The following is a 57,671-nucleotide window of genomic DNA, read 5'->3' on the forward strand; positions in this document are numbered from 1 at the left end:
TGGTGAAGTTGTTGATGCCCTACTTCCAGGAAAAGCCTCTAAGCTTCAGTTCATACTGAATCGTACCCTAAACCGACACAGGTGGTCAGGTAGAGAATACTAAGGCGCTTGAGAGAACTCGGGTGAAGGAACTAGGCAAAATTGTACCGTAACTTCGGGAGAAGGTACGCTCTTGTTTGTGAAGGACTTGCTCTGTAAGCAAACGAGAGCCGCAGTGACCAGGTGGCTGGGACTGTTTATTAAAAACACAGCACTGTGCAAAATCGTAAGATGACGTATACGGTGTGACACCTGCCCGGTGCCGGAAGGTTAATTGATGGGGTTAGCTTAGGCGAAGCTCTTGATCGAAGCCCCGGTAAACGGCGGCCGTAACTATAACGGTCCTAAGGTAGCGAAATTCCTTGTCGGGTAAGTTCCGACCTGCACGAATGGTGTAACCATGGCCACGCTGTCTCCACCCGAGACTCAGTGAAATTGAAATCGCAGTGAAGATGCTGTGTACCCGCGGCTAGACGGAAAGACCCCGTGAACCTTTACTACAGCTTGGCACTGAACATTGACCCTACATGTGTAGGATAGGTGGGAGGCTTTGAAGCAGAGACGCTAGTTTCTGTGGAGCCGACCTTGAAATACCACCCTTGTAGTGTTGATGTTCTAACTTAGGCCCCTGAATCGGGGTTGAGGACAGTGCCTGGTGGGTAGTTTGACTGGGGCGGTCTCCTCCCAAAGAGTAACGGAGGAGCACGAAGGTTTGCTAAGTACGGTCGGACATCGTACGGTTAGTGTAATGGTAGAAGCAAGCTTAACTGCGAGACAGACACGTCGAGCAGGTACGAAAGTAGGTCATAGTGATCCGGTGGTTCTGAATGGAAGGGCCATCGCTCAACGGATAAAAGGTACTCCGGGGATAACAGGCTGATACCGCCCAAGAGTTCATATCGACGGCGGTGTTTGGCACCTCGATGTCGGCTCATCACATCCTGGGGCTGAAGTCGGTCCCAAGGGTATGGCTGTTCGCCATTTAAAGTGGTACGCGAGCTGGGTTTAGAACGTCGTGAGACAGTTCGGTCCCTATCTGCCGTGGGCGTTTGAGAATTGAGAGGGGCTGCTCCTAGTACGAGAGGACCGGAGTGGACGAACCGCTGGTGTTCGGGTTGTGATGCCAATTGCATTGCCCGGTAGCTACGTTCGGAACTGATAACCGCTGAAAGCATCTAAGCGGGAAGCAGGCCTCGAGATGAGTTCTCACTTTGACTTAGAGTCAACTGAAGGGCCGTTGAAGACTACAACGTTGATAGGCGAGATGTGGAAGTGCTGTGAGGCATTAAGCTAACTCGTACTAATTACCCGTGAGGCTTAACCATACAACGCCAAAGTGGTTTATAAGCGACAGAAGTTAATAGACTAAAGTAGACAAAAGAATTTAATAAGCTTTTTCCGGATTTACATTGATGAGGGAGACTTCATTGATGAACAGAATTTCCTGGTGACTATAGCGTTTTGGACCCACCTGACCCCATGCCGAACTCAGAAGTGAAACAAAACAGCGTCGATGATAGTGTGGATTACCCATGTGAAAGTAGAACATCGCCAGGGCCAAATAAGAGAAACCCGTTGCAGCAATGCGACGGGTTTTTTGCTGTTTGTGATTTAAAAACCTCGCGAGGTAAACTCGCTCCTACCACAGTATCAGCACAGTGCAACATGGTAGGAGGTGGTTTACCCGCCGATGGTTTGCAATGAAAGTTCCGGCTCAAAAGTAGTATGGCACACCCATGTACATCAAAACCAGTTTCAGCAATGTGATGGTTTTTTTGCTGTTTGGGATATAGAAAACCTCGCGAGATGAACTCGCTCCTACCACAGTATCAGCACTGTGCAACATAGTGGGAGGTGGTTTATCCACCGATGGCTTGCAATGAAGCTCCAGCAAAAAAACTATGTACATCAAAACCAGTTTCAGCAATGTGATGGTTTTTTTTGCTGTTTGGGGTATTGAGATTTGAGATATAGAAAACCTCGGAAGCCAATCAACACATCGCGAGGTTTTCTAACCTAAGTAAATGCGCTCCCACCACAGCATAAGCACAGTGCAACATGGTAGGAGGTGGTTTATCCGCCAATTTATGCATTCATAATATTCAGTGGGAAAGTATTTATTGATCCTAAATTACCATTACTTTTTAATGTACTGTCCAGGCGGTTTGCCAAAGACCTTTTTAAACGCATTGCTAAATGCGGCGGTAGATTCAAAACCCAAATATTCAGCTGCTTGTTGCTGAGAATATCCATCTTTCAACAGCTCAATCGCTTTGATAGCTCTTAATTTTTGGCGCCAATCACTAAACCCCATCATAAAGCATTTATGAAATAGACGGTTGAGTGTCCGGGTTGATGCGCCGACTTGATCACTCCAAGCCTCCAAGCTTATTTTGCATCCTGGATTTGTATGTAGCTCGGTCACAATGGGTAAGATCCGAGCATCCTGTGCACTTGGAATAAAAAAGTGGCACGTTGTAGCTGATGTTAATCTATCAATAAAGACCGTAATAAATCGCTCTGTTTTTTCATCTAAGTGGTACTCTTCCTGCCAAGTACAGATCTCCAGTATAAATTGCTTCAGTAGTTCATCTACTGCAATTAGCTTCGCTTTATTCCCTAGCAACTCGGTGTATTTATTGTCGATATAGACACTACGAAAATCTCCACCGTAGCGACAATATGTCTCATGTGGAAGGCCGGGAGGTAGCCACAAAGCTTGGTCGGGAGGGATCACGAAAGTGCCTTCAGGAGTCACAATTGTGATGACTCCATTGCTTGTATATGCAAGCTGTCCCCAGTCATGTTGGTGCCGTTGAACATGCTCCCACTCTGCTTTTTTTACCGCTCTTGGCAGGATTGGTCGACCAAGCGTTGGCTTTAAGAAGCGCTTATATTTGGGCTGAATACGCCAAGGAAAAGTTGTCTGTTTTGATAAAGAACTTGGCATAATTATGTATATCAGAAATTAACGTGTGGCCATATTATAGCCATAACTTTTTAATAGTTGTGCTTTATGTGGAGATAATCATGAAGAATGCCTCTCAAGGATGGCAAAGTCCTTTTAATTTCTTAGTGCTCGCTACCGTAGTTATGGCCGTTACGTTTGCAGGCTGGATGGCCATGCTCAATAACTTTGCGATTGAAGCCGCAAACTTCAATGGCGCTAATATGGGAATGTTGCAATCCCTGCGTGAGATCCCCGGGTTTTTAGCGTTTACAGCGGTATTTGTTTTATTGGTGTTAAAGGAGCAGACCTTCGCACTGATCAGTTTATGTTTGCTGTCGCTTGGCGTCGCTATTACGGGCTTGTTGCCTACTATTTATGGTTTGTATGCAACCACAGTATTAATGTCGATAGGTTTTCACTATTTCGAGACATTGAATCAATCACTCAGTTTACAATGGTTTAATAAAGATGAGGCGCCGGCCAAACTGGGTATCTTGCTATCTATTAAATCCATCGCCTCTTTGATCACCTATGCGGTAATATGGCTAGGTTTTAGCTACTTCTCTGCAGACTATCAGTGGATGTATCTGCTCATTGGAGGGGTTGGCTTTGTCATTGCGCTATTTATGTTTATCGGCTTTCCAACCTTTGAAATGCATACTACGCAGCATAAAAAGCTCATTTTTAGAAAAGAGTACGGCCTATACTACGCTTTAATTTTCTTCTCGGGTGCGAGAAGACAAATATTTATGGTGTTTGCGGGTTTCTTAATGGTGGAAAAGTTTGGTTTTGATGTTGCACAGATCACCGCGCTTTATATGTTGAATCATTTGATAAACATATTTATCGCCCCCAAGATTGGTCAAATGATTGGGCATATTGGTGAGCGTAAAACACTGACAATCGAATATGTGGGACTAATTTTTGTATTTATTGGCTATGCATTGGTAGAGTCAGCAAGCTTTGCTGCAGCGCTTTATGTCATCGACCATCTGTTTTTTGCGATGGCCATTGCACTTAAAACGTATTTTCAAAAAATTGCTCGGCCAGAAGATATCGCAGCAACAGCTGGGGTTAGCTTCACCATTAATCATATTGCAGCGGTAGTGATCCCTGCAAGCTTTGGCTTAGTATGGTTATACGATCAATCCTTAGTATTTTACTTTGGTGCTGCACTTGCGGTGTGCTCATTGGTGTTGAGTCAATTTGTGAATACAGCCAATGTGCAGGAAAAGCTGGCTAAATCCGTGTGATGCTCCAGCATCACACGAATAGTGACATTGCAGTTTAGATACTGCGACCACACCAAACAACACGTCCTGCAATGCCGTGACTGTCGGCATTATCAGCGGTGATCTCCCAGCTCAGGTAATCAGGGTTATCACTGATCACTTTGAGCTGAGAGTGCTTTTGTTGCACTCGCTTAGCCATGAGACCCTCTTCTGTTTGAATGATATAAACCGCATCTTTACTGGGTTGATTCTGTGAAAGGTCAACGCGTACCATGTCGCCGTCTAGCAACGTGGGCTGCATACTATCACCACGGATAGAGACAAAGGCGAGCTTCTCTGAATACACGCCAAGATGGGAGTTTAGCCAACGACGGTTGAGTGCAAACTGCTCGGTGACTTCTTCATGACCAATTACACTACCCATACCTGCACTGGCCTCAATATCAAGTTTAGGTATGAGGGTAAGTTCATCTTTAAACTGACCTTGTGGTTTATCTAAGGGTTGTTCACCGGTAAGTAACCAGTTCAGATCAACGGAAAATAGGCTATAAAGGTGCTCAAGATATATCATTGAAGGGCGACTTAAGCCGCGACAAATACGGTAAATATGGGAAGGGGATTTACCTGTTAGCTGGGCAAATTGGCGTTTATTGCCACCTGAAAATTGCTCGACTAAGGTTACAAATCGTCTTGAAAATGCCGTACTCATCTCTTAATTATTCTCTTTATAGCGCCTAAACCCGCAAGCATACTGAGCTAGGTCTTATCTGTACAGTCTCGTTGCACTAGTTGGACATTTTATAAACGAGCATAATCACGGATGAATAATTGGTGTAAAGAAAAGAAGTATTTTCTATTTTCATTAGACTAAGGTCGTAGTGAGTTGCGTTGTACGAAATTTGTTCATGCTGGTAGGCTAGAATTGCAAGTTAACATTTATTTAAATTCGGCACGACTTGCTTTAGCCGACATACAACATGGAAAAAGGTAATGAAATATACAAATTTATTAATTGCACTTCCGCTCTTGGGCGCGATGGAAGTTGCACTGGCGGTAGACTGTAGCAACTTAACGCAATGGCAATCACAGCAAGTATATACAGGTGGCGACGCAGTCACCTATCAGTCAGCTAAATACACCGCGAAATGGTGGACACAAAACCAAAACCCAGCGCAAAATTCCAATACTTATGATGTCTGGCAAGCCAATGGCAGTTGTGATCCGGTAACGCCATTGCCTTTAGTTTCGGTCACTTCCCCAAGCAGTAACGCACGAGTGTTAGTGGGCTCATCAGTTAGCCTAGCGGCGGCAGTAAGCCATCCGCAAAACACGGCAATCGACAGTGTTGAATTCTATCTCGATGGCACGCTTGTCGCCTCTGATAACAGTGCGCCTTATGAGGTGATGTGGCAAGCGCAGGGGCTAGGTAATCGCGCATTAACTGTCTATGCAACTGATGTGTCTGGGGCACGAGGTGAATCGAGTGCGGTGAACTTCAGTGTCGTGTCTGACGAGGTTCCTCCTGGCGATCCTAATTTTAAAATTGTCGGCTATTTCCCAAGTTGGCAGGGAGCCGTGAGTGATATTCAGTTTGATAAACTCACCCATATCAATTACTCATTTTTACTACCCAATGCAGATGGCACACTGAGACCGCTTGAAAATTTAAGCAAAATGACAGCGCTAGTAAATTCGGCTCATGCCAACAATGTAAAAGTGGGGATTGCCATTGGTGGCTGGAACGGGGGCGACGACAGTGCATTTGAGACATTCGCCAGTTCACAGCAGGGCAGAGCCCGTTTCGTGCAAGAGGTCATTGCGTTTGTAGAGCAGCATAATCTAGATGGTGTTGATATGGATTGGGAATATCCAGATCCCGGTGCTTCGGCAAATAACTATGCGTTACTGATGAAGGAACTAAGCGTTGAGTTACGCGCCAGAGGTAAATTCTTGACGGCAGCTGTGGTGGCGCTTGGCTATACTGGTGGTGGCGTGTTGGAATCTGTATTCCAAGATATCGACTTTTTAAATTTGATGGCGTACGACGCGAACAATACTGATCATGCTTCTATGCAATACGCCAAAGACTCAATTGCTTACTGGCAAGGTCGTGGGCTCAGCAAAGAAAAAACGGTATTAGGTGTACCATTTTATGCAAGACCTACTTGGAAAGCGTATCGTACCTTACTACAAGAGAACCCTGCCAATGCCTGTCGCGATAGTGATGGTAGCAGCTACTACAATGGTATTCCGACGATCCGCGCAAAAACGCAGTATGCTAAGCTCAATGCTGGTGGCATTATGAATTGGGAGCTATCCCATGACAGTAATGGTCCTGCGTCGCTATTAACAGCGAAATGGGAAGTTGCTAATGGTGTAACACCAAGCTATCAATGTCAGTAAATTATTACTTATAACTCAGCTCGGCGGCGAGTGAGAGCTGGCCGTTGAGCATATAGAGAGTTTGACTGAGAAATAGGCTAACTACATATTTTTATAATATCTAGCCTATATATGGTGGGAAATGTTTATAAACAGCGTTCCATTACGCTGCAGGTAACAGCCGGTGAACTTGGACGTTGGCACCAGTAATCGTTATTGGTCGTTTCACACATAACGCCGGTTTCTGGTCCTCTACCACCGGCTGCTTGCGGTGTTAGTTTTACGGCAAGTTGACTTTGTTGATAGTCTAATTGTTTTAGTTTTTTCTTTGCTAGGGTAAGTTTCATATTATTTTCCTTTGAAATAAGAATGTCTTAATAGACTATTTTACCCTACTGCATAGTTCATTAAATGTACAGATCAAAGCGGTGACTACCCAGCTGCTGGGTAGTCACTTTATGTTTAAAGCGCTTTAAAGCGAATAGCAACACCGCCGCCAGCAGCCAGTTTTAATGTTAGCTTGTCGGCACTTGTGACCTTTTGACGATAAATGTTCATTTCATAAGGGTTTTGTTTCCATTCGGCTTTACCACCGTCCGCGTAGATTTGCGCTTCAAAGGTTTTACCTGACTCAAGGAAATCTAAAGTAATAGGAATTTCTCTCGCTTCCTCGTCAGTTACTGCGCCCAAGAACCAATCGTTACCACTATATTGTTTATGCTTGCGCTCCTTTCTGGCAAAGACAACATAATCTCCCACTTCTCCTGCAAGTGCGATACTGTGCTCCCAGTCGGTGGGTACGTCTTTGATAAATTGGAAGGCGTCTGGCTTAGCGAGGTAATTTTCTGGCAAATCGGCCGCCATTTGAATTGGACTATAAAGCACAACATAAAGCGCTAATTGTTTGGCGAGGGTGGTTTGTGGGCGGTTGGTTTTATCGCCAAGGCCGTTGAAGCCCATGTCAAAAATACCCGGAGTAAAGTCCATTGGGCCTGCTAACATGCGGGTAAAGGCAAGCATTGGCACATGCTCTGGTGGGTTTGGTGGCGTGCCCCATGCGTTGAACTCTTGCCCTCTAGCCCCTTCTCTCGCAATCCAGTTTGGATAGGTACGACGCAGGCCAGTATCTTTGATCGGTTCATGCGTGTTGATACTGATCTTGTGTTTGGCTGCGAGTTTGACGTTGTCTAAGTACTCATTTGCCATAAATTGACCGTCGTGCCATTCGAATCTGGCATTGCCCTCGGCATCAATGCGTTTGATGTTGCCGCCATCGGCTACGTAACCGGTTTTAACTTGGCGAACGCCTGCTTTTTCGTAGAGTGCGAAGGCCGCCTCCATTTGATTGCGATAGTTGCTGACGTTACCAGACGTCTCGTGATGACCTATTAGGCGTGTACCTACTTTTTCTCCGTGCCTGGCTATTTCGTCAATATCAAAGTCAGGATAGGCGTCGGTAAAGCTAAAGACATCACCGTTGAAGAACCAGTCGCCATCCCAGCCTATGTTCCAACCTTCAACCAACACGCCATCAAAGCCATGGTCAGCGGCAAAGCTCAAATATTCTTTAGTACGCGCCGTAGTTGCACCATGCTTATCGCCGCTGCCCCAGGTATTTTTGTTGATGTGCATGCCCCACCAAATGCCGATGTATTTACCCGGCTCAACCCAAGATACATCACCGAGCTTATTTGGTTCGTTGAGGTTTAAAATAAGGTGAGAGTTCAACAAGTCAGTGGCTTTATCGCCTATTTGCAGGGTGCGCCAAGGTGTATTGAACTTACCATTGGTTTTGACCGCAACACCATCTGACCAAGGTGTCAGATCGGCAACAAATGTTCCCGGGCGACGCTGGTTTAAGGTCATGCCCGCATAGTCAATTAGAGCTGCTTCATGCACACTGATATGAACCCCGTCTTGATTCTTTAAGGTAAATGGGGTGTGCACATGTGGGGCATCGTGCAGTGGTGTGGTGTTGTATACATATTCATAGCGATTCCAGCCACGAGCAGGGATCCACCACGCGGTACTTTTATCGCTTTGTGCAAAGGCGAATTCGGTTAACTCTCTGGTGATATAAAGCGCTTGATTTTGGGCAACTTCATAACGGAAGCCGACACCATCATCAAATACTTTTACGCGTACAGTATATTGCGACGACTTGTCTGTCTGCTTAGCAAAGGTGACAGCAAGCTCATTGTGCTTATCTTGGATCACTCGGGCTTCGCCCCAAGGCTGTTGCCAACTGCTATCGACGCTATTACGCTGATGTGTGGTGATACTTAAGCCATCGCGCATCGATGCAGCTGTTGCGAAATCAAAACCAAGTTTAGACGGTTGAATAATGGTTTTGTCGTTAAAGCTGACTTGGTAGGTCGGCTGGCTATTATCATCACTCAAGGTAAAAGTGATTTTGCCATCTGGCGAACTCACAGCTAAAGATGCGGCAAAGCTCGTAGTTGTAAACAAGCTTAATCCGATCAGGGGAAGTGACAGGGGGCGCATAGTTTTTCCTTCTTGTTGTCGGCACGAAGATTCGTGTTCTTTTGCACATAAGCTAAGCTTACTGTTGTATGCTAACGTTCACGTAAAAGTTGCATACGTATTCATGCTGTAAATGCGATGAATGTAATAATTATTCCGCTCGGTCTAGTGTAGACAAGCTAAGAAAAATAATAAGGATAGGTTGAACTGCTTATGCTAAACCTAACAATTTTTGGGCGTATTGCTGTTGTGATAGCAATGCTACAAGCCGGTCTAGTCAATGCCCTTGAAGTACAAATTGTCGATGCTGATAAACAGCCACTCGCGAATGCCGCGGTGTGGTTGCAAGGGGATGGCTTTGATAACGAAAGAACGACGCTAGATTATAAAATGAAACAAAAGGATAAAGCGTTTGTGCCACATATTTTGATGGTGCAAGCAGGCACACAAGTCTCGTTTCCAAATTTAGATCCCATTCTGCACCACGTCTATTCGTTCTCTGCTGCAAAGCCGTTCGAGCTAAAGTTGTATCGCGATGACCCGAAACAGGTATTATTTGATCAAACCGGTGTGGTTGAGCTTGGCTGCAATATTCACGATTGGATGCTGGGTTATATCGTGGTTGTAGATAGCCCATTATTTGCGGTAACGGATAGCAGCGGCAAAGTATCGATCGACCTAGGTGTTAAGCAAGTCAGCGCACTAAACCTGAATGTGTGGCATGAAAGATTCGAAAATATAGACAAAACAGAACAGCATCCGCTCTCTATCGTGAACAACACTCAAGCAATTACCTATCAAATTAAGCAACCACTGGTTGCTCCATTTCAGGATTTCTCCGATGGCTTCGATGATTACTAAACTAAGCGCCGCCCTGGCATTATTCGCCATGGGACAAACAGGTGCCGTTGAGATTTCTGGACAAGGACAACTGCAAACGACCTGGCAGCAAGATGAGAGTCGTAAAGCTTGGTATCAGTCTGGATGGGGAGTTACGCGTCTTGGTAAAGGAGAGTCAGATATTACGCTTAGTCGTGGCGCTATTGATTGGCGTGTAGACTTTTCCAGCGCTTGGTCTTTGCACGGGGTAACACAGTATGTGCCAGACCCAGATGACAAGCTCGGTTTTACAGAACTGTATTTGCAGTATCGAACACTACCAAAAGATGGTCGCCGCTTTATTATGCGAGCAGGCGGCTTTTATCCAAAGTTTTCTATTGAGAACCCAGATATTGGCTGGTCGTCACCTTATACATACCAGTATTCGGCTATCAACGCTTGGATAGGTGAGGAAGTGCGAGTATTTGGCGGTGAAGTCGCAATTGAGCAGCCGCAGACGCGTCGTAGCCGCGGTCAGGGATTCAAAGGCGTATTTGGTATTTTTAAGGGTAATGATCCGGCTGGCACTTTACTCGCATGGCGAGGATTTACCGTGCATGATAGGCAGTCGGTATTTAACGAAAGTCTCCCCTTTGCCGCGGTAGAGTCGTTGAACACACCACAGCTACAACATCAAGCACAGCATGTTGAACCGTTTTCTGAAGTAGATGGTCGGTTTGGTTATTATGTTGGGTATCATCGCGACTTTTCAAACCGCAGTGAGGTCAATGTCTATTGGTACGATAATAATGGCGATCCAAGTAAGATTAATTACCGAACTGGGCAGTATGCATGGGACACTAAATTTATCAGCGCGGCTTGGCGTTACAAGTTAACACCGCAGACGCATATACTCGCGCAAGGTATGCTGGGTAATACCGCAATGGGTGTCAATCGAGGTATTGATAATGACTTTAATAGCTGGTTTATACTACTCACTCATCAGCGCGATGAGTGGCGCTTTTCCTTACGGGGTGAGCAGTTTAAAGTCATCGATAAAGATGACTGGCAGCTCGATCCTAACCAAAGTGATGGTCATGCACTGACCGCTGCTGTGAAGTATCGAATTAATAGCAATTGGCTGGTGGGCGGTGAATTTTTGAGTTTGACAACTACAGTTGCAAACCGAGAGGCCTTTAACGGTACGCCTAAGCAAACGGATAATGTGTGGCGACTCAGCGCGGAGTATCGTTTTAATTTATAACAATAAGCGTGACGCCCAACGCGTCACGCTTACTCATTCCATACGATACTTTAATCTAGTAGGCGGTTGACGCCGTTCAGTGCCGCAACGCGATAGGCTTCCGCCATCGTTGGATAGTTAAAGGTGGTATTGATAAAGTACTCGATGTTATTACCAGCCCCTTTTTGTTCCATAATGGCTTGTCCGATATGGATGATTTCAGATGCACGTTCACCAAAGCAGTGGATACCCAATATTTCTTTGGTTTCTGCATGGAACAGAATTTTCAAGCTACCGACCTCAGTGCCCGTGATCTGTGCTCGGGCCAAGTGTTTAAACTGGGCACGACCCACTTCATAGGGAATGCGTGCGGCTGTTAGCTCTTGCTCTGTTTTACCAACAGAACTCATTTCTGGAATGGTGTAAATACCAGTTGGGATGTCAGTGATCAAACGATCATCACAGGCTCCATGCACAATCGCATTGGCCGCAATACGCCCTTGATCGAACGCTGCGCTGGCTAGGCTTGGATAGCCAATCACATCTCCAACTGCGAAAATGTTGTCCACTTCGGTTTGATAGTGTTCGTTGACTTTAAGCTGGCCGCGGCTGTCTGCCTTTAGACCTACGCTTGCAAGGTTGAGTGTTTCGGTATTACCGGAGCGACCATTGGCCCATAAAATACAGTCTGCACGTACTTTCTTGCCAGACTGTAGATGCACAACAACCCCTTTATCATGGGTCTCGACTTTAGCAAACTCCTCGTTATGGCGAATAACAATGCCATTATTCCAAAAGTGGTAACTGAGTGCGTCAGAGATCTCGGCATCCATGAAGGCCAATAAGCGGTCGCGGGTGTTGATAAGGTCTACCTTTGCGCCAAGTCCTTTAAAGATTGAGGCATATTCACAGCCGATGACCCCCGCGCCGTATATCAACACGCGCTGAGGATTATGCTCAAGGCTTAAGATAGTGTCGCTGTCGTAGACGCGAGGGTGGTTAAAATCAACGCCTGGTGGGCGGTACGGGCGCGAGCCTGTGGCGATCACAATGGTTTTAGCGGTGAGTAACTCTTGCGAGCCATCTTGATGAATGACTTGTACCGTATGTACGTCAACAAAGCTGGCATCGCCTTGGAATAAGTGAATGCGGTTACGGCCATAAAAGCTAGAACGCAATGTTGACTGTTTTGAGATCACATCACTGGCATGGTGCAAAATATCTTGAAAGGTATGGCGCTGCGGGCGCTCGGTGAAACGATAAAGCGGGTTTGCTTTATACTCAATTAAACGACTGACAGAATGGCGGAGCGCTTTCGAGGGAATGGTGCCCCAGTGAACGCAGCCACCGCCAACCGCATGCTGGCGTTCGATAACCGCGACTTTTTTACCACTTTTAGAGAGGTTCATGGCGGCACCTTCGCCGCCAGGCCCGGTGCCTATAATAATGGCATCGTATTGATAGGATTGTGGAACAGTTTCGGTTTTTTCTGCAGCTTTTTTGCTCACGGCCTCACCCCTTAAGTTGTTGAGGCCGCTGAGCGTTATGCTGTTTTCAGTAGCCTCGAATTTAGTGCAATCCAAGCTTGTTTTTGGCTTTCCCAAGCTTGTTCTAGCTCTTTATATTGTTGCATCAGTGCGGAATGTTCGCATTGTGCAAGTACGGCTTCTTTCTTCGCTTCGAGTACCTGCTTTTGCACAGTACAGTAGTTTTGAAGCTTTTTAAGAAGTAAATCATACTCTTGTTGTAACAATGTAAGCTTATCTTGCGCCAAAGGCAATTTTGCGAGACTGACTTTAGTCTTATTCAATAAGGTCTCCGCCTTGGCTTTTTCAATGCGTTCAACCGGAGTACGTTTTAGCTTACTGGCGAGACCCAACGCTGCAAAGGTGCGGATCAGCCATTTAGTTGGGTCATAGTGATACCAGCGAATGCCATTACGGTAGTCGCTCGCAAAAATATGATGGAAGTTATGATAACCTTCACCGTATGTGAATAGGGCCAACAAACCATTGTCTCTCGCGGTATTTTTTTCGGTATAAGGACGACTACCCCAAATGTGCGCCAATGAATTGATAAAGAAAGTAAAATGCTGACTCAATACGAGTCTAAGCACACCAGCCAATAGCAGCATGCCAAGCACATTACCTAGTAATAGCCCAAGCACTAAAGGGATACCAATGTTGGTAAGCCATACTAACTTCATATAGTGTTTGTGTTGCCACATCACGATAGGGTTGCGTTGTAAGTCTCTGGCGTTATTATAATCACCGTAAGTCTCGCCTTGATAATCTCTCAGCATCCAGCCGATATGGCTATACCAAAAGCCCCGTGTTGCAGCGTATGGATCTTTTACCGGGTCGTCGACTTGACCGTGGTGCACACGGTGATCGCTACTCCAATGTAATATACTGTTTTGTAAAGCGAATGCGCCACCCAACGCAAAAATAACTTGAATCACAGGATGGGCGTCATAGGCTTTATGCGCCCATAAGCGGTGATACCCTGCGGTGATCGACAGACCGGCGTAAAACATACAGGCAACAAAGGCTACCCAGTGGCTGGTGGTATAGCCGTATTCAAAGCCATACCAAGGCACCAAAGTGATCGCAGCTAAAAACGATAAGCTAAAGAACAGCACATTGGTCCATAAAATGGGTGGTTTTTTCATCAATTAATCTCAAAATCTAATTTCAGCGTACAACTGTACGCTAAAATAGTATTTCATTCTTGCTGCGTCAAGGTTTAGACTGCGGTTTATTGTTCTTATTTTTCGAAGCGAATTGGGGAAAGTCCATGGCTGGTGTACGCGCCCAACAAAAACAGAAGACCCGTCAAGCGCTTATCGAAGCGGCATTTAATCAACTAAGTGCTGAGCATAGTTTCTCGAATTTAAGCCTACGTGAAGTCGCACGAGAGGCGGGTATCGCACCCACTTCTTTTTATCGACACTTTAAGGATATGAACGAGCTCGGGCTGACTATGGTAGATGAAGCGGGTTTAACCTTGCGACAATTAATGCGCCAAGCAAGGCGTCGCATCGCTAAAGGTGGTAGCGTGATCAATACTTCTGTGCACACCTTTATGGAATTTATCGAGCAGTCGAGCAACCAATTTCGTTTATTACTGCGTGAACGTTCGGGTACTTCGCCTGCGTTTCGTGCCGCCGTAGCCAGAGAAATCAAACATTTTATCTTAGAGCTTGCTCATTATCTTGAAACAGAAACGGGAGTAGATACCCATCACGCCCACATGCAAGCTGAAGCAATGGTCACCTTAGTATTTAGCTCTGGTGCTGAGGCTTTGGATCAAGATCCCCCACAACGCGCTGAACTGACCGAGCGTTTGAAGTGGCAGTTGCGGTATATCGCAAAAGGTGCCTCTGGTTATGCAAAACATCCAGAACCAATAAAAAAATAGCCTAAATTGGCTATTTTTTTATTGGTAATTAAAATTCAAAATTACCCTGCTCACTTCATATCCTATCTGTGTTCACTTCTGATCTTGAAATATATTTTCTAAAACCGGCGTTATTGTGATTTTATTTGCCAATAAATCGAGATTTAAACTCTATTTTTGGGATAATTTATGCTTGATTGTCGCTTTTGAAGCATGTTAAAACATAACCAATTCATCAACAGGAACACTTAGCTCAATGAAAATGACTGCGCGTATTTCACTCCTTCTTAACCTCCTACTGGTAAACCAGAGGGGTGGGGTGTAATTGCGCGAATTGAGCGACATTTACTGTAGACACCCCGCACTTGCGGGGTTTTTTTTGGCTGAGGATAAGGGTATGCAAGATAAAGTCTGGATTTTCGATACAACATTAAGGGACGGTGAGCAGGCGTTAAAAGCCAGCTTAACAGAAGAAGATAAAATACAGCTGGCGCATACCATTAGTCGTCTCAATGTGGATGTTATGGAAGTGGGTTTTCCAGTATCAAGTCCGGCTGATTTTCGTGCGGTACAACGCATTGCTGCCGAGGTAAAAGGTCCAGCGATTTGTGGCCTTGCGCGTGCGGTTAGTAAAGATATCGACGCATGTGGCGAAGCCCTTAAAGGCGCTGAGCAGCGCCGCATTCACACCTTTATCGCAACCAGCCCTCTGCACCTAGAACATAAGTTAAGAATGAGTCTAGATGATGCGACTAGCATGGCGATTAAGGCCATTTCTCAAGCCAGAAAGTACACTGATGATGTTGAGTTTTCATGTGAAGACGCCGGCCGTACGCCTCACTCAGACCTGTGTCGTATTGTTGAAGCGGCGATTAATGCCGGTGCATCTACGATTAACTTGCCTGATACCGTAGGTTATGTCACACCAGACGAGTATGCAGCGATGATTTACCATATTCGTAATAATGTGCCTAACATCGACAAAGCCAGACTAAGTGTCCATTGTCACAACGATTTAGGACTTGCGGTGGCAAACTCAATCGCGGCGGTACAAGCCGGTGCAAGACAAATCGAATGTACCATCAATGGTATTGGTGAGCGTGCAGGTAACTGCTCACTAGAAGAAGTGGCGATGATCATGAAGATGCGTCAAGACCACCTAAAAGTGCACACCGATATTCGTAGCGAAGAGATTTATCGCGCGTCACGTCAAGTTGCTAAAATCTGCAATATGCCGGTGCAGCCAAACAAGGCAATTGTAGGCGAAAATGCCTTTGCACATAGCTCGGGTATTCACCAAGACGGCGTCTTAAAAGCACAAAACACCTATGAAATCATGGCACCAGAAACCGTTGGTGTTCCGAGTAATCAGTTAAATATGACTTCACGCTCTGGCCGACATGTTATCGAGCATCGTCTTACCGAGCTTGGCTATCAGAAATCGGATTACGATATGGATAGCCTGTATGAAAGCTTCTTGGCGTTAGCCGATCAAAAGGGCACGGTTTACGACTATGACCTTGAAGCGATGATTTATTTCAACCAAATCAAAGATAAAGACGAGCGCTACCAATTACAGTTCGTCAATGCATCTTCTAACTCTCAATCTATCGCTAGCGCGACTGTGGGGATTGCCTTGAATGGTGAGCTTAAGCAAGAAGCGGCAACCGGCAACGGTCCTGTGGAAGCGGCGTTTGTAGCTATCGAGCGTATCACTGGCATGGCGGTGGAAGTGGTGGAATATAACCTTGATGCGACGGGTAAAGGGGCAAGTTCACTGGGCCAAGTCGATATTATTGCCAAGTTTGGTGGTAAGCAATATCACGGTGTGGGACTTGCGGCCGACATCGTCGAAGCGTCAGTGAGAGCCATGATCCGAGTATATAACCTAATTGATAGAGCACAAAAAGTGTCTAGCCTAAAACAACAAAGGAAAGCAGGATGAGTCAAACAAACTACAAAATCGCAGTACTAGCTGGAGATGGAATTGGTCCAGAAGTGATGCAAGCCGCTGAGCTGGTATTAGATAAAGTGGCGACTAAGTTCAACTTTGCTTTAGAAAAATCACCACAAGCGATTGGTGGTGCGGCCATAGACCAATTTGGTGAAGCCTTACCCGCGGCGACATTGGCCGCATGTGAAGCCGCTGATGCGATTTTATTTGGCTCTGTGGGTGGGCCTAAGTGGGAGCATTTACCACCAAATGAGCAACCAGAGCGGGCATCCTTATTACCGCTTAGAAAGCACTTTCAGCTATTTTGTAATCTGCGTCCTGCGCAGCTATTACCCGCATTAAGCGCTGCCTCTCCACTACGCTGTGACATTAGCCAGCAAGGTTTTGATATTTTATGCGTCCGTGAGCTTACTGGCGGAATTTATTTTGGCGAAAAAGGTCGCCAAGGTGAGGGCGAAAGCGAGTCGGCGTTTGATACGCAAACCTATTCGCGCAAAGAAATCGAACGCATCGCCCGTTTTGCTTTTGATGCAGCGAGACTTAGAAGCAATCATGTGACTTCTGTAGACAAAGCCAACGTGCTGGCAACCAGTGTACTGTGGCGTGAAGTGGTCAATGAAGTCGCGAAAGAATACCCAGATGTGGCGCTTGATCACATCTATATCGACAACGCTGCGATGCAGTTGGTAAAGCAACCAAGCCAGTTTGATGTGCTACTGTGCGACAACCTGTTTGGTGACATCCTTTCTGATGAATGTGCAATGATCACGGGTTCCATGGGGTTATTACCATCGGCAAGTCTAAATCAATCGGGCTTTGGCTTATATGAGCCAGCGGGCGGCTCAGCACCAGATATCGCCGGTAAAGGAGTGGCAAACCCAATCGCACAAATCTTAAGTGCCGCGCTGATGCTACGTTATTCATTGGGGCAGGATGAAGCGGCACGCGCAATTGAAAAGGCAGTAGCAGAGGCGGTGAAAGATGGTGTAGGTACACCGGATATCTATCCCCAAGCAGGATTTACTACTATGGATGTCGCGCAAGCGATCGTCGACAGGGTTTAATAAAGGTAAGAGCAAGTGGCAAAAACATTATACGATAAAATTTGGCAATCCCATGTGGTTGCTAAATTAAACGAGCAAACCGATCTCTTGTACATTGACCGTCATCTAGTACACGAAGTCACTTCACCGCAGGCGTTTGCGGGATTAAGAGAGCAGAATCGTCCGGTAAGATGTCCAGAAAAAACCTTTGCGACGATGGATCATAATGTCTCGACCAAGAGCCGTTCGATTGATGCTGCCAGCGAGGTGAGCAAAAACCAGCTACAAGCGTTGGCACAAAACTGTGAAGAGTTTGGCATTGTGCTTTACGATTTAAATTCGATTAACCAAGGCATAGTGCACGTAATGGGACCTGAGCAAGGGATCACTTTGCCGGGTACAACGATTGTATGTGGCGATAGCCATACCTCAACGCACGGTGCATTTGGTGCGTTGGCTCACGGTATTGGTACATCAGAGGTTGAACATGTGCTGGCCACCCAAACCTTACAGCAGAAAAAAGCCAAATCGTTAAAAATTCAAGTGAATGGTGTATTGCGTCCGACCGTGACTGCAAAAGACTTGATCCTCGCTGTGATTGGGCAATTAGGCACAGCTGGTGGCACTGGCTATGTGGCTGAGTTTTGTGGTTCGGGGATCGAAGCGCTGTCGATGGAAGCGCGGATGACGCTCTGTAATATGAGTATTGAAATGGGGGCGAAAGCTGGCTTGATCGCACCTGACGAGAAAACCTTTGCGTATTTACGTGGTCGCCCATTTGCACCACAAGGCGAAGACTTTGATGCCGCAGTGAGCTACTGGCAAACCTTGCATAGCGACCCGGATGCCGAATTTGATCGTGTCGTAGAGCTGGATGCTGACAGTGTGCAACCTCAAGTAACCTGGGGGACAAGTCCAGAGCAAGTCATTGGTATTAATGACCTAGTACCTAACCCTGACGATGAACCTAATTTAGTCAAAGCGGATGCGATGCGCAGCGCGCTGAAATATATGGGCCTCACAGCAGGACAAAGGCTAAGCGATGCCAAAGTCGACACCGTATTTATTGGCTCTTGCACCAATAGCCGTATTGAAGATTTGCGTGCGGCAGCACAAGTGGTGGCGGGCAAGCACGTAGCGGCAGGCGTTGAAGCGCTTATCGTCCCAGGATCTGGCTTAGTAAAGCAGCAAGCCGAACAAGAAGGCTTAGCCGATATTTTCAAAGCTGCGGGGTTTGAGTGGCGTGAACCGGGCTGCTCTATGTGCTTGGCGATGAACGATGATCGTCTTGGCGCAGAAAAGCGCTGTGCATCGACCTCAAACCGGAACTTTGAAGGGCGCCAAGGGCGAGGCGGTCGTACGCATTTGGTGAGTCCAGCAATGGCGGCGGCGGCAGCAATTGCAGGTCACTTTACTGATATTCGAGGAGAGGCGTCATGAGCGTGTTTCATCAGGGCCTAGTTGCGCCACTAGACAAAAACAATGTTGATACAGACCAAATTATTCCCAAGCAGTTTTTAACTTCAACCAGCCGCGATGGGTTTGATAAAGCGCTGTTTTATGATTGGCGCTATCTTGAAGATGGCCAGCCTGATCCGAACTTTGTGCTTAACTATCGACAATATCAGGGCGCGTCAATCTTGTTAACGCGTGACAACTTCGGTTGTGGTTCGTCTCGTGAGCATGCTCCTTGGGCACTAAAACAATATGGTTTTACCGTGATCTTAGCCGAGAGCTTTGCCGATATCTTTTTTAACAATTGTGGTAATAACCAAATGCTTTGCATTGCGTTACCAGTCAGCAAGTTAGATGCGCTTTTCGATGCATGTGAGCAACAATCACAAGTGCATTTGAGTATTGATCTAGAAGCACAGCAGATAAGCGGATCAGGTATTACGCCAATTGACTTTGAGGTGCGAGAAGACATCAAAGCACGCCTCTTGAGTGGTCTTGATTTTATCGGTGAGACCGAATTATTAAATGCCCAAATTGATGCTTTTGAGCAGCAGCTTGCTACGACAAGACCTTGGCAATAATACCTGTTTACTCAATTTGGTCGAATAATTTTGCCACAAAGCCAGAAGCTGATTAAGCTCTGGCTTTATTTGTTTTAGGTGTCTCCAATGAAAAAATTAACTTTCGCGCTACTCGCGACCTTGAGCTGCGCAGCCTTTGCGCGTCCTGCCCCGCTGGTTTCCATCCCAAGCCATGATGCATTTTTTGACGCTATTAAAGCGCATTGTGGCAAAGCCTACGAAGGTAAAGTGACAGTGGATAATCAAGGGCCAAGTAGCTTTAGTGATGCGCGTCTTGTGATGCACGTTCGTCAATGTAGCGACGCTGAGCTTCAAGTCCCATTTCATGTAGGAAAAGATGCTTCAAGAACTTGGATCATCACCAAAACCGGTAGTGGTTTGAGCTTAAAGCACGATCACCGCCATGAAGATGGCAGCGACGATGTTTCTACTATGTATGGTGGTCATACCCTAGATGCGGGATTTAACACCGTGCAGTCGTTCCCTGCTGATGAATATTCAAAACAGTTATTTGTCCAGCAAGGGATCCCACAATCAACAGGAAATACATGGCAGATGTATATCTACCCAGAGCAGTTTACGTATCGTTTAGTGCGTGAAGGGCGAGAGTTCCGAGTGGACTTTGATTTAACGAAACCGGTAGCTGCACCAACAGCGCCTTGGGGATATAATACCAATTGAATTAATTCTCTAATCAATTTGAAGGGTGAAATAGCATATTAGCTTCGTTAAAAATTTCTCATTTAGAACAACTAAATAGCAAAATTTTTGCCTTGCTACTAAAGCTATTTCCCCGCTTCAAGATAGATCATTTACTTAATACAACTGGTATAAAGACTAAAGCCAGAGCGGGTTACGGAAAAAGATTTGTAGCGCTAACAAAAGTGTGTGGCTATTTGGCCACACATTTTACGTCTACCGTTAAGTCATTCTGGTAAGGTCTTGGCTCTAATGGCATCTTATCAAAGCCTTGAACGCCACCGAGTAATGTCAATTGTGGGTTACTGCCTTGGCATAAGCGTTTGGCATGGCGCAGCAAAAATACGCTTTGTTGCCTAAAATGCGCATAACTATCTGGCTTAATTGCCAGTCGAAAGTGGTTATCATTATACGTGGTTTGCTCATAATGTACTTTGTGGTCAAAGTCATAGAGTTTTTCAGGTTCGCCTCGTGGAACCGGTGTATATTGGCACGCCGAGAGCAGTGTTGCACCTACGACTAGGGAACTTAGTTTTAATGAATTTAGTCTCAATGATAACTTACGCATAACTGTCCTTTTAGTCTGCTACATTTACAGTATATCACATGGGAGATTAGCCACTTGCTTAACCAACTTAAAAAACTATTTCAAAGCTTGCAGGAATCATCACCGAAACAAGAAATTGACTTTAATACCGCGCTTGCTGCATTACTGGTCGAAGTGATGCGAGCGGACGGCAAACTACAACAGTCGGAGTTCGACAAAATTGCGGAGTTACTCAAAACACGTTGTGAATTGCCTGAACCACAAGTCAGTGCACTGATAACACAAGCGCAGCAATTGGTGGAACAGGCCGTAGATATGTATTCTTTTGCCAAGCAAGTGAATAATCACACTAGCGACATTGAGCGCATCGAGGTCATTGAGCTATTGTGGCACGTTGCTTATGCAGATGGCGAACTCGACAGCCATGAAGACCATATCATTCGGAAAATAGCCGGGCTGTTTTATGTTGCCCATGCCGATTTTATTGCAGCAAAGCTTCGCGCACAGTCAGAGTGATCGGTGCGTTGTTTTATACTAATTAATTGCTAATGGCTAACTAACTCCGTTTGGCAGCTACTGATAGCTTCTTTGATCATAAAGTTGACTAAGGTAGGAGAGATTTTATAAAGGTTGGCTATTTCTTTCTGTTTAAGTCTCCCATGACGATAAAAAGAGAGAATGTTTTGATGGCGGCGAGATAGCTTTCCAATTGTATCGTTGATCTTTCCACTCAGCTGCTCACTCTCATATTTAGATTCAACATCTATTTGGTGGTCAGTCAGTTGTTCAAAATGACTGGCCTCAATATCAACTAAATTTTCACGATTGAACTTTCTCAACATATCGATAGCGATATTTCGTGCAACTTGATAGCAAAAACTAGTTGCATTTTTGACGGCTTCATTCTGGCTTGTGGACATGCCAGCTAACCGAATATAGGTATCTTGCAAGGCATCTTCAGCTAAATATGGACAGCGTAAAATACTGGATAGGTATACAAGTAATTTTGACTCGTTTTCAGAAATAACACGCGACCACTTAACCGCAAATTGAGACACAGCTACTTACTCCTTAAGCATTTCAAAAATAACAACAACGCAAATGATAATAATTATCAGTTATTCTATTTTTTATAAAGGAGGACTGTCAAGTACAAAGTTTACTTTTTGTGTTTTATTTTTTTCTTATGATTAACAAAAGTATTGGTTTTGGGGATTTAACCATCAACGAAACTGCAATGCTGAGCGCCTGGATTTCATTTTGAGTGAAATAAAACTAAATAATTTTGCAGTTGAGGCGTCATTGCTAGCAACTTCGTTTATTTACAGTCTGGGTAAAAGTTATGAGCTTTGATAATGAAAATAGCACATTTAAAGTATTGATTAATCATGAAGAACAATACTCTCTTTGGCCAAGTTATAAATCAATTCCTGGGGGATGGCGTGAAGTAGGCTGTGAAGGAGACAAGCAGACTTGTCTTGATTATATCAATCAACATTGGACTGATATGAGACCACTGAGCTTACGTCAAGCTTTAACAAGCTGATTGTCCTAATTACCTGTTATCCGCTTAGTGTCGATATTTTTGTAAATTTTATGTTTCAAATGTTCGGCATATTTATCCGATTTTTTCGTTAGCAGGCGTTAGAACGTGGCTGGATACCATTCAAAACGTCGGTGATTTACGGAGTAAACTATGTCCGCCATTACAATAACTGACCACCTTATACATCATGCTGAAACCCAGCCTAATCAACTTGCGCTGGTCTGTGTTGAGCGCAAATTGACTACGCAGTGGACTTATCAAACGCTACTTGAAAAAGTGATGTTTGTTGCCAGTCATTTTCAACAGTATGCAAAACCAGGAGATAGAGCCCTGATTTTGATGGAAACTGGTATTGAGTACGTTGCCAGCTTTTTAGCCTGTCAGTATTGTGGGATCACTGCTATTCCTAGCTTTCCTCCTGAATCGACGAAGCCACAACATCTCGCGAGAACGATAGGAATCGCCAAAGACGCCAGTGCGACTTTAATTCTTACCACAGCCCGTTTCAGTGAGACGGTGCAAGCACTGACTGACCAAACTTCCGGTGCGTCCATGTTAAGTGTTGATGAGCTGCAAGAGATAAATATACCAGCTCAACGTGCCAATACAGCGCCGAGTGACATTGCATTTTTGCAGTACACATCAGGTTCAACAGCAACACCTAAAGGGGTGATGGTTAGTCATGAGAACCTAATTGCGAATGAGCGAGCGATTAGCGAGCGGATGGAGACGACGAGCAACGATGTCATGGTTAGCTGGTTGCCGCTATTTCATGATATGGGGTTAATTGGAGGCTTACTACAACCTTTATTTATGGGATTTCCTCTGGTATTGACTTCTCCTCGTTACTTTATGGAAAGGCCTGTAAGGTGGTTACAACTACTAAGTCAGTACAAGGGGACTATCTCTGGAGGCCCTGACTTTTCATTTCGATTGTGTTTGGAGAGAGTAAAGGAAAAAGTGCTAGAAGAGCTCGATCTTCGTCATTGGCGAGTTGCATACTCTGGGGCTGAGCCCATCAGACACGATACACTCATTGACTTTGCTGAGCGCTTCTCTGCTTGTGGTTTAAACAAACAGGCTATTTACCCATGCTACGGCCTCGCTGAAGGAACATTGATGGTGACTGGCAGCCATGCCAATCAAGGCGCATATGTGACGGCATTTGATAGCGCTAAATTAGCCGCAGGTATTGCAGAGTCGGTTCCAAGTCAGGACTGGAGAAATACAGAACATTATCGCCATCAAGTCGGCTGCGGTATCGTCGCCAGTGAGCATTTCTTACGTATTAGCGATCCACAAACTCATCAGCAACTTGCAGATGGTTTGATTGGAGAAATATGGACTGCAGGTCCCAGTATCGCGGTCGGATATTGGCAAAATGAAGAAGCGACACGCGCCACATTTATCGAGCTAGATGGCAAGCGTTGGTTAAGAACAGGTGATGTGGGCTATATCTACGATGGCCAACTCTTTATCTCAGGAAGAGAAAAAGATCTAATCATCATGAATGGCCACAATGTCTATCCCCAAGATATCGAAAGAGTGATAGAAGCGGAATTGAGCTTTGTGCGTAAAGGTCGAGTGTCAGCATTTCCAGTTCCAAGCGCGGAAACTGGAGAAGGGATTGGTCTTGCTATTGAGACGACGAACAGCTATCGAAACACTGTTGCGGCGGAGCTCACCGCTGAAGTAGTAAGAAACTTTATCAGCACGCAATTCGGCCACAGTCCCGAACTCGTATTACTGCTTGATCAGGGCACATTGCCGAAAACATCTAGCGGAAAATTGCAGCGTAGCGCTTGTCTTAAGTTATATCAAAGAGCGCAGTTGGTGCCATACGGCACTTTCGATAGCGAAGCGTTGCGCAATCTTGGACAAGTAGAATGTACGGTAGAAGCATGGTCTGATTTTGAACAAGCGATCGCTAAGTCGTGGCAGCAGGTACTCAACTATCCAGTGACAAATAACCGAGCTAACTTTTTTTCTTTAGGCGGGAATTCACTCAAAGCGGTACGTTTAATTGCGTTGGTTCAAACACAGTTTGATTGTCAGCTGGAGACGACTTGTTTATTTAATGCCCCTGAATTTGGTGATTTTTGTGAGCTTGTTAAACACAGTAAGGCGCAAAACACGAACAGGCTTCAGTTACTCCCAACGCATCAAATAGATCACCCTTTAAGCGCTCAACAGCAAAGGCAGCTGTTTCTATGGCAACTGCAGCCTGAAAGCAACGCCTATCATATTGGGGCAAAAACTACGTTAGTAGGCTCAGTGTCAATTGAGCATGTAGAGCAGGCTTGCCGTGTGGTGTTTGCCCGCCACCCAATCTTGAGACAGCAATTTATGAAAAGTGAAAGTGGACAATGGCGACAGACTGCGTCATCTCGTCCATTGAACTGGTGTGTTGAAGATATGTCACATTTATCTCAGCAGCACCAATCCAGCTGGATTGCTAAGTGGTATCAAACTCCCTTTGCTCTTATGGAGGGAGATTGTTTCAGGGTTGCATTGGTGGAGGTTGCACCGCGACAGTTTACTTTATTGGTAGCGATGCATCACATTGTGGGGGATGCATGGTCCTTCGAGCTGTTGATAAAGCAAATAGCTGATATATATCATGCGCTTGAAAAAGGTACTGAAGTAAATATAGAGCCGAGTTTACTGCAGTACGGTGACTTTGCTCAATGGCAGCAAGATTGGCTCGAGAGTGCAGATGCAAAACAACAACGGACTTACTGGCTAGCACAGCTATCAGGTGATGGGGATGAGGAACTTATCACTGCGCAGCGTGAAAAAACGCAGCAAGGGTTACAGTCTAGATTGTTATGTGAGCAATTAGATTATCGCCAAGTTCAGCAACTCCAAGCCTTTTCACATCAGCAAAGTGCAAGTTTGTACATGTTGTTGTTAGCATCTTTGCAGGTTACGTTTTATCGTTTATATGGTAAGTCAAAGCCACGAGTTGGCGTTCCGGTCGCAAATCGACGTAGTGCCTCGACTCAAGAAATGTTGGGCTTTTTTGTTAATACGCAAGTGCTTACCGCAGATATTAACCCTGCCATGACGTTCGGTGACGTGATAGCTCAGGTCAAACAGCGGGCGCTAGAGGCGCAACAGTATCAAGATTACCCATTCGAAAAACTAGTCGAGTTGTTAAACCCAGATCGCAAGCTTGGGCACAACCCGTTATTCCAATTCATGCTTAACCATGTTGAGTACCAAGCAAACCCTTGGTGTGAAAGTGCATCTGTGCAAGCAAGTACTGTGGAAGCGCTCAATCAAGAAGTACAGTTTGACTTTAGCTTAGATTCTAGATTATTTAATGAAGGCCATCTTGATTTAGAGCTTCAGTATAACGGTACCCTGTTCTCAAAAGCGCAGATGCAAAACTTTATGCAAAGCTGGCTCACCCTGCTACAACAGGCAGTTCGACACCCTAATGAAGCGATTGCAGAGTTAGTGATGGTGACACAAGAGGACGCATTATTAGCGCTTGGGAAGGGCAAAGCGAGCACTGAAGAAAAAATCGACTGGCTTTCGCAAATCGCGCAGCATGCGAGTGTAAGTGCTGAAGCAACTGCCATTATTTATCGCAATGAAGATTACAGTTATAGCTGGCTGTGGCAACGCGCATGTACTGTTGCACAGAAACTTTCTGCGGAGGGCGTTGGAGCGGAAAGTGTCGTGGGGATCCTGTTACCTAGGACACCTGACATGCTGGCTTGTACCCTAGGATGCTTACTTGCTGGTGCGGGTTATTTACCACTGGATGCCAATTTCCCTGAAGCTAAATTGGCATTCATGTTAGAAGATGCCAACTGTTGCAAACTCATTAGTGATGATGTCACAACTAGCGCAATATGGCAGGGCGATGTTTTCACACCTGCTGAGTTATTTAATACATCAAGCTTGGCAGATGAAATAAAGGATGTTGGTGATATTAATCATCTTGCTGTGGCTTATCTAAACTATACCTCTGGCTCGACAGGAGCGCCTAAAGGAATAGCGATAGAGCATGGGGCATTGGCGATATACATTGCCTCAGCAATCGACTTTATGGCCCTAACTGCAAAGGATGTGGTGTTGCAGTTTGCGACCGCAAACTTTGATGCTTTCGTTGAGCAAGTGTTTCCAACTTGGACTGTGGGTGCGACCTTAGTACTTCGAGAAGATGTATTATGGGACGCGCAAACGCTTTATACCCAAGCGCAACGACATCGAATTACTGTCATGGACTTAAGCGCGGCTTACTGGCGTACGATCGCAGCTTCGTGGGCGCAACAAGCTAAACGTCATGGCACACTGGCGCTTCCTCATCTTCGTCAGGTGCACTCAGGTGGTGAAGCGATGTCGACAACCGGGATTGCTGATTGGCGAGCTGCGGGGTTAGATCATGTCAAATTGCTGAATACCTATGGGCCTACAGAGATTGTTGTAGAAGCAAGTGTATTTGACTGCACCGCACTTGAACCATCTGCCAATGTACCGATTGGTAATGCTATCCAAGGTCGACAGCTTTATGTGTTAGATAGCGCATTACAGTTAGTGCCACAAGGTGAAGTAGGTGAGTTGTACGTTGGTGGTGATATTTTAGCGAGAGGTTATTGGCAGCAATCTGGATTGACAGCGTGTAAGTTTATTGCTGATCCATTTAGCCAAGATGGCGCTCGCATGTACGCTACCGGCGACTTGGTACGTTGGCAGGGAGAACAGCTGGAATACATAGGTCGTCAAGACCATCAGGTGAAGATAAGAGGATTTAGAGTAGAGTTATCAGAAGTTGAAGCACAACTTTGCAACCTACCTAAAGTTAGACATGCGGTGGTACAGCTTAGGGATACACAAAGCTCAGCAAGTTTAGTCGCTTATGTTGAGGCTGATGGTGTAACAGAAGTTGAATTGAAGCAAGCTCTACAACAGCAATTACCTCATTATATGATCCCTGATGCGATTTTGGTGTTAGATAAACTTCCTCTTTCTGAAAGTGGCAAATTAGAGCGTCATAAACTGCCGGATATCAAAGTGATGCAGAGCTGTGAAACGCCTAAATCAAGCGCAAGTGAGTTAGAACAGCAGTTAATCAAAGTATTTGCTCGCCACCTACAACGAGACTCCATTGCAATAGAACAAAACTTTTTCGACTTAGGTGGTCACTCTCTGTTACTGATGGCGATATATGATGAACTCAAGCCTGATCATCCATCATTATCATTAACGGATCTATTTCAGTACCCAAGTATTGCCAGCTTAGCGAGTTATTTGACGACAACAGTCAGTGCGCAAACCACATCACTGCCAACGTCAAATAATAAAAAACAAAAGCAAGCTATGAGCGCCTTTGCTGCCAAGAAGCGTAAATCAAGAGAAGTGTAACTAATGACAGAGCAAACATTTAATCCTTTAGATATTGCAGTGGTGGGAATGGCTGGACGCTTTCCTGATGCCGATAACGTTGAAGCATTGTGGCAAAACGTTCGCAGTGGTCATTGCGCTATTGAGACTTTGACAGAAGAGCAGCTGACGGCTGCGGGGGTAAGTGAAGCACAGCGCAGCCACCCTGATTATGTCAACGCGTCCATCCCATTTGCAAATAAAGCTCAGTTCGATGCGGAGTTTTTTGGCTATACACCAAAAGAAGCAACACAATTAGATCCTCAACAGCGCCTATTTCTGCAAACGTGTTGGCACGCTTTGGAGCATGCAGGCTTACCAACGAGTGGCCAGTTCACAGGCGTATTTGCCGGTTGTGGTGTGCCAGCATACTTACTTAAACATTTATTGCCGCAGCAGCAAGACAATGACATCACTAGCCTCTTAGCGCTCACCAATGGCAATGAAAAAGACGCGCTGGCTACTCGCATTAGTTACGAACTTGATTTAACTGGACCTGCGGTAACGGTGCAAACGGCTTGCTCAACCTCTTTAGTCGCCGTACACATGGCCTGTCGAGCGTTGCAAAACTATGAGTGTGATGCAGCCCTTGCAGGTGGTGTGTGGCTCAACTTACTCGACGAACAAGGATATCTTGCGCCTGCTGGTGGCAGCTTATCAACCAGTGGTAAGTTGAGTGCATTTAGCGAACACGCCGATGGCATCTTAATTGGCAGTGGCACTGCTGCTGTGGTATTAAAACGTGTGGCAGAAGCGATAGAAGATGGCGATCACATCTTAGCAGTGATTAAGGGATCTGCGATTAATAATGATGGCAAAGACAAAGTTGGCTATACCGCGCCAAGCGTCACGGGGCAGGCAAATGCGATACGTGCCGCTTTGGAGTTTGCAGATGTCGAGCCGCGCTCTATCGGCTACATTGAGAGCCATGGCACCGGCACAAAGCTTGGCGACCCAATTGAAGTCGCAGCACTATCACAAGTTTATCAGCACACTGAAAAACAATATTGTGCCCTTGGCTCAATTAAAGCAAATATTGGTCATTTAGACTCAGCGGCTGGTGTGACTGGTTTAATTAAAGCTATTCAAGCCTTGCGCTACAAAGAGATCCCGCCGAGCATTCATAGCTCGCCTCAAAACAGTAAAATTGATTTCGAAAACAGTCCGTTTTATTTACCTGAGCACGCGCAAACATGGGATTGTGATGGTCCTCGCCGCGCTGCGGTCAGCTCTCTGGGAATGGGGGGGACCAATGCACACGTTATTTTGGAGGAGTATTTACCTGTAACTGAAAAGGTCGCAAGCGCCCCCGCACCATGGCACATTTTACCAATTTCAGCGGCTAATACAGCTAGTTTAGCTAAGCAGCGTCAACAGCTTGCCAAAGCCATAACACAGAACCCACAGCAATTGACGCTTATAGCTGCACAGCTGCAGCATAAAAAGCGTAGGTTGCCTGCAAATCAGGCTATTGTCGCAAAAGATGAAGCGCAGGCAATCGAGTTGTTAAATCGTGAATATGCCGATGAGATAGTGAAGAAAGCAGAGCAGATAGGCTTGCTGTTTTCAGGGCAGGGCTCACAGTATGTGACGATGGCACAGCCTTTATATCGTCATGTTACAGAGTTTAAGACTCACTTCGATGACGTACTAGCACGTTTCCCAAGTAAATTACGTGCAGAACTAGAAGCGGTATTTTTCCCCTCCGATGAGCAGATATTAGCTGCCAATCAACTCTTAAATCAAACTAGGGTAACGCAACCTGCATTGTTTGTTGTGGCTTATGCTATGGCTAAATGCTATCAAGCGCATGGAGTACAAGCCCACGCGATGTTAGGTCACAGTATTGGTGAATATGTTGCGGCTTGTTTAGCGGAGGTAATGTCTGTAGATGATGCCATTCATCTCGTTGTTGCAAGGGGGGAAGCGTTACAGCAAATGGCAGAAGGCGCGATGCTTTCTGTTATGGCAGATGCCGATACTATTGCGCCTTTCCTCAATGCTGAATTGGATATTGCAGCCTATAACAGCCCGCAAAATACGGTGGTGGCAGGAACAAAAGCGGCGATTAAAATGCTGCAAGGTGAATTAAAAGAAAAGCAGGTCAGTTGTACCCGTTTACACGTCTCTCACGCATTTCATAGTCATCTAACTGAGCCCGTGTTAGCTGTTTTTGCACAGGCGTTTGCAAAGGTTGAGCTCAAAGCGCCAAAAATTCCTTTTGTCTCTAATATCACCGGAGAATGGATCACAGATAGCCAAGCGACCTCAGTACAATACTGGCTTGATCATATCCGTCAGCCAGTTGATTTTGCTAAAGGAATTCAAACGCTGGCGCAAACATGCCAAGTATTAATCGAAGCAGGTCCCGGTGATACCTTACAAAAACTGAGTAGTCAAAACCTCGGTGAGAAAGCAATAGTCCTGCACTCAATTGCCCATGTAAGAGACCTAAAGTCCAGCGTGCCACCGTTTGCGAAAACCCTTGCTACATTATGGCAATATGGCCTGCACATTGATTGGCACAAAGTTACGAATTATCCCCATGGTCAAAAGATGCTTGCACCAGAGTATGCATTTGCAAACACAAGCTTCTGGCAAGCGGCACAAGCCAATCAGGATTCTGTGACTGACGCGCAATCTAAGCCTGAACTATTAGCTCCAGTGTGGCAACAGGCGATGCAAAACCTTGCGCCAAGCGCACCTTTGAGTGGTCAGCGGTGGCTGGTAGTTTGTGATGATAGCCCATTATGTGAAGCCTTAATGGATGCGTTGAATGCAGAACAAGTTTCCGTATTACAGCTTTGGCATGGTAATGATTTTGTTCAGCAACAAGAGCAAGTTTATCGCGGTAATACTCAACAAATAGAAACGTTTGAGACCATTATGTCGCAATCTGATGATATTGTTCGAGTCGTTGATTTAAGGTTACTTGGGGCTGATACCCTGGCGTTTACTAGCCACTTGGCGCTACTGCAATGGGCTTCGGAACATAAAATAGGGGTAAGTTTAGTTGCTACTGGACTTTTCTCTGTGTTAGGCAATGAAGCGGTATCACCATCAAAAGCGACAATTTTAGGTGCAACTAGAGCCTTGTGTCATGAAGTCCCTGAGTTGTTTGTACAGGTGGTTGAAGTCACTGAGGCAGAGTCATCGACAAACAGTAAAACCTTAGTTTCAACAATACTGAAAAACTTAGCACAGAAAAGCAGCATAGAGATTGCTGTGCGTGGTAGAAATGCTTTTAGCTTGTCACAGCAAGCAGTGACTGAAGTGGTAACAACAGTATCGGGACCGGATAATCCAGTTACTTTTATTACAGGGGGATTAGGAGGTGTAGCGCTTATTCTCGCGAATAAACTGGCGCAGCAAGGACATAAAATCGCGCTGTTGAGCCGCCGAGCCATACCCACAGCGCAACAATGGCCTGAACTCGCTGTTAATAACGAAAACTCAAAAGAGCAGGCATTATTTACTCAGTTGAACGAGTTAAAAGCACTCGCACCAGATCTGATGGTGTTGCAAGGGGACGTAACAGATTTGGCAGCATTAACCCGTGCCATAGCCCAAGCCGAAGCGCAGCTCGGTCATATCAGCCACGTTGTTCATGCAGCCGGCGTTGCTGGAGGTGGTGTGTTATCTCAGTTAAGCCCGCAGCAAGTATCTGAAACCTTAGCTGCAAAAGTATCTGGTGCCAATAATCTATTACAGGCATTCGCGCATCATCAACTAGCGAAAATGATATTTTGCTCGTCGCTCGCCTCTGTGCTTGGCGCCTTTGGGCAAGGTGACTATTGTGCTGCAAATGCGTATCTAGATGCGCTGCCTTATCGATCTTTACCATTCCCGGTATGCACAATCAATTGGGATGGATGGGATAACATAGGTATGGCTGCTGGGCAACAAGTGGCGAGTGGCTTAGGACTCGATCGTGAACAAGGTGCGGCGCTGTTTATACAAGCCATCTCTGCCGACTTGCCACATCTTTACGCTGCAGCCATGAACTGGGCACAACGAGAAGCTAAGTTGCAAGAGTTACTCACTACAGCAGTGATTGCCAATCCTAGCACTAACAGCGTGCAACAAGGAAAATCTCGCCCTGTTATGGATGTTGAATTTGAAGCGCCAGAAAGTGAGCTTGAACAACGTCTTGCAACACTATGGAGTGAGTCACTTGGCTATAGTGAAGTGGGTATTTTTGACAGCTTCTTTACACTCGGTGGTGATTCGCTTATTGCAATACAAATGATAGCGAAAGCTAAACAGGCCTTCGCTGTTGAGATAGCTCCAGCTGCATTCTTCGAAGACCCAAATATCGATAATCTAGCGTTTCTTATTGAAGAAGCGTTGCTCGCAGAGATAGAAAATCAATAACTAGAACGGGTGGCTATCACCCGTTTTTTGTATTTGCTTCACCTCTTACTTAAGTCCGTCTTACTTACCCTATTCGTCGATGAATGATTTGATTTTTAAACAGCACTCATTAAAAAGGATAATTATGAATTCCAATACACTGCTCATCCCTTTGCTATTATTTGGCCCATTGGCCTGTCAGGCTGATCATTCGGCAGCACAAAGTAATATAAAACACGCTTCGAAACTAAAAGCCAAAATCACCCGAACCGAATTTGGTATTGCCCATGTTAATGCCAGCAACTTACGTTCATTAGCTTTTGGTTCTGGGTATGCTCAAGCGCAAGATCATGGCTGTGTGCTTGCCGATAGCTATCTAAGGGTTCGAGGAGAACGTGCTAAGTATTTTGGACCGGATCACTATCAAGCTGGTGATAACCGTCATGTAATGTCTGATTATCTATATAAAATTGCTGATATTTATGGGCAGGCTAAGCTCGCTTTTCCGACGTTATCCAAAGATACTCAAGCTGCCGCAGAAGGCTTTGCTGCAGGTTTTAATTTGTATCTCACTGAAGTGCAACAAGGTAAGGCAAGGTTAGAACCAACTTGCCAAGATGAAAGCTGGGTGCAGCCCATAACGGCCGTTGATGTACTTGCTAACATTGCAGCTGCGGGAAGCGGCGCGAGTCTTGGTCAGTTTGCTACTGCAATTTTGCAAGCACATCCAGAGCAAGGTAATGCTTGGCTGCCCAGTGCATCGGAACCTCTAAAGCTAACCTCGCCGTTAGCTGCAGTCCCTGACGGCGATAAGCTTATGACACAAGGCTCAAATGCTTGGGCTATCGGTGCCGATTTTAGTGATGATGGTAAGGGGATACTAATGGCGAATCCGCATTTTCCCATGACAGGGCAGATGCGTTTTTGGGCCTATCATGCCAATATTCCTGGCGAACTAGATGTGATGGGAGCATCATTGCTGGGCTTTCCTGCGGTAGTGAATATTGGCTTCAATCATAATATTGCGTGGAGCCATACTTACTCAGCATCGACACAAAGTGTGATTTACCGTTTAACATTGGATAACACAACCCCACTTGGTTATGTTTTAGATGGTGAATCTAAACGGATAGTGGAAAAGGACATCGTTGTCGAGGTATTGAGTGCATCAGGTGAGATGCAATCCTTACATAAGCCTGTATATAAGGCTGAGGGAGGGATGCTGATTGAAATCCCTGGTGTATTAGATTGGACAGAACAGCATGCGTACATTTTAAAAAATACTAATTTGGATAATTTTGCTGCTATCGATCATTGGCTTGCGATAAATAAAGCGCAAACTTTGCAGGAATTTCAACAAAGCTTTAAAGATCATAATGGCTTAATGTTCAATAACGCGATTTATACAGATAAAGATGGTCACGCATTTTATATTGATGCTGCCAATGTACCGCATTTATCATCAACAGCTCTTCGCTATTTGAATGAGAATGCGTTGGCAAAACAGTATTTTGAAAAGTTTAGAGTACCAGTGCTACCCGGTGATGATTCCGCTTATTATTATCAGCAAAGTGTACCATACGCAGAAAAGCCTAAGCTTGCACGCAAGGACTATGTGCAAAATGCCAATGATTCATATTGGCTTGCAAATGCCAGTGCCCCAATTGCTAAGGTTTCTCCTCTTTATGGTCAGCACAGTGTTTTACAAAGTCGTAGAACGAGATATTCTTTGGCGCAAATAAGTCATCCAATTGGTGACGAGCAAAAATTTGATGCTGATGAAGTCACCGCAATTCTGTTAGCCAATACCGCACAAATCACCCCGATTATTGATACTGTCATTGCAGCGTGCGAGCAAAGCTGGCAAACCAAAGAGGTTACGGTCAATGGTCAAATTTTTGCACTAGCCCCAACATGCCAAGCAATTAAAAAGTGGGACGGGCGTTTTGAGCAGTCTTCATTGGCTGCACACTTAGTGAGGGAGTTTGTTGCAAGAGTCAATGATCGAGAAGACTTCGAGGTTAGTTTCAACCCGCAGGACCCAGTAAATACCCCACGAAATATCCGCATCAATGAAGCGCTTTTTAAAGAGCTTGCCATTGCTGGAGAAATTGTTCGTCATTCAGGCTTTGCACTGGATGCACCGCTTGGCGATATACAGTTTTTTGAACAGCACGGGAAGCGCTTTGCTTGGCAGGGAAATATGAATGTTGAAGGTGGACTTAACGTGTTCGCTACGCAAAATCGCCTCGATCAAACTACATTTGCTCCGATTGCAGCGCCGTCAGTGATGACACCGTACAACGATAGACCGCTGTGGAGTGGGTTATCGCAACGAGGTTATGAGTTGCACTTTGGTTCAAGTTGGATGATGGTTGTTGACTTCGATGACTCAGGGGTGAAGGCGAAAGGCTTGTTAACTTACTCTCAATCACAGCATCCAAACTCGCTCAATGCTAATGACCAAACACAATACTATAGTGAGCAAAATAAGCTGGTAGCACTGCCTTTTCGCAAAGCTGAAATTGCGGCAAAACGTGTTTCTACGCAAATCATAAAGCAGTGATAATACACTGATCATAAAAAGGGGCTTTGCAGCCCCTTTTTATGATTCAAGATTAAGTGCTTATGTTAGAAGCGATACTTCATGCTTAAGTTATATGCACGAGGTTCGCTATACTTTTTAGGAACGAATCCATACGTATCGTAAAACGTTTTATCCGTGAGGTTGCTGACACTCAATTTAAAGCTTAACTGTTTTGAATGGTCATACTTGATATGAGCATTTACTAGCGTTTGACTGTCTTGCTCTGCGCGTACAGCACCACGACGACCACCTGCCGGGAGGCCAAGATCAACACCAGGCACACTTAAAATATCTACTTTTCGGTCTGTATCCCATGTTGCATTTAAGCCGAAACTCCACGCTTCATAGGTATATTTAGTGCTAAAATTAAGCGTTTGTCTTGGTGCATATAAGTTGATGTCTTCACCATTTTCATCAACCACATCAAAGTCACTGTAGCCAATATTGACCTGCCAATCTTCTGTAATGTTGGCATCCAGTTCGATTTCAAAGCCATCCGCTTCGGCACCATCTACCGGGCGATATCTTGCAGGTCGCTGATCGGCATATTCCGGAATAACAACGCCAAAGTCTTCCTTCAAGCTGTCAAAGTAAGCCATGTTTAAGCGTAAGCGGTTATCAAGTAAGTTTGCTTTAAACCCGACTTCGACATTGCGTGCAGTAATAGGAGTAAGTTGTTTTAAGTTGACGTCGACTTTGTCTAGCTGAGGCTCATACGCATCGGTATAGCTAACATAAGTACTGACCCGTTCATTGATGTCATAGACGAGGCCTAGGTATAAGCTTTCACCAGTTTCGTCACCCTTATCACTAGAGAATCCACTCCAAGCGAAATCTCGCTCATTGGTGCGCTCATAATCGAAAAACTTGATACCCGCAATGGCATGTAAATCATCGGTTAGCACGAGCTTACTACTAATCGCTAAGCTTTGCTCTTTAGTTGTCTTATCCCAATAACCAATAAACTGCTTGTCCGTAGCGGTTAAATGTGATGCTGGATGAAGGTTATTATTGATGGATTGCAGCGGGTAGAAGATAGTTCTGGCATTTTCATCTAACTCTTCATAACGGTCATCACTAGACTCAAAATCAGCATTTAGATAAGTCACATTCACTTGATGAGCGCGGTCAAAAAGTTCAAATCGGCCAACCAAGCCTAAAATAAAGTTGGTACCATCAACGGTTTCAATCCAGCGGCGGTCACCACCTTGCAAACCAAGTCCGGTTTCTTTATCAGGGTTACCACTGAAATAGGTCATAGTAATGTCAGCTTCCGTTTTGCTGTACTGTGCACCAAAGTTCAGTTCCCAGTCTAAGTTGATTTGATGAGAAAGCTTGAAGTGATAACTTTGATGGGTATTACCATTGTAACTATCCGGAGAAGAGAGGTTGGTTTTTTTATCTACCTCAACAGAAGAACCATCAGAATAAAAAATTGGCAGCCCCCATGGTGATAGCTTTAGCTCATTATCTTGATAGTGCACGGTAAATGACGCTTCGGTATCTTCAGAAAAGTAATGATGTAGCTGAGTGTAAGCAACGATTTTATTGCTGTTCTCTTTGTCTACGTAACTATCTTTGTCTTCATACGCGAGAATAATACGACCTGCGAGCGCTTTATCATCGCTAAGTGCGCCTGTGGCGTCAACGTGTGTGCGAACTTTATTCCAAGAACCAAATTCCGCACCCACTTCAACAAAGCCATCGCGATCTGGTTGTTTGGTAATAACATTCAATGTCGCTGAGGGTTGTCCTGCTCCCGCCATTAACCCAGCCGCACCTCTGAGTACTTCAACACGATCATAGACTATGGTATCTAGACGGCTTTCCTGTGGGCCTGCGATAGAAGTCGGTAGGCCGTCTTTAACAAGTGCATTAATTAGATAGCCACGAGAAGTAAACTCGGTATTGTCACCAGCGCCAAACTTATAACGAGAGATACCCGTTGTTTGAACCAGCACATCTTCCAAATCGTCTAGTTCAAAGTCATCCATGTACTGGTGACTTAACACAGTCACAGACTGAGGTGTTTCCTTAACACTAAGGTCTAAGCCTGTTGGACCTGAATTTCGTTTAATGGGCTGGCCCACAACATCGATCCGTTCAATGTTGTTACTGCTTTTTTCAGTGTTGGCCTGAGCATTTGGAGAGAAGTAGACCAGTGACAGCATTAAGGTTAATGCTGTTGATTGATGAGCTTTGCTTCGCATGGGTTTTTCCATTCCTGATTTTGTTATTTTGGCAATAATTGAGCGCACTGAGTGCGCTTCCTCAAGGACGAAAAGTCGAAACAAAAATTTAGTAAAAGGAATCATTTTTATTTGCGACTGTTTTTTTCATTTTTTCACTCGTCTACTTGCCAAGTAAAAGTGGCAGTTGCATTGTCCTAAATTGGAGACCGAAAGTGGAAGCACCAACGAGAAAACGCCAACGAAAATCTAGGCTACACTCGACATCAACCCAACAGCTAAATGACTTGATAAAACAAAGGGCAAATACAACTCAAATGAGTTTACCGAGCCGCTCCGAGTTACAGGCTAAAGCACCGTTAACAGCCGCACAGCAAAGGCTTTGGTATGCTTGGAAAATTGCACCGAATGATAAAGCTTATAATTTGGCGGGCTCTTTGTATTTCGATGGACAGCTAGATGCTGAGCTGGTGAAGCAAAGCTTCGCGGTACTACAGGATCGTCATGGTGCATTACAAATCCAATTTACTGAAACGCTTGAAGGTGTTTTTCAGCAGCAAAATCCCCAACTAACTTTTGAATTTGTTGCGCTGTCGCAAGTGCAATCAAACCAATACTTGATCACTGAGGCGCTCACGCAAGCAATGCGGCCATTCGACTTGTTGTCAGATCCATTACTGCGTGTGGTATTGATCACACAAGATAGGCGTTGCGAACTGTTAATTGTCATGCACCATATCATTACCGACGGTACTTCAATGCAAATCTTGTTTGATGAGTTTATAGATGTGTATCAATTGATTGCCCTTAATAAGGAGCCGTCAATTGAGAAAAAAGTCGACTATATTGACTATGCTTTGTGGCAATCCAAGCAAGAAAATAGCGCGAAACTCGAACAGCAAAAACATAACTGGGTAGCACGGTTACCACAGGGGATAGAAGCAATCACCTTACCGGCAACAGAGTCAGCAAGGCGGTTAGACACCTATATAATGGCGACTCATAGTATCACTTTATCAGAAAGCGTGGCTGAGATGGTTAGCGCAGCAGCAGAGCGCTTTGGTACGACGCCTTATCTGGTTATGCTTACCGTCTTCCAAATGACATTACAACGTTATAGTGGTCAACAGGATGTGTTAGTCGGCGTACCCGTTGCAAACCGACATTTAGCCGAAACTTTGGGTGTGATCGGTTTTTTTGTCAATACTCAAGTCAGCGCCCTACGAATTCAAGATAGCGATAGCTTTGCGACACTGATAGCGCAAGCAAAAGATCATCATCACTTTGCGCAATCTAATCAAGATTTACCATTTGAACAGCTTATCGACGCGCTAGCCGTTGAGCGAGTCAATGGCACACATCCGCTCTTTCAGGTGATGTTTAACTATTTACGTCGTGATAAACAAAGTGCCAAAAAACTAAATAATATCGCGTTAACCCATACCCAAGCGCATCGCTTTACTATGCCGTTTGATTTACATTTAGACATTATTGATATTCAAGGTGAAGGCGTTCAGTGCCACTTTTATTACGCTAAGGAGCTATATCAAGCGTGTTTTATCGCGCAATTGCAAACTGCATTTTTGTCTGCGCTTACTCACCTTAGTGCATTAGCTGCGGTGCCAGTGACACAGGCAAGTTTATGGCAAGGTGATGTTGTGAGTCGATTGCCAAGTGGTCCGCGTGTTCAAGCGCCTGATGATCTGCTTACTCAGCTACAGCGATATGGCCATCGGCAGCCAGCAGCGATAGCGGTTTCAGGTGCATCAGGGGCGCTCACCTACAAAGAGCTGGTACAACTTAGTGATAAAGTTGCTGCAATACTGCAAGCGCAAGGCCTCAAACCACAAAGCTTAGTGGGGCTGAGAATGTCCCGTGATATCGCATCATTAGTGTGTATTTTTGGTATCTTAAAAGCAGGAATGGCGTACGTTCCTATTGACGCTTCACTGCCTATATCACGACAGCAATATCTTATTAAGAATAGTCAGCTTACACTCGTGGTGAGCGATTTTGAAGCCATACCTGAGATAAGCTGCGAGCAATTGAGTTATCGGCAACTAATGACTCAATCGAGCACAGAACTTGTGTTGCCATCACGTGATGGTAAACAACTCGCTTACGTGCTCTATACATCGGGCTCTACGGGATTACCAAAAGGAGTAGCTGTCACCTTAGCGGGGCTAAACAACTACTTAGCGGACGCAAGCTCGCGTTATATGCATGACTGTAAGCGTGCGGTGGTGAGCTCGACCTTGTCTTTTGATGCAACGATCACTAGCTTGCTTGTGCCTATCTACGCGGGTAAAAGCGTGCAGATGATAAATCAAGATGACGCACTGCTAAATCATGTTGCAGATAGTATTCAACAAGCAACTGAAGATACCTTATTTAAACTCACACCTGCGCATCTTGATGGGCTATTAAGCCTTGGTCGTGACATCGTTTCGTCGTGCCACCACTGTTTTGTTATAGGTGGTGATAAGTTGATGTCTGGTACTGTTAGTAAGCTTCGCCGACAGCTAGTCAATAGCCGATTCATTAATGAGTATGGCCCGACAGAAACGGTGGTAGGGTGCTCTGCATATACGGTGACGCCTAAGTCGTGTGTAGATTATACCGTTCAGCCTATCTCCAATGCGTTAAGTAATACCATGCTATTTGTGCTGGATAAGTACCTGAATCACTGTCCCGCCAACGCGGTTGGGGAGCTTTACATTGCCGGGGCGGGACTTGCTCAAGGTTATGTTGGACGTGCTGATTTGACCGCTGAACGCTTTATTGCGAACCCATTTAGTGATGATGGCAGCCGTTTATATCGCACAGGAGATATCGTGCGCTACGAAGCGGATGGGACTTTGTTGTATCTCGGACGCAGTGATAATCAGGTTAAAATTCGCGGTTATCGTATTGAGCTTGCAGAAATAGAAGCGCAGCTTTGCGCTTTGCAAAACATAGATGAAGCAACCGTAATAGTTGATGAAAGCGCAAATTCCTCACGCATTATCGGATATGTTGTGGCCAGTGAAATTGATGAGCAGGAAGTACTTTCTCAGTTAGCAAAGTATCTGCCTCAATACATGTTGCCATCCACCATCATCGCTTTAGAGCGCTTACCATTTACGGTGAATGGCAAAGTAGATAAAGCTGCGTTACCAAAAGTGGATATACAAGCTGATATAAACTTTGTTGCACCACAAGGAGCAATAGAGCTATTGGTTGCTGGGTTATGGCAAGCCCAGCTTGGTCTTGAGCAAGTGAGTCGACACGATAGTTTTTTTAAACTAGGCGGGGACTCCATTATTGCACTGCGCTTTATCGCCGCTCTCAGTCAAGCGCTTGGCTACAGCGTAGCGCTTAAAACGCTGTTGCTAAGCCCTGTACTGTCGCAGTTTGCAAAGGCGATTGAATTGGCACAAGGTACTATTACAGCGCTCGAAAAAAGGCCACAGGATCTCCCTGTTGTGGTGTCGCCAGGGCAAAGAAGTTTATGGGTTGCGCATCAGCTTGCAGCAAATAAGGGCCAAGCCATGAGTTACAACATGTTTGGTGGTGTTGATTTACGCGGCAACTTGGATATAGACAAATTACAATACGCATTAGATAAGTTAGTTGAGCAACAGTCTGCGCTGCGGACGCGGTTTGAAGAAATAGAAGGTGAAATTAGGCTAGTGACCGTTGCTCACAATCGTATTGTGATTGAACAACAGGATTTAATTGCATTGACTGAAAGTGCAAAAATGCATGCGCTCGCAGAACAACAGCAGCAACTGTCATTGCACCAATTCGACCTTGCAGCACTTCCCCTTATTAAAGTTAAGGCCGTTTGGCTTGCGCCAGACCATCTACGTTTGCTGGTGAATATGCATCATATTATTTCTGACGGTTGGTCCATTGCGATTTTTATTGAATCGTTGAGTCAATTTTATGGTGATACTGATCAAGTGAAAGGGGCTGAAATTCCCTATGACTATGCTGATTTTGCGTATTGGCAACAGCGGCGTTTACTAAGTGAAGAAGCAACTAAGCAACAAAGCTACTGGCGCAATACATTACGTGATGCACCTGCACTTTCGTTATTTCCTGCGCATAAGCCTTTATCTGAGCAGGCTAGCGATCTGGGAGAAGAAGTGCGATTGGTGTTATCTGTTGAGCAAAGTGAGCAGCTTAGGGCGTTTGCCAAAGCACAGAATGTTTCTCTAAACTCGGTAATGATGACCGCGTACTTATTGTTCTTACAATTTGTGACCAAACAACAAGACTTAGTGATCGGGACTGATCTCGCTGGCAGAGAAGTACCGGAGTTGGAGGCTATCATAGGTTATTTTGTGAAAGTCCTCCCTGTTAGAACCCAGCTATCTTCAGCCGCCACCATGGAAGAAATACTGAAAGAAGTGCACCATGCGTTAGCTGTGACGGTGGAACATCAATTGATGAGCTTAGATGAAATAATTAAGCAAGTGAATCCACCCAGAAACCAGTTTAATGCTCCGATCCTACAGCAACTATTTGTAATGCAAAATGCGCCAAAGCCAAGTTGGCAAGTAAAGGGTGTCTCATTTTCCCCCGCCGATATTGATTTGCCTAAGTACAGCAAGTTTGCCAATGCGTTATTTGTTACCCCTAATGACGAAATTGAATGTACTTGGTTATATCGAAAAGCGCTTTATGATCAACCCGCTATGGCGGCTTGGCTGGAGCAATGGAGTCAGCTTCTATTATCTCTCACAGCAAAGCCAAATACGGTGATTAGCGAACTCTATCGTTCTATATCATCTGCTACAAACAATAGGCCAAAGCTCAATAAGTTTGCCAAATTTAAATCGCGGTAAGTGATTACTGAGCGATAACGATAAAAGCCAAGTGAGTAGGCTTGGCTTTTAAAATGAAAAGTAAATTTCAATAGCGCTATACCGTCTTACTGATACTTTGGCCGCCTCGCGGTGTCAACTTTGAAGATAGGCATGGTGTAAATATGCAAGATGATTTTTTAGCGGATATTGATAGCGATATATTGAGTTTACTGTTAGAGCAAGATGCCAGCGAAGGGATCCCTCATCTATCCGGTCATACCGCACCCTTATCATATTTACAGCAACAGCTTTGGACGCTGCAAGCATTAGATGAGTCGAATACAAGTTATCTTATGCCTGTCGTTTTTGAAGTTCATGGTCAAGTCGATGCCGTCAAGTTAGAGTTGGCTTTACAAGCTGTGATTGCCAATCACAGTGTATTTAGAACGCAATTTATCGCAAATGGTAATGAGCCAACACAAGTTGAGCTAGACAGTGCTGTTTTTTCGTTAGAACAAGTTCGTAGTGATAAATGCAGAGCGAGTTATCTGGCGAGCGAAGAATTAAAAACTTGGTTAATGACAGCTAACGATTTAACACAAGTGCCGCAACTCAAAGCTCAACTCATCAGTTGCGCCGATCAGTTGCAAATTCTAGCATTAAGTTATCATCACCTCGTTTCTGATGGTTGGTCTAACAACCTGATTTTGGCCGATCTAAAAAGCGCCTATCAGGGACTTACCTTGTCTAAGCCTGCATTACGTTACCTTGATTTTGCACATTGGCAACGCAGCGAACTGTCTGACACGCATCCTGCCATTGGGTTTTGGCAGCATTATTTAAGTGCCCCGCGACAACCAGTGCAATTACACCAGCAGCGTATCACGTCTAATAAGCTAAGCTCAGAAGGCGCGCGTCAGCAATTTACGCTCAATACGCCGTTAGGTGTGGAGCTTAATGATTTTTGTAAACGAAATCAGGTCACGCCGTTTGCATCCTTGCTGGCGGTATGGCAGTTATTGTTATCTCGCCACCAAGGGAATGATCAATTTGTTGTTGGAGTCCCCAACGCGGGTCGCTCGCAAGAGCAAGTGCAAGACATCGTTGGCTGCTTTATTACCACGCAAGCCTATCGCTGTGAGGCCCATGCTGCTCGATCTTTTATTGATGTTGTGAAACGAATACAAGGACATGCACTTACTTGCACGCAATACAGTGATGTACCGTTTGAATATGTGTTGTCGGTGTTACCAGAGCATCGCGCTGAGCAGTATCAAGGTAGTTTTTTTCAAGTGGGGTTTGATTGCCAACCGCAGTTACAAGGACAACTCAATTTCGCTGATTTCTCGCTTGAACCTGTCGTGGGGGGCAATACACAGAGTAAGTTTGCCATTGCGCTATCGGTGCAAACTAGCGAGGCCAATATAGCGTGTGAAATTGAGTACGATCTCGCGCAGTTTGATCTCCAATATATACAGACATTACAACGAGAGTTTTGTTTGCTGCTTACCCATGCGCTCGGACATGAAAATGAGACCATTGGCAATTGGATTGATGTGGCCTACGAAAATCAGCGCCCATATTTACCTGAAAGTAACGCGAGTAAGGGTAAAACCTTGGCTCAAGTTGAGAAGTTAACGCACACCTTAATTCGCCAACAGGCACTTGCCACGCCAACAAATACCGCAATGATTTTTCAAGATCATCACTTTGATTATCAGTGGTTAGAAGCACATGCTAACTATATTGCCTCACAACTACAAACTTGTGGAGTGCAGGCTGGGGAGGTTGTGGGTATTGCACTGCCAAGGTCCCCTTATTTAATAGCAAGCTTGCTGGCGTGCTTTAAGTCTGGAGTGACCTATTTACCACTGGACGCTAAGCTGCCCGAAGATAAGCTAACTCACATGATAGAAGATAGCGGCTGTGTTTTGGTATTGGGCGAGCAATTGCACTTATCATCACTTCCTTTGATAGCGGAAGATGCATTAGTTTGCTCGGATACATCGGGTTGGTTTACACAAGACTTAGCAATTAACGTCCATCCCGAGCATATCGCTTATCTTAACTACACCTCTGGCTCGACGGGTCAAGCGAAAGGGGTGGCGGTAGCACATGGAGCGCTTAGCCGTTATATATTTACGGCAGGTGATTTTATTAATCTTACTCAACAAGATGTGGTTTTACAGTTTGCGACGGCGAACTTTGATGCCTTTGTTGAGCAGGTCTTCCCAACCTTGGTGGTTGGCGCTGCACTGGTTATTCGAGACGATAGCTTGTGGGATGCACAACAATTATTTGAGCAGGCCAGTAAACATCGCATCAGTGTTATGGACTTAAGTGCCGCTTATTGGCGCCAAGTAGCTGAAGATTGGTGTTATTTAATGCCCAAGCACAATTGGCGCTTACCGGCTTTACGACAGGTGCATTCCGGTGGCGAAGCCATGTCAAAACAAGCAATCAGCGCTTGGCGACAAGCAGGCTTGGCAGACGTAAAATTGGTCAATACCTATGGACCCACCGAAATTGTGGTGGAGGCCGCAATCTTTGATTGTACTGAGATCGATGTTGCGCATATCGACTCTGTTCCTATTGGTACTGCCATTGCAGAGCGTAAACTCTATGTACTAGATACAGAGCTAAACTTAGTACCACAAGGGCAAGCGGGTGAACTCTATATCGGAGGCGATATTCTGGCTCAGGGTTACTTTGACCGAGCCGGTCAAACTGCAGCAAGCTTTGTGGCCGACCCATTTAGTGATTCAGGCAAACGTTTATATCGCACTGGAGATTTGGTGAGATGGAACGAACACGCGCAACTTGAGTTTATTGGCCGAGTCGATAACCAAGTCAAAATCCGTGGTTTCCGAGTCGAGATTGAAGAAGTAGAGCTTAAATTACGTGCGATGGCAGGCGTGAGTGATGTGGCTGTTGTCGCTCAGCAGCATGCAGGAACAACTAGGTTACTCGCTTATCTCTGTTCACATAGAACGGCACAAGACATTCAAGCCGATACCAGAGCGGCGCTACCCGAATACATGGTTCCTGCAGTATTTATACTAATGGATAGTCTGCCACTGAACGCCAATGGCAAAGTGGATCGTTCAGCTTTACCTGCACCCAAGCACCAAGAGCAAACGCAAATCACGGCCTGTGTTGGTGAGGTTGAGCAATTGATCGCTGCAATCTGGTGCAAATTATTTAATCTGGAGCAAATTGGCCGAGATGATAACTTTTTTGCGCTCGGTGGCGACTCGATAATTTGTTTACAAATGGTGTCTTTGTGTCGTCAAGCCGGTTGGGAAGTCTCACCTGGAGATGTATTTGAAGCGCAAACCGTAGCGAGTATAGCGGCGCTTGCCGTCAAGTTGGCTGAGCCAAATCCGAGCGACATGGAAGAAGTTAAAGGGCATGCACCACTTTTGCCTATTCAGCAGGCCTTTTTTGAGCAGCGAGAGCATGCACCAAATCATTACAACCAAGCGGTCATGTTGCGCTTGGAGCAAGCGTTGGATTGGCATGTACTCCAGCAAGTGATAGGCCGACTCATTCAGCATCATGATGCCCTAAGGCTAACATTTAGCAAGGACAGTCAAGGTTATTGGCAACAATCTTTTGGCGATTATCACGAGTCGATGCTGGCGCAGGTTTTCACAATGCATCAAGTGGAGTGTGAACAGCTCACTCCGCTGGCAGAGGAAATACAAGCAAGCTTGAATATTCAAGATGGGCCTTTGATGCGTGCGGCAGTGATGACAGTAGCCGACGGCAGCTATCGTGTCTTGCTGGTGGTTCATCACTTGGTGATTGATGGCGTGTCTTGGCGCATTGTGTTGGATGATTTAGCAACTGGCTATGAGCAGTTGCTAAATTCTGCTGATTGGCAGCCACCAGCCAAGTCGAGCAGTGTGAAAAAGTGGGCCGAAGCGCTACAGCACTATGCTGAAGCGTTTGCTGATGAAGCTAATTTTTGGCATATGCAAACCGCGTCTCCTTTACCTTTCCCATATAAGAATGCAGACGCAAGTGCAGTTGAAGCCAACGTAGCAACCGCAGAACATCAATGTTCTGTAGAGCTCACAACACAGTTACTGACCCAAGCAAGTCGGCCATATCGCACTCAAGTTAATGACTTATTATTGAGTGCGCTGAGTGAGGCGGTGTATCGCTGGCTAGGAAAAGATGAATATGTGCTCCATTTGGAAGGACATGGTCGAGAGCCTTGGCAATCAGAGATTGATTTGAGTCGAACTGTGGGTTGGTTTACCGCTATGTTCCCGCTAAAACTATCGCGCCACGGCAACTGGCTCGACACGATTACTGGCATAAAAGAGGCTTTGCGTAGGATCCCAAATAAAGGAATTGGCTATGGCGCACTTAAGTATGCCAATTCCACCACACCTACACATTCGCCAGAAATTGCGGATATAGAATTTAACTATTTAGGTCAGTTAGACAATAACTTTACCAGTGATGGTATATGGCAACCTGCTGTTGAATCTACAGGGGCAAGCCATAATGGCTTGGCAAAGGTGACGAGTGAGCTGGCGATACAAGCACAGGTCTTAGGAGGGCAGCTCCAGATCCGCGCAAGTTTTGTTGAGGCTCGACTGAGCACAGGCGCAGTGAATGATTTTATGAGATTGTTCCAGCAATGCTTGGAGGAGTTGGTAAGCCACTGCGAAACAGCAACCGCAAAACTAAGTCGGTCTGATGTGCCACTAGCGCAACTCTCGGACGACACATTACGTCAGTTAGATGCTGAGAAAATCAGCAAAGTTTATCCTCTTTCAGCGATGCAAGAAGGCATGCTTTTCCACGCTTTGTACAGTGACAATAGTGCTTACATAAATCAAATGCAGTTCGCTGTAACCGGTTTAGATATAGACGCATTTAGCGCTGCTTGGCAACGAGTGACAGATCGCCATGATGCGTTAAGAACGGGCTTACTCACCCAGGTCACGCCGCCACATCAATATGTTGTTACATCGCATCAGGCAGATATCACGGTACTTGATTGGTCTATGAAAAGCCGAGATGTACAGGCTGAACTCGGTCAGTTGGCAAAGCAGCAAGTGGCATCAGGCTTTAATTTAGAGAAAGACATTGGCTTTAACCGTGTGGTTATCGTTCGACTCAATGCCACGCAATACAGAGTTATTTGGACCAATCACCATTTATTCACTGACGGCTGGAGTGCTTCTCGAATGATGGGCGAACTACTTAGTGCCTATCAAGGACAAGCGCTGACGGCTGTAACTGGTCAGTACGACAGTTATATTGCGTTTTTACAAGCACAAGACCAAGTGCAGAATAGCCGTTATTGGCAACAGCAGTTACAACTATTGAGTGAGCCTTGCTCGCTGTTCAATCAAGCGGAAAAATCGCATGTAGCAGAAAACCAAGCCGGTCAAACAAGCAGGATTATTGACTCCACACGGACCGAAACCCTCCTGTCTTTTTGTCGTCGCCAGCAGATCACGGTAAACACGTTGATCCAAGCCGCATGGTCATTGGTATTGAAAACCGCTCTCGGACGCAATGCCGTCTGTTTTGGCTCGGTGACCTCAGGGCGACCACCGCAGCTTCCCCAAAGTGATAGCATGCTCGGTTTGTTTATCAATACGTTGCCGACCATAGTAACGCTGGAGCCAGAATTGCCCGTTGGACAATGGTTGCAGCAGCTACAACGCCAAGGCATGGCTGCACGTGAGCATGAATATACTCCCTTAAGTGATGTTCAAAAATGGGCAAGAGAAGGAGGATTGGACTGCCCAAATGGATTATTTGATACATTGGTTGTCTTTGAAAACTACCCGATAGCGGAGGCACTTCAGCAAGCTGATAAGGGATCCACGCAATTCGAGCTTGTGGCTAGCCGCGAAGAGACGGATTACCCACTGACGGTATCGATTTCACAGCAAGAGACCATCGACATTGCTTTTCACTACCAACTCGCAGCATTAAATAATGTTGAGGCAAAGCACTTACTTGAGCGCTTTGTACTTATTATTTCGCAGTTGGCGCAAGGGGTGATGCAGCCGCTTGGCAATATAACCGCATTGAGTGCGGAGCAGGAAAAGGCATTACTTGAACTTGGTGATCCCCGAAGCAGGCAGGAAACACAAAAAGTCGATATTATTGAATGCTTATACCAGCAAGCTGAGATACATCAGCATAGTGCACGGATCCACTTTGAAGACCAGTCACTGAGTTATCAGGCTCTGTTGGCACATAGCGAAAAGATAGCCGATGGTCTCCAACGCCAAGGGATCCACCGTGAAGATCGTGTTGCATTATTAATGAGGACAGGACTCGATACGCTCGCAAGTATCTTAGCCATTTGGCAGCTTGGTGCAATATACGTCCCTCTTGATTCCGACTCTCCAGAATCCCGTCTGCATGATATCCTTGCAGTGAGTAAACCGCGATTGGTGCTACATCAAGGGAAAGGGCTTGAGCACTGTGCTGTTGAGCAAATTTCTCTTAGCAATATCATAAACCTAGCGAGCCACGCTAAGCGAGAAGTATCTATTCAGCATCCACAGCAATTGGCATACCTGGTGTTTACCTCAGGCTCTACTGGCAAACCAAAAGGGGTTGCGGTCACACGAGCTGCACTATTGAGCCATTGTTTGGCAATAGCCGATGCTTATCAATACAAGGCCGCCGATCATGCTTTGGCATTTGCTTCATTGGGCTTTGATGCTGGGCTTGAGCAGGTTTTTGTGCCGTTGTTAATGGGTGCCCAACTCACTATGGTGAATGGTAAAACGCTATTACCAGAGCAGTGTAGTGAACTCATCACTGCCAAGCAGATCAATATCGTCGACTTACCGCGCGCCTATTTACAGCACTTACCGCATCTTGATGCGGTTCGCTTGTGCATTGTGGGTGGCGAGGCTTGGCCAGTGCAAGAACTACTTCAATGGCGTCAGCGTGCACCTCACACACAATTTATCAATGCTTATGGGCCAACAGAAACAGTGATCACGCCGACCATTTGGCAAGACGATAACACTTCATTGCTCGACAGCGTTTATGTGCCGATTGGTTCAGTCGTTGGCGAGCGTCATGCCTACGTGTTGAGCGAAGAGCTTAACCTTACGCCGCAAGGTGGAATTGGTGAATTGTACATTGCAGGTACGTTGGCACAAGGTTATTTTGCTAGAGCGGATTTAACCGCAGAGCGCTTTATCGCAAACCCATTTAGCGATAAAGGCGAGCGCTTATATCGTACAGGTGATCTGGTGCGTTGGGGCAAGCAAGGCGAACTTGTTTATCACGGGCGTGCGGATCAACAAGTTAAAGTACGCGGTTATCGAATTGAATTGGCTGAAATCGAAAAGCAGATCACGGCAATACCTAGCGTAAATAGTGCACTGGTCCGTCTGCAAGAAACTCAGCAAGGGGCACAGCTAGTTGCTTATGTGATAGGAGAGGATCTGGATCTCAATGCGCTGCAAACACAAGCTCAGCAGAGGTTACCTGATTATATGCAACCGGCTCATTGGTTTGCATTGGCCCAATTTCCGTTGACTATAAACGGAAAAGTAGATGTAAAAGCGTTACCTCAGCCCTCACGGCAAGCAAGCCAAACTGAAAGCCATGCAATGAACACTCACGAAAAGCAACTGGCGGTGATTTGGCAGGCGCTATTAGGCGTTGAAGCATCATTCCATAGCCAATTTTTCCATGCGGGTGGGGATTCTATTCTAGCTATGAGGTTGACCTCGCAAATCAATCAAACATTTGGATTGAATCTAGGGGTCAGGGAAATCTTTGAGCACAGTGAATTTACTGCGTTGGCACAATATATCGCTGAGCAGCATCAAGCGAATAGGGAAGCTGAAGCGGTTGCACTACAAGCACTGCCTTTCGAGCAGCAAGTGCCCGTATCGGCGGAGCAGCGTAGTCTCTGGATCACGGACAAATTAAGTGAAGAAAAAGATAAAGCGGCTTATAACATCACTACGAGTGTGAATCTCTTTGGTGAGCTTGACGTGGTAAGTCTGCAGCAAGCATTTACTCTGTTACTGGCGTGGCATCGTACGTTCAGTTATCGCTTTATTGAGTTAGAAGGAGATGTGGTTGCGCTTTACAGTGAGGAAAATGAACTGAATTGGCAGTTCGTGAAACTGACTGATAGCTTAGAGCAAAATACGCAAGAGGCGACCGAGTTGCGTCAACACTTCGAGCGCACACCGTTTGATTTAGCACAAGATGTTTTACTAAGAGTGTTGCTGGTCGAGATTGCGGATAAACACTATCAGTTAACCATTAATATGCATCACATCGTCAGTGATGGGTGGTCTATGGGTAACCTGGTGCAGCAGGTTGGTGAGTTTTATTTGGCACAGGTTGAGAAACGCGAAGCCGTTTTACCCGCGCTGCAAGTTCAATATAGTGATTATGCTAAGTGGCAGCAGCTGCGCTTGGTAAGTGATGAGGCGCGCGAGGTTGCTCAGTATTGGCGTACTCAATTGGCCGATGCACCTATGCAAACCCTGATCCCACTGCATTCACCGCGTCCTGAAAATAGTGATACAAAAGGTGAAGTCATCGACTTTACCATCGTGGCTGAGGTACGCCAAGCCATCGAGCAGTTGGCGCAACATCAGCAGTGTTCTGTCTTTAGTGTACTACTGGCAAGCTACGCGGCGTGGTTGTATGAAATAACTGGGCAGCAAGATTTAGTGCTAGGCACTGATCTGTCGGGACGAGAACATGCCGACCTAGAACCTTTGATCGGGTATTTTATTAGGGTACTTCCATTGCGTATCCGCCTTACTGGCGCTATGGGCTTTGCTGAGCTGTGTGCGCATGTTCAACACACCTTACTCGATGTACAAAGCAATCAGTTGTTTACCTTAGATGGCGTGATTAATGAGGTCGGAGTACAAAGAACTGCGGGGTTGTCGCCATTATTCCAACAGCTTTTTGTAATGCAAAATACGCCAAAGCCGGATTGGCCAATTGAAGGGCTCAATATGGAAGGGCTCTCCTCTACAGATACATCGAGCAAGTTTGACTCAGCAATCTTTATTGATGCTCAAAAGAGCGCTTATCAAGGTCGTTGTTATTACAAGAGCGGACTATATCGACGAGATAAAATGCAAGTTGCACTGGATAGATGGTTAGCGTTGCTTGGGCAGTTAGTGCAACAGCCCGCACTAAGCTTAGCGACGTTCAGACCGCAAATTAGCAAACAGGCGAGTCAGAATAAGTTTAAATCAACGAAGTTTGCAAAGTTAAAGAAGTAGCGAACTCCATATCATAACTGGTTTAACTATCTGTATAAAAATGAGGTGCGAGATGCACCTCATTTTTGATTCAAATCAAGTAAATCTTCTACTTTGTAGTAAAGAAAATAATTTGTCTTACGTCATATCGCTAAGCAGACCAACTCAAGGTAGCAGGGCGATGTTCTATTGGAGGTCCGATAGTTCATTACCGCGGATTGGTATGAGTCTATGACAGGAGAAAACGATGACGTCCACTGTGCGAAAAGGTAAATTTTCATCACTTAAAAAAGGGGTAAAACCCGCAGCTAGCGCTACTCAGGCTGCAACTTCTACGACATTTTTCCCAGGAGCTGAAGGGTTTCCTGCGGTGATCCAGCCAACCAGCAAAGATTTGGACCCGTACATTTGGGCTGAAGCAAATCGAGACTTTATAGAAACTAACTTGCTGAAATATTCAGGGTTAGTCTTTCGCGGCTTTGGCCTAAAAACACCGCAGGAGTTCGAGCAGTTTGCAAGTGCGATTCAGCCTGGGCTTTATGGTAATTATGGTGATCTGCCTAAAAAAGAGGGCGGCAAGAAGACGTATAAATCAACACCCTATCCTGAAAACAAAATGATCCTTTATCACAATGAGAGCTCTCACTTAGAGCAGTGGCCTCGTAAACAGTGGTTTTTTTGTGAACTACCTTCTCCTGTTGGCGGTACAACCCCGATTGTCGATTGTCGTCGCATGTTATCTGTGTTGCCAAGTGAGTTGGTTAAGAAAATTGAAGAAAAAGGCCTGCTCTATCTTCGCAATTTCCACAAAAGTGTGGATGTAAGTTGGCAGCATTTTTATAAGACCAATAGCAAAGCAGAAGTGGAAGAGCGACTCCGTGCAGCAGGTATTGAATACAGCTGGTTAGAAAACGATGGCTTACAAACTAAAACTAAAACCCATGGGGTAATAGTCCATCCGCTTACGAAAGAAAGGTCGTTCTTTAACCAAGTTCAATTGCATCATATCGCCTGTTTGGAGCCAGAGGTTAAAGAAAGCCTTATTGAACTGGTAGGTGAGCAAAGATTACCTAGGCATGTCTACTTTGGTGATGGAAGTGCGATTAGTGAGGAAGAAATGGCGATTATTGGTGCCGCATACGAAACCTGTGCTGTTCGCTTTGACTGGCAACAAGGAGATGTAGTGATGCTAGATAATATGCTTGCTGCACACGCAAGAGATCCATTCGAGGGTCCACGAAAAATCGTTGTTGCGATGGGGGACATCTATACGCAACAAGAGTTACAACACGCAAATAACGTACAGTAAAAGGTAGTGTATCTTATGATCCAAGAATATATCTCTGCTTATCCACAAGGTATTTCACTGAGTGCGCAGCAGCAAAACCAAGGTAATTCATTAGAGCCACTGGCTTTTAATAGTACGCTTTCACGGCTGGATCCTCAGTATAGCGCTGAGCAGCTACAGGCAAGATTAAACGAAATAATCGATGGCAATATTGTACTAAGTTTTGCATTTGCCGAAGTCCCAGGCTTTCGTGGGTTAAGGCAGTTACCTCAAGAGGCCGCCAAACCAGTGGTTGAGTCAGTGACGCTAGAGTCGAGCACCAGCATCAACTTAGCAACATTAGATAGTTTATATCCGCTGTCGTTAAACCCCGCATCGGGTCAGAATCTACAAGTAATAAGAGTCGCTCATCAAGACGAGGTTTACCTTTTGGTGCGCACGCATGCGCTATGTGTTGATCTTGCGAGTACTGAAAACATTGCGCAAAGATTGCTATCGCCGAACGTTGAGCGTGAGGAGAGTGTTCAATACCCAGATTTTCTCGCTTGGCTTAAAGAGCTGACCAGCAGTGAAGAATCACTTCAGGGTAAAGCTTATTGGCAGCAATATATTAGTCAACTTAGCATGGCAAAAGATCACTTTGCGTTGCCTTATCATAAGGCCCCTGAGCAAGGTACATTACAGAGCTTGCAATGCGTTGATGATGACTTATCACAAGCGGTTACTGACGGCATTGCAGCGCTGGCACAACAGTTAGAAGTCGAAGCCGAAAGTGTTTATTTGTCACTTTGGTGGTTGTTATTAGCACGTATTTCGGGGCAAAGCTTTGTCACTAGTATTGGCTATGATCCTCGCAGAATGAGTGAAGACTTGGCTGATGCGCTTGGGGTTTATACCCAAGCACTACCCGTTCAAGTACCTGCAGCTGCGATGCAAGTATTGAAGGAATGGATAGGTCAGTTTGCTTTCACGCTAGAACAACATAATGAGTGGGCTGAGTGTTTTGAAAGCCCTGAGGGCTTAGCAACAAGTAGCATGATGACTCAGTTCGCTTCTACACTTGCGAGTGTTGAAGCCACAGCAGTGACGGCTGATAATGCTGAGTTGAGTTTAACCATTGCTGATGACCGCGTTAGGTTGCAATTTAATAGTGCTGCGTATTCTCATCAAGCTGCTACCTTGTTATTGGAGCAATTTGTGTATTTACTCGCTCAGGCACCGCAAAAGTTGGCTACTCCAGTGAGTGAAATTTCATTAGTAACGCCATTAGAGCAGCAGCGTTTTGTTGAATTGAATGCCGATAAAGGGGTAACAGCCTCTCATATCTTTGAACAGCTTGATTATTTTGCTGATGCTAAAAGTGAGCATGTAGCTTTGGTCGATGGCGCGCATGCTCTGAGCTATAACCAGCTAGTGACTTTAGTTAATAAATTGGCTCAAACATTACAAGCTCAAGGTATAAAACAAGGTGATACTGTGCTGTTATCACTGCCTAGAGGTTGGCAGCAGGTCGTTGCGCTGTTGGCCGTGATGCGATCAGGTGCAGCATATTGCCCTATCGATCCGAGTTGGCCAGAAGCGCGTAAGCAGCGTGTACTGGAAGCTGCTAGTGCCACACTTCATATTAATGAGCAAAATATTGAGCAGTGGTTACTTGATGCACAAAAACTCGAGCTTGATGCGGGTGTCTTGCCAGAATTAAGCTTGGATAACACCGCCTATGTGCTATTCACGTCGGGTTCGACGGGGGTACCAAAAGGCGTGGCGATTGCACACCGACAACTTGCGCAGTACTGTGCGGCCTCATCCCATGCTTTAGACTTAAAAGAGAATCAACGCTTTGGCTTAACGTCGACCGTAGCGGCTGATATTGGCAATACAACTTTGTTTAATGCGTTTTACAACGGTGCAAGTTTAGTTGTAGCGAATGAGCAAGAAATGCTTGATGGTGAGGCATTTGGTCGCTTTGTGGCAGATCAAGACGTTGATTGCGTAAAAATAGTACCTTCTCACTTGCAAGCGTTACTAGAAGTCGTACCGGCGCGTCTTCCAAGTAAATTGATCCTTGGTGGGGAAGCGGCAAAACCTGCGTTGATCCAAAAAGTGCATAGACTTGCCCCACAGGCACAGGTATTTAATCACTACGGCCCAACTGAAACGACGGTCGGTGTGATGTCACACCAATACGAAAATAATGCGCGCTTTGATGCTGCTGTACCTAGATTAAGTCATGTTTTCTCTGGCACTCAAATTTTTATCTTAGACTCCCAAGATGCACTGTGTGCTACTGGTGAGCAGGGTGAACTTTGTATCGCTGGTCAGCAATTGTCTCCCGGCTATATTAACGTGGGGTCCGATGATGCGTTTGTAAATAACAGCCAATGGGCTGAGCGACTCTATCGAACCGGGGATCTCGCTCGTTATCTACCGGATGGATCCATTAGCTTATCTGGTCGTAAAGATGACCAAGTTCAGATCCGTGGATTCAGGGTGGAACCTAACGAGGTGGCACAGTCAATTTCTCAGCACTTGGAAAGTATCGATTGCTTTGTTGCTGTACAACATTATGGCAACGAGGCTGTATTGGTTGCCTTCCTTACTCAGTATTTGGATAGACAAGCAACTGCGGCTGAGCTGCTTACAGGACAAGACAATTTAGCGCTGCAAATGCAGCTACGTGACGTGTTGCCTGATGCAATGGTACCGGCATTCCTTGTCAGCATAGCTGAGCTGCCTTTACTGGCTAACGGTAAAGTGGACCGCCAAGGTCTACCTAAGATTGCCGATCTTACACTGTCTACCTATGTAGCCCCGAATAGTCAGTTGGAAACCTTGCTGGCGTCAACACTGGCGAAGATTTTAGAGGTAGAGCGAGTCAGCTGTGATGCGAGTTTCTTTGATTTAGGTGGGCATTCGCTATCAGCCATCAAGTTTGCGACGCGGATAAAGAAATTACTATTACTCAACGTTGAGCCTGGTGTTGTCTTTGACAATCCAAGTATTCAATCTTTGGCGCAAGCACTAAATAACTTAAGTGGCGATCCGTCTAGATTGGAGAAATTAGCATTGACGCAAATCAAACTGGCAACGCTGACCCCTGAGCAGCAAGCAGCATTGCGTGAAAAAATGGGTCTGAAAGCCACATAGATATCAAAGTGAAGGCGTAGCTTTCGATGATCTTTAGACTATGAAGTGGGAGCCAGCGGCTCCCACTTTTATTTTTATGAGTATGTGTATGTCAAATAATGAGTTAGCGGATGAATTGGTAGATGGACTTGATTTGGACCTGTTGGCGCAGTTATGGAATGAACCTGAGGTAGAGGATGAAGTGACAGGGGTTGTTGCAACAAAGAGTGTTTCAGGTGTACTTTCATTGCAACAAAAACGCTTATGGCTGCTCCAGCAAATAGACCCACAAAGTAATGCTTACGACGTATTACGTACATATCATGCGCCTATTGCATTGGATCTTACTCGGTTGCAATCAGCATTAGACGCACTAGTCGAATGTCATGAGATCTTTCGTACTTATTATCAGTTCGATGGCACAGCAACTCAGGTCGTCGCCTCAGCATGTAAGGTGCCGCTCACCATTATTGATATAGACTCAATATTAGATAGCCAATCACTCCTTGAACAAGCTGCTGTGAAGTCATGGTGTAATGTGCCGTTTAATTTAAGTCAGGTACCACTTTTAAAAGCCGCTTGGGTGAATACGGCACAAGGTGGGTATTTATTATTACGGAATCACCATATTGTCAGTGATGCGTGGTCAAAAACACTGATATTAAAAGATTTATTAGCGGCATATCAGGGAAAAGCATTGGTCAAACCAAGTTGCCGTTACTTAGATTATGCAATGTGGCAAAGTGAATACCTTGCTCATGACAGTGCCAATGAAACGCTGACTTATTGGCGGGAGTATATCAAACAGCAGCCTCAGCCGATCACCTTGCCGAGCAAGGAGTCAACGACAACGTTTTCCTCTTTCCCGGTAATACTCAGCCATCGGCTATCTGAGCTGCAAGTCCAGCAGGCTAATACTTTTTGTCAGCGTCATGGCTGTACTTCAGCGGCCGTTTTTATGACTTTATTGCAAGCAACATTAAGCCGTTTTAGCAGCACGCAAGACTTTTTGATTGGTTCGCCAACCGCTGCTCGAAATCTGCCTGAACTCGCTGATGTAGTGGGTTGTTTTATGAATACGCAGCTCTATAAAAATGAAGTTCGTGAGGGAGTGACATTCATAGATGCCGTCAACCAAAATCAGCGCCATACCCTAAGGTTGATAAACGAAGATCAAGTTCCGTTTGAGTGGCTTGCAGAACAATTAGATTGGCCAGTATTAGCGGATAGGCATCCGCACTTTCAAGTTCTGTTTAATTACTTACAAAGCGACACTGTTCCAAGCAATGACATGGCGGTGGCACTACGCCCAATAAATGTTGAGAGTCAGGTTGCTAAGTTTGAATTATCATTGGACGTGAGCGTGCAAGATGGGACTATCGAGCTTTACTTCGAAGCTGATGGTGCTATATATCGCGCGGCTTTATTAGATCAGCTCTTAACCTGTTACCTGAACTTACTGGATGCATTGATCAGCAAGCCTGAAGCGGTCATTAATGACATAGTTGTCTATCAACCAGACCTTACATTGTGTGCATCACGACAAACTAACGAAGCGGCTACAGTCGTCGAATTGATTAAAAGGCAGCAAATCCCTTTGGCTGCAGTTGCATTGCAAGATGACAGTGGTGCCAAGCTGAATTACGAAATGCTATTGCAATTAAGTGGCAATTTTGCAAACTTCCTTATCGAACAAGGTGTGCAATCCGAGGATAGAGTGGCGGTGGTCGTTTCGCGCCAGGTAGATATGGTAGTCGTGCTGCTTGGATGTATGCAGGCAGGTGTGGTCTATGTCCCCGTTGATCCCAATATGCCTCATCAGCGGCAACAATTAATCTTTGCATCGAGTGCCGCAAGGGCTATCGTGACTAACTTGGAAGATATATTTAACCCAAGTGGATTACCGGTTTGGTCGATTGCAAAAGTGAATCGAACACGATATCAAGACCATAAGGCGTCACTGCAGGTTTGTGCCCAGCAGCTTGCTTATATTTTATACACCTCAGGCTCCACGGGGCAGCCGAAGGGGGTCGCAATTACCCACGGCAATCTGGTTAATTTTATCTTAGCAATGAAATCCCAATTTTCGCTCACTCAAGATTCAAAATGGTTGGCTTTAACTGCGCTTGGTTTTGATATTTCGGGCTTAGAGTTATATCTGCCATTGGTTTGCGGTGCACAAGTTAGGATTGCAGATTCTGTATTCAGTTTGAAAGCATGTGACTTGGAGGGAGTTAGTCATATTCAAGCCACTCCCGCGGGATGGCAGGGGCTACTGGCTAAATCACTGCTTTCACATCCTGTCGTCGGGTTATGCGGTGGAGAA

29 protein-coding genes and 2 rRNA genes (2 of these 31 only partly in view) are annotated in these 57,671 nt (G+C 45.5%); 22 read left to right on the forward strand and 9 right to left on the reverse strand.

Annotated elements, in window-relative coordinates:
* Positions 1-1,364 (forward strand): 23S ribosomal RNA (locus JJQ94_RS05810) (it extends 1,615 nt beyond the left edge of the window).
* A gap of 118 nt (positions 1,365-1,482) precedes the next feature.
* A 5S ribosomal RNA gene (gene rrf, locus JJQ94_RS05815) occupies positions 1,483-1,596 on the forward strand.
* Between the two features lie 580 nt (positions 1,597-2,176).
* On the opposite strand, the gene JJQ94_RS05820 is transcribed toward rrf, so the two are convergent.
* On the reverse strand, positions 2,177-2,989 hold the full coding sequence (locus JJQ94_RS05820) for an AraC family transcriptional regulator (RefSeq protein ID WP_099031291.1): 813 nt from the start codon (positions 2,987-2,989) through the stop codon (positions 2,177-2,179).
* 80 nt (positions 2,990-3,069) lie between these two features.
* Between JJQ94_RS05820 and JJQ94_RS05825 the strand changes: the two genes are divergently transcribed.
* The gene (locus JJQ94_RS05825; RefSeq protein ID WP_099031292.1) at positions 3,070-4,242 is read left to right on the forward strand and encodes an MFS transporter; all 1,173 of its coding nucleotides are present in this window, start codon (positions 3,070-3,072) and stop codon (positions 4,240-4,242) included.
* A 34-nt stretch (positions 4,243-4,276) separates the two neighbouring features.
* On the opposite strand, the gene JJQ94_RS05830 is transcribed toward JJQ94_RS05825, so the two are convergent.
* The gene (locus tag JJQ94_RS05830; protein ID WP_099031293.1) at positions 4,277-4,930 is read right to left on the reverse strand and encodes an XRE family transcriptional regulator; all 654 of its coding nucleotides are present in this window, start codon (positions 4,928-4,930) and stop codon (positions 4,277-4,279) included.
* A gap of 281 nt (positions 4,931-5,211) precedes the next feature.
* Between JJQ94_RS05830 and JJQ94_RS05835 the strand changes: the two genes are divergently transcribed.
* Positions 5,212-6,624: a glycosyl hydrolase family 18 protein gene (locus tag JJQ94_RS05835; RefSeq protein ID WP_099031294.1), complete on the forward strand. Its 1,413-nt coding sequence runs from the start codon at positions 5,212-5,214 to the stop codon at positions 6,622-6,624.
* Between the two features lie 125 nt (positions 6,625-6,749).
* Here JJQ94_RS05835 and JJQ94_RS05840 read toward each other — a convergent pair whose 3' ends face one another.
* A complete protein-coding gene (locus JJQ94_RS05840) occupies positions 6,750-6,950 on the reverse strand; it encodes a hypothetical protein (protein WP_010374359.1) in 201 nt (66 codons plus the stop codon).
* 115 nt (positions 6,951-7,065) lie between these two features.
* Complete coding sequence (locus JJQ94_RS05845; protein ID WP_099031295.1) at positions 7,066-9,108, reverse strand: glycoside hydrolase family 97 protein; 2,043 nt, start codon at positions 9,106-9,108, stop codon at positions 7,066-7,068.
* Between the two features lie 192 nt (positions 9,109-9,300).
* Here JJQ94_RS05845 and JJQ94_RS05850 point away from each other — a divergent pair, with 192 nt between their 5' ends.
* Both JJQ94_RS05850 and JJQ94_RS05855 read left to right on the forward strand, forming a co-directional pair.
* A complete protein-coding gene (locus JJQ94_RS05850) occupies positions 9,301-9,948 on the forward strand; it encodes a methylamine utilization protein (RefSeq protein WP_099031296.1) in 648 nt (215 codons plus the stop codon).
* On the forward strand, positions 9,929-11,170 hold the full coding sequence (locus JJQ94_RS05855) for a hypothetical protein (RefSeq protein WP_099031297.1): 1,242 nt from the start codon (positions 9,929-9,931) through the stop codon (positions 11,168-11,170). The genes JJQ94_RS05850 and JJQ94_RS05855 overlap by 20 nt, the downstream gene beginning before the upstream one ends.
* A 50-nt stretch (positions 11,171-11,220) precedes the next feature.
* On the opposite strand, the gene sthA is transcribed toward JJQ94_RS05855, so the two are convergent.
* Both sthA and JJQ94_RS05865 read right to left on the reverse strand, forming a co-directional pair.
* The gene (sthA, locus tag JJQ94_RS05860) at positions 11,221-12,657 is read right to left on the reverse strand and encodes a Si-specific NAD(P)(+) transhydrogenase (RefSeq protein WP_099031298.1); all 1,437 of its coding nucleotides are present in this window, start codon (positions 12,655-12,657) and stop codon (positions 11,221-11,223) included.
* A gap of 35 nt (positions 12,658-12,692) precedes the next feature.
* Positions 12,693-13,820 carry an acyl-CoA desaturase gene (locus JJQ94_RS05865; RefSeq protein WP_099031299.1) on the reverse strand — a complete coding sequence of 376 codons (1,128 nt, stop codon included), beginning with the start codon at positions 13,818-13,820 and terminating at the stop codon, positions 12,693-12,695.
* Between the two features lie 125 nt (positions 13,821-13,945).
* Here JJQ94_RS05865 and fabR point away from each other — a divergent pair, with 125 nt between their 5' ends.
* The 6 genes from fabR (at position 13,946) to JJQ94_RS05895 (ending at position 20,262) form a co-directional block, all read left to right on the forward strand.
* Positions 13,946-14,569 (forward strand): HTH-type transcriptional repressor FabR, encoded by a 624-nt coding sequence (gene fabR / locus JJQ94_RS05870; protein ID WP_010374371.1) that lies wholly within the window; start codon positions 13,946-13,948, stop codon positions 14,567-14,569.
* Between the two features lie 376 nt (positions 14,570-14,945).
* Entirely contained in the window at positions 14,946-16,493 is a 1,548-nt protein-coding gene (gene leuA / locus JJQ94_RS05875; protein ID WP_099031300.1) for a 2-isopropylmalate synthase, read from the forward strand.
* Positions 16,490-17,566, forward strand: coding sequence for a 3-isopropylmalate dehydrogenase (leuB, locus tag JJQ94_RS05880; RefSeq protein WP_099031301.1), 1,077 nt, complete (start codon positions 16,490-16,492; stop codon positions 17,564-17,566). Before leuA ends, leuB begins: the two co-directional genes overlap by 4 nt.
* Positions 17,567-17,581: 15 nt before the next feature.
* Entirely contained in the window at positions 17,582-18,985 is a 1,404-nt protein-coding gene (leuC, locus tag JJQ94_RS05885; protein ID WP_099031302.1) for a 3-isopropylmalate dehydratase large subunit, read from the forward strand.
* A complete protein-coding gene (leuD, locus tag JJQ94_RS05890) occupies positions 18,982-19,581 on the forward strand; it encodes a 3-isopropylmalate dehydratase small subunit (protein WP_099031303.1) in 600 nt (199 codons plus the stop codon). Before leuC ends, leuD begins: the two co-directional genes overlap by 4 nt.
* An 87-nt stretch (positions 19,582-19,668) precedes the next feature.
* A complete protein-coding gene (locus tag JJQ94_RS05895; RefSeq protein WP_099031304.1) occupies positions 19,669-20,262 on the forward strand; it encodes a hypothetical protein in 594 nt (197 codons plus the stop codon).
* Between the two features lie 211 nt (positions 20,263-20,473).
* Here JJQ94_RS05895 and JJQ94_RS05900 read toward each other — a convergent pair whose 3' ends face one another.
* On the reverse strand, positions 20,474-20,848 hold the full coding sequence (locus tag JJQ94_RS05900) for a hypothetical protein (RefSeq protein WP_099031305.1): 375 nt from the start codon (positions 20,846-20,848) through the stop codon (positions 20,474-20,476).
* A gap of 54 nt (positions 20,849-20,902) precedes the next feature.
* On the opposite strand from JJQ94_RS05900, the gene JJQ94_RS05905 reads away from it, so the two are divergent.
* Complete coding sequence (locus JJQ94_RS05905) at positions 20,903-21,343, forward strand: tellurite resistance TerB family protein (protein ID WP_099031306.1); 441 nt, start codon at positions 20,903-20,905, stop codon at positions 21,341-21,343.
* A 29-nt stretch (positions 21,344-21,372) separates the two neighbouring features.
* Here JJQ94_RS05905 and JJQ94_RS05910 read toward each other — a convergent pair whose 3' ends face one another.
* Positions 21,373-21,885, reverse strand: a complete 513-nt coding sequence (locus JJQ94_RS05910) for an RNA polymerase sigma factor (RefSeq protein ID WP_099031307.1) — start codon at positions 21,883-21,885, stop codon at positions 21,373-21,375.
* A gap of 284 nt (positions 21,886-22,169) precedes the next feature.
* Here JJQ94_RS05910 and JJQ94_RS05915 point away from each other — a divergent pair, with 284 nt between their 5' ends.
* From JJQ94_RS05915 to JJQ94_RS05930, 4 genes are all read left to right on the forward strand, one after another.
* Positions 22,170-22,373, forward strand: coding sequence for an MbtH family protein (locus tag JJQ94_RS05915; protein ID WP_099031308.1), 204 nt, complete (start codon positions 22,170-22,172; stop codon positions 22,371-22,373).
* Between the two features lie 150 nt (positions 22,374-22,523).
* Complete coding sequence (locus JJQ94_RS05920; protein WP_099031309.1) at positions 22,524-27,749, forward strand: non-ribosomal peptide synthetase; 5,226 nt, start codon at positions 22,524-22,526, stop codon at positions 27,747-27,749.
* Positions 27,750-27,752: 3 nt separating this feature from the next.
* Positions 27,753-32,141, forward strand: coding sequence for a type I polyketide synthase (locus JJQ94_RS05925; RefSeq protein WP_099031310.1), 4,389 nt, complete (start codon positions 27,753-27,755; stop codon positions 32,139-32,141).
* 124 nt (positions 32,142-32,265) lie between these two features.
* Positions 32,266-34,686 (forward strand): penicillin acylase family protein, encoded by a 2,421-nt coding sequence (locus tag JJQ94_RS05930; RefSeq protein ID WP_099031311.1) that lies wholly within the window; start codon positions 32,266-32,268, stop codon positions 34,684-34,686.
* Positions 34,687-34,751: 65 nt separating this feature from the next.
* Here the strand turns inward: JJQ94_RS05930 and JJQ94_RS05935 are convergent, their stop codons facing one another.
* A complete protein-coding gene (locus tag JJQ94_RS05935) occupies positions 34,752-36,917 on the reverse strand; it encodes a TonB-dependent siderophore receptor (protein WP_099031312.1) in 2,166 nt (721 codons plus the stop codon).
* 194 nt (positions 36,918-37,111) lie between these two features.
* Here JJQ94_RS05935 and JJQ94_RS05940 point away from each other — a divergent pair, with 194 nt between their 5' ends.
* The 5 genes from JJQ94_RS05940 to JJQ94_RS05960 all read left to right on the forward strand — a co-directional run.
* Positions 37,112-41,728 (forward strand): non-ribosomal peptide synthetase, encoded by a 4,617-nt coding sequence (locus JJQ94_RS05940; protein ID WP_099031313.1) that lies wholly within the window; start codon positions 37,112-37,114, stop codon positions 41,726-41,728.
* A 143-nt stretch (positions 41,729-41,871) separates the two neighbouring features.
* On the forward strand, positions 41,872-50,952 hold the full coding sequence (locus JJQ94_RS05945) for a non-ribosomal peptide synthetase (protein WP_099031314.1): 9,081 nt from the start codon (positions 41,872-41,874) through the stop codon (positions 50,950-50,952).
* Between the two features lie 226 nt (positions 50,953-51,178).
* Complete coding sequence (locus JJQ94_RS05950; RefSeq protein ID WP_099031315.1) at positions 51,179-52,240, forward strand: TauD/TfdA family dioxygenase; 1,062 nt, start codon at positions 51,179-51,181, stop codon at positions 52,238-52,240.
* 15 nt (positions 52,241-52,255) lie between these two features.
* Positions 52,256-55,366, forward strand: a complete 3,111-nt coding sequence (locus tag JJQ94_RS05955) for an amino acid adenylation domain-containing protein (protein WP_099031316.1) — start codon at positions 52,256-52,258, stop codon at positions 55,364-55,366.
* Between the two features lie 88 nt (positions 55,367-55,454).
* Positions 55,455-57,671: the 5' portion of a non-ribosomal peptide synthetase gene (locus JJQ94_RS05960; RefSeq protein ID WP_236596550.1), read on the forward strand. The gene runs 1,740 nt beyond the window's last position; the window shows 2,217 of its 3,957 coding nt (coding positions 1-2,217); its start codon is at positions 55,455-55,457; the stop codon falls past the right edge of the window.

It is taken from the genome of Pseudoalteromonas sp. GCY (assembly GCF_016695175.1).
Taxonomy (GTDB): domain Bacteria; phylum Pseudomonadota; class Gammaproteobacteria; order Enterobacterales; family Alteromonadaceae; genus Pseudoalteromonas.

What these genes read in the sequence shown, in the direction of transcription:
- JJQ94_RS05900 (WP_099031305.1), bottom strand. Translation starts at nt 20,848, where the DNA reads ATGCGTAAGTTATCATTGAGACTAAATTCATTAAAACTAAGTTCCCTA.
- JJQ94_RS05820 (WP_099031291.1), bottom strand. Translation starts at nt 2,989, where the DNA reads ATGCCAAGTTCTTTATCAAAACAGACAACTTTTCCTTGGCGTATTCAG.
- JJQ94_RS05955 (WP_099031316.1), top strand. Translation starts at nt 52,256, where the DNA reads ATGATCCAAGAATATATCTCTGCTTATCCACAAGGTATTTCACTGAGT.
- JJQ94_RS05845 (WP_099031295.1), bottom strand. Translation starts at nt 9,108, where the DNA reads ATGCGCCCCCTGTCACTTCCCCTGATCGGATTAAGCTTGTTTACAACT.
- JJQ94_RS05830 (WP_099031293.1), bottom strand. Translation starts at nt 4,930, where the DNA reads ATGAGTACGGCATTTTCAAGACGATTTGTAACCTTAGTCGAGCAATTT.
- JJQ94_RS05840 (WP_010374359.1), bottom strand. Translation starts at nt 6,950, where the DNA reads ATGAAACTTACCCTAGCAAAGAAAAAACTAAAACAATTAGACTATCAA.
- JJQ94_RS05895 (WP_099031304.1), top strand. Translation starts at nt 19,669, where the DNA reads ATGAAAAAATTAACTTTCGCGCTACTCGCGACCTTGAGCTGCGCAGCC.
- JJQ94_RS05935 (WP_099031312.1), bottom strand. Translation starts at nt 36,917, where the DNA reads ATGCGAAGCAAAGCTCATCAATCAACAGCATTAACCTTAATGCTGTCA.
- JJQ94_RS05855 (WP_099031297.1), top strand. Translation starts at nt 9,929, where the DNA reads ATGGCTTCGATGATTACTAAACTAAGCGCCGCCCTGGCATTATTCGCC.
- JJQ94_RS05920 (WP_099031309.1), top strand. Translation starts at nt 22,524, where the DNA reads ATGTCCGCCATTACAATAACTGACCACCTTATACATCATGCTGAAACC.
- fabR (WP_010374371.1), top strand. Translation starts at nt 13,946, where the DNA reads ATGGCTGGTGTACGCGCCCAACAAAAACAGAAGACCCGTCAAGCGCTT.
- JJQ94_RS05865 (WP_099031299.1), bottom strand. Translation starts at nt 13,820, where the DNA reads ATGAAAAAACCACCCATTTTATGGACCAATGTGCTGTTCTTTAGCTTA.
- JJQ94_RS05915 (WP_099031308.1), top strand. Translation starts at nt 22,170, where the DNA reads ATGAGCTTTGATAATGAAAATAGCACATTTAAAGTATTGATTAATCAT.
- JJQ94_RS05925 (WP_099031310.1), top strand. Translation starts at nt 27,753, where the DNA reads ATGACAGAGCAAACATTTAATCCTTTAGATATTGCAGTGGTGGGAATG.
- JJQ94_RS05835 (WP_099031294.1), top strand. Translation starts at nt 5,212, where the DNA reads ATGAAATATACAAATTTATTAATTGCACTTCCGCTCTTGGGCGCGATG.
- JJQ94_RS05930 (WP_099031311.1), top strand. Translation starts at nt 32,266, where the DNA reads ATGAATTCCAATACACTGCTCATCCCTTTGCTATTATTTGGCCCATTG.
- leuB (WP_099031301.1), top strand. Translation starts at nt 16,490, where the DNA reads ATGAGTCAAACAAACTACAAAATCGCAGTACTAGCTGGAGATGGAATT.
- leuD (WP_099031303.1), top strand. Translation starts at nt 18,982, where the DNA reads ATGAGCGTGTTTCATCAGGGCCTAGTTGCGCCACTAGACAAAAACAAT.
- JJQ94_RS05950 (WP_099031315.1), top strand. Translation starts at nt 51,179, where the DNA reads ATGACGTCCACTGTGCGAAAAGGTAAATTTTCATCACTTAAAAAAGGG.
- JJQ94_RS05825 (WP_099031292.1), top strand. Translation starts at nt 3,070, where the DNA reads ATGAAGAATGCCTCTCAAGGATGGCAAAGTCCTTTTAATTTCTTAGTG.
- JJQ94_RS05850 (WP_099031296.1), top strand. Translation starts at nt 9,301, where the DNA reads ATGCTAAACCTAACAATTTTTGGGCGTATTGCTGTTGTGATAGCAATG.
- leuA (WP_099031300.1), top strand. Translation starts at nt 14,946, where the DNA reads ATGCAAGATAAAGTCTGGATTTTCGATACAACATTAAGGGACGGTGAG.
- JJQ94_RS05945 (WP_099031314.1), top strand. Translation starts at nt 41,872, where the DNA reads ATGCAAGATGATTTTTTAGCGGATATTGATAGCGATATATTGAGTTTA.